The sequence below is a fragment of the Lawsonibacter sp. genome, assembly GCF_022777125.1.
In the GTDB taxonomy this organism is placed as follows: Bacteria; Bacillota; Clostridia; order Oscillospirales; family Oscillospiraceae; genus Lawsonibacter_A; species Lawsonibacter_A hominis.
Map to the genome: position 1 here is coordinate 1 of NZ_JALFGV010000088.1, position 46,991 is coordinate 46,991.

A 46,991-nucleotide genomic window follows, 5' to 3' on the forward strand; every position below is an offset into this window, starting at 1 on the left:
GCCGTCCCCCTCCTTATACTTCTGCTCGCCGCTCATGCGCAGGGACTGGGGGGTGATCTTCTTGAAGTATCCCTCCCGGGAGCAGAAGACATGCACCGGATAATCGGGAACATCCTGCGCGTCCTCCGCCTCGGCGGCGGCCTGGAACTCGTAGACGATCTCGGTGCGCCGCGGCTGGGCATATTTCTTCTTGACGAGCTCCAGCTCGGAGACGATGATCTGTTTGATCCGGCCGGGGTCGCTGATGATGGCCTGGAGATCGGCGATCTCCTCCTCCAGCCCCGCCACCTCCTCGATCCGCTTGAGGATATACTCCTGGTTGATGTTGCGCAGCTTGATGTCCGCCACATACTCGGCCTGCACGTCGTCGATGCCGAAGCCGATCATCAGGTTGGGCACCACCTCGGCGTCCTCCTCCGTCTCGCGGATGATCCGGATGGCCCGGTCGATGTCCAGCAGGATGCGCTTGAGTCCCTTCAAAAGGTGCAGCTTCTCCTGCTTTTTCTTCATCACGAAGTAGGTGCGCCGCCGCACCCCGTCCATCCGCCAGGCGGTCCACTCGTCCAGGATCTCCCCCACGCCCATCACCCGGGGCATCCCGGCGATGAGGATGTTGAAGTTGCAGGCAAAGGAGTCCTGCAGAGAGGTGGACCGGAAGAGCTTGGACATCAGCTTTTCCGGATCGGCGCCCCGCTTCAGGTCGATGGTCAGCTTCAGGCCGTTCAGATCGGTCTCGTCCCGCATGTCGGCGATCTCGCGGATCTTGCCCGCCTTGATGAGCTCGGCCACCTTGTCCATTATGGCTTCCACCGTGGTGGTGTAGGGGATCTCGTAGATCTCGATCAGATTTTCCTTGGGCAGATGCCTCCATTTGGAGCGCACCTGGAAGGAACCGCGGCCGGTGGCATAGATCTGCCGCAGGGCGGCCTCGTCATACAACAGCGCGCCGCCGGTGGGGAAGTCCGGGGCCTTGAGGACCCCCAGCAGATCCGTCCCGGGATTGTTCAAAAAGGCTACGGCGGCGTCGCAGACCTCCCCCAGATTGAAGCCGCACAGGTTGGAGGCCATGCCAACGGCAATGCCCTGATTCGCGCTGACCAGCACGTTGGGGAAGGTGGTGGGCAGCAGCGCGGGCTCCTTCATGGACCCGTCGTAGTTGTCCACAAAGTCCACGGTGTCCTGGTCGATATCCCGGAAGAGCTCCCCGCAGACGGGATCCAGCCGGGCCTCGGTATACCGGCTGGCGGCCCAGGCCATATCCCGGGAGTAGACCTTGCCGAAGTTGCCCTTGGAGTCCACCAGGGGGTGCAGCAGGGCTCCGTAGCCCCGGGAGAGGCGCACCATGGTGTCGTAGATGGCGGCGTCCCCGTGGGGGTTCAATTTCATGGTCTGCCCCACGATGTTGGCGCTCTTGGTCCGCGCGCCCCCCAGCAGATGCATCTGATACATGGTGTACAGCAGCTTGCGGTGGGAGGGCTTGAAGCCGTCGATCTCCGGAATGGCCCGGGAGACGATGACGCTCATGGCGTAGGGCATGTAGTTGACTTCCAGCGTCTCGGTAATGGGCTGTTCCAGCACCTCGGGCCGCAGGCCCATGACGTTGGGGTTGTTGACTTTCTTTGCCCCCTCCTCGGGGGCTTTCTTTTTCGCCAATGGTATCAGTCCTTTTCTGAGGGGAAATCAAAAATTTATAAGCGAGAGGCGGGCAAAACCGGTACAAAAACGTCTTTTGGGGGACAGCCTGCAGCAGTTTTACCGCAGCGGCGGGCAGACACAAGGGCCGCTGGGCGCCTGCGCACCTATGGCGAATTGGACTGGGGACCGATCGCCGGCATTGTGGAGCCAATCGCCCCAATACCGGATCTCGCTGTACTCCTTCCGCGAGGCGTTCCGTCCAAATGCTCGCTTCCCTTACGAGATATCCGCCAATTCCAGATACTTATAGCCCTCGTTTGCAATATGGTCCTTGCGGCCCTGGAGGTTGTCCCCCAGCAGCAGGTCGAAGACGGCGGCGGTGTTCTCCACATCCTCGGGCATGACCTTGATGAGGCGGCGGGTGGCGGGATTCATGGTGGTCAGCCACATCATCTCCGGATCGTTCTCGCCCAGACCCTTGGAGCGGTTGATGGCGCATTTCTTTCCGGAAAGCGCCCCGTTCACGATCTCGTTTTTCTCCTTGTCGGAATAGGCGAACCAGGTCTTCTCCTTGTAATTGATCTCATAGAGCGGAGATTCGGCAATATAGACATATCCCTGCTGGATCAGGGTGGGGGTGAGCCGGTAGAGCATGGTCAGGATGAGGGTGCGGATCTGGAAGCCGTCCACGTCGGCGTCGGTACAGATGACCACCTTGTTCCAGCGCAGGTTGCCCAGGTCAAAGGCCGCCATATCCTTGGCGTGGCGGTCGTGCACCTCCACGCCGCAGCCCAGCACCTTCAGCAGGTCGGTAATGATCTCGCTTTTGAAGATCTTGGCGTAGTCGGCCTTGAGGCAGTTGAGGATTTTGCCCCGCACAGGCATGATGCCCTGGAATTCCGCGTCCCGGGAGAGCTTGACGCTGCCCAGAGCCGAGTCGCCCTCCACGATGTAGAGCTCCCGCCGTGCGGTGTCCTTCGTGCGGCAGTCCACGAACTTCTGCACACGGTTGGAGATATCCATGGCGCCGGTGAGCTTTTTCTTGATGTTCAGGCGCGTGCGCTCGGCGTTCTCCCGGCTGCGCTTGTTGATAAGCGCCTGGTCGGCGATCCTGCCTGCGTCCTGAGGGTTTTCGATGAAGTAGACCTCCAGCTGGGCGCGGAGGAACTCCGTCATGGCGTCCTGGACAAATTTGTTGTTGATGGCCTTCTTGGTCTGGTTCTCATAGCTGGTCTGGGTGGAAAAGTTGTTGGAGACCAGCACCAGGCAGTCCTCCACGTCCGCCCAGGTCAGCTTGCTCTCGTTCTTCTGATACTTGCCCTGCTGCTTGAGATAGCCGTCGATGGCGGAGACGAAGGCGCTCTTCACCGCCTTTTCCGGAGAACCGCCGTGCTCCAGCCATGAGGAGTTGTGATAGTGCTCGATGCGCTGCACCGTGTTGGAAAAGCAGAAGGATACGCTCAGCTTCACCTTGTATTCGGGCTTGTCCGGGCGGTCCCGGCCCCGGCGCTCGGTCTGCCAGAATACCGGCGCGGTCAGGGCATTTTCCCCCGCCAGCTCGGAGACATAGTCGATGATGCCGTTTTCATACCGGAAATCGGTGGTCTCAAATTTGCCGCCCGCCTGATTGCGCAGGCGGAAGGTCACCCCCGCGTTGACCACCGCCTGCCGTTTGAGCACGTCCAGGTAGTAATCCAGGGGAATGTCGATGTCGGTAAAGACCTCCAGATCCGGCTTCCAGTGAAAACGCGAGCCGGTCTTCTTCCCGGCGTAGGGGGTCTTCTGCAGGCCGCCCACGTTTTCGCCCTTTTCAAAGTGGAGGGCGTACTCGTACCCGTCCCGATGGATGACCGCGTCGAAATAGGCGCTGGCATACTGGGTGGCGCAGGAACCCAGGCCGTTCAGGCCCAGGGAGTATTCATAGTTGTCCCCCTCGCTGTTGCCGTACTTTCCGCCGGCGTACAGCTCGCAGAAGACCAGTTCCCAGTTGAATTTCTGTTCCTTTTCATTCCAATCCACCGGGCAGCCCCGGCCGAAGTCCTCCACCTCAATGGATTTGTCCTCATACCGGGTGACGGTGATGAGACTGCCGTGCCCCTCCCGGGCCTCATCGATGGCGTTGGACAGGATCTCGAATACGGCATGCTCGCAGCCCTCCAACCCGTCGGAGCCGAAGATGACGCCGGGACGCTTGCGTACCCGGTCGGCCCCCTTCAGGGCGGAGATGGATTCGTTGCCGTAACTTTTGGGGGAAGTGCTCTTAGCCATGGGCCTCTCCTCATTCACATATTTTAACATCTTATCTTATCCCAATTGGGGGCGGGGTGTCAAGCAAAGCGGAAAAGAGCGTCCGCATTCCGTGGGAGCGGAATGGCGCCGGGCGGCCAAAGACGCTTATACTGAAACGGGACGATGCCCGCGTATGCGTGCCGTCAAAAAGAGGAGGCCGCGCTTTTTGGCGCGGCCTCCTGAAACGGACAGTTGGCGTTGGAGGCTGGTTCAAGTCTTCCTTAAACGGGTTCCAATGCCGCTGTCTCCTTTCGCCTTTCGCCAGAGGGTGAGCTCACCCGGCACCGGCTTAAAAGGAGATGCTTTGCCTGTCCGGGTTCTAGTATGTCCCGGCCGCTCCGGGACATGCCTGGGGATTTTTGGTATAGAGGCTGTCATATTTGTCCAAACTGGAAATAGACTGAAACCAGAGAAGGAGGAGACGCTATGGCAGAAGCAGAAAGGACTTATGTGTTTCGCAGGCGGCGGGAGAGTGAGCAGGAACGGGAGCGCCGGGCCCTGCTGGAAAGCCTGGCCCAGACCCGCACTCTGATCGCACAGGCCTACTCGGGCTTCAACACGGCCCACGACGCCGATCTGATCGAATCGTACGTATTTGAGATCAACGCCCTCCAATCCCGCTACTCCTATCTGCTCCGGCGGGTAAAGGAGCTGGACGGGGAGCGGACGGTCAAGATAAGCTGACGCGGAAGGCGCGCCTGCCAAGGGACTGGCAAATATCCTGACGGGAGGTGGCTGGTCTTGGAAAGCCTGCTGAATGCCCTGCCCTGGATCGTGGGCGGCCTGGTCCTGGTGGCCGTGCTGGCCGCGCTGCGCAAGCCCCTGCAATGGCTGGTCCGGGTTTTGGCGCGGACGGGGGTGGGCCTGGCGGTGCTGTGGTGCCTGAGCGGCGTGGGCGGGGTGCTGGGCGTGAATCTGGGGGTCAACCTGCTCAACGCGTTGGTGCTGGGCGTACTGGGCGCGCCCGGATTCGGGCTGCTGTTGCTCATGAACTGGGCGCTGGCCGTCTGAATCAAATCAAAACAGCAGTCAGTCCGCGTGGCGGGCCCAGGCCCGCCACGCGGATTTTATAACGTTTCTCTAAAATTTCGTTGGATTCAGCGCTTGTTCACAGATTTTTAAAATCCATGTCGTACAATGAGAGGCACTCCATGACGAAAGGGAAGTGTCCCCATGAAAAAACGCCTCTCCGCCCTGACGTGCGCCGCGTGCCTGTGCGCGGCGCTGGCTCTGCCCGCCGCAGCTGCAGGAGCCCCGGCCGCCTCCGTCCCCGCCTACACCGACGTCGCCGCGGACGCCTGGTATGCCGAGGCGGTGGAGGCGGTGTCTCTGGGGGGATATATGACCGGTACCAGCGAGGCTGCGTTCAGCCCCAACGCGGCGGTGACCCGCGCCACCGTGGTGACCGTACTGTGGCGGCTGGAGGGCGCACCGGCGTTTTCGGTGGAAGCCCCCTTCCCGGACGCGGCCGCCGGGGCCTGGTATGAGACGGCGGCGGCCTGGTCCAAGGGGAAGGGCATCGCCGCAGGCAACGACAAGGGGCGCTTCAATCCCGACAGCGCGGTCACCCGGCAGGAGCTGGCCGTCCTTCTCCACCGCTACGCCCAGTATAAGGGCGGCGATGTGGCGGAGGGCACCCTGAGCCTTTACAGCGATGCGGCAAGCATCTCCGCCTGGGCGCGGGAGGGCATGGCCCATGCGGTGGGGCTGGGCCTGATCCAGGGCAGCGACGGACGGATCGATCCCGGCGGCGCGGCAACCAGGGCCCAGCTGGCGGTGATCCTGCAGCGGCTGATGACCCCAGCCATGGGCTAAGAGAGAAAGGAGCGGGCACACATGGAAGAGCACGATATTTTCCTGTCTTATCTGCGGGTGACCCAGCATATGTCCCAGCAGTTCCGCACGCATTTCGGGCGTCTGAATTTGACGTTTCCTCAGGCTCTGGTCCTCACGGTGCTGGGAGAGGACGGGCCGGTACCCATCAGCACGCTGGCCGAGCGTACCGGCAGCGCAAACAGCACGGTCTCGGGCATCGTGGACCGGCTGGAGAAACTGGGCCTTGCCCAGCGGCAGCGCAGCGAGACCGACCGGCGGGTGATCTATGTCTGCGCGACCGAGAAATACCGGCAATTGCGCCGCCGGGCGGCCACCGACGTCGGGGGCTATTTCCGTTCCCTGATGAGCGGTATGACGCAGGAGGACCGGGATCTGGTGGCCGCAGCGCTGAAGAAGCTGGATGCGGCCCTCGCGCTTCAGGAGGACCGGGAATAAAAAAGTGCCCGGAGCAGTTTTTTTCCGGGGAAAATCGTGCTATAATATCTGCATCCTATGATTGATTTGGTTTGCGGAGGAGGTGACGGCGGATGGCGGCCAAGGGGTATGGCACCTATCACGGGCGCAGCCGGCTGCGCACGGCCCTGAAGGTGGTCATCGTGCTGCTGGTCGTCCTTCTGGTGCTGGCGGTAGCCACGCTGCTGCTGATGGACGGGCATATCGTCTACTCTTCCGACGGCATCCGGCTGGATCTGCCCTTCGTTCAAAAGGGGGGCGCTGAGGACCCGCCGGAGCCTGCGGGGAGTGCTCCTCTGGTGATCGACAGCCCGGTTCCCACACCGGCGCCCACGGCCACGCCCGAGCCGGAAACGCTGATGCAGGGGGTGCTGCTGCCCCGCGAGGCCCTCTACGACGGCACGGCGGAGGAGCAGGTGCGCCGGGCGGGGGCTGCCGCGGCGGTCTTTGATATGAAAGCCGACGACGGAAGCCTGGGGTATATCTCCAGCCTGGAGCTGGCGCAGGCGGGGGGCGTGTCCGCAGCCGACCCGGCCATCAACGGGGCCATCCGGGGCCTGAATGCGGGGGAGCTGTATACGGTCGCCCGGGTGTCCTGCTTCCGGGACAACGCGATTCCCCGCGCCGACATGAGCCTGGGCATCAAAAGCAGCGCGGGCAACTGGCGGGACGAGGGAGACTGCCGCTGGCTCAGCGCCGCCAATGCGGCCGCCCGGCAGTATGTGATCGGCGTGTGCGCCGAACTGGCTGAACTGGGCTTTGACGAACTTTTGCTGGAAAACTGCGCCTTTCCGGCCCAGGGCCAGGTGGACTATATCGTCGCCGGAGAGAATTATGATCCCGGCGGCCTGACCGACGCGCTGGAGACCTTCTGCCGGGAGCTGGAAGAGGCCCTGGCCGATTACCCCCAGCTTAAAGTCTCCTTTGGGAGCAGCCAGGCGGTGCTGACCGGCGAGGCAAGCGACCGCAGCGGCCAGACCGCGGCCTGGCTTGCGGAGCATGCCTGGCGGGTCTATGTCGCGGTGCCGGCAGGGGACGAGAGCGCCTATGAGCAGACGCTGCGCGCCGCCGGCCTGCCCGCCGGGCGCCTGGTGCCCGTGACCGAAGCCCCTGCCGGCGCAGGGGAGAATTGGGCTGTGCTGACTCGGACGCCAACCGAATGAACCGAGCAGGGACGTGCTTGCAGACGCGTCCCTGCTCGGTTTTGTTTCTGCAAAAAGGAGCGCCGCAAACTGCACAAACTTTTGCCAAAAACTTTGGCGAGAATGACGCAAGAACCGGGAAAATGTTTTGATTGAAAGGGGATGTACAAAAGTTTTGCAGTAAATCTGCACGAAAATGTCGCTGGCCTTGCAAAAAACGAAAGAAGCAAAAAACTAAACCGACAATTTTAAACTTGAAATTCTGCGCTGTATGAAGTATCATTTGGGTATGATCGGGAGAATTTGTTTTTTGTCAAAATGACGCGGCGTACCCGGTGCTCGGCGGAGTGACGGCTGGCGGCCAAGACCCGCCAGCCGTCCGCTTGATGAGCGCCGTGAGCGCCATTTCGGAAAGGCGGTGAGAATTATGTCTCTGGAGGCAATCAAGCAGGTGACGCAGGCGGAGCAGGCCAACCAGGCCCGCAAGACCGAGGCCCAAGCCCAGGCAAAACGCCTGGTGGCGGAGGCGGAGCGGGCGGGCAGGGCCCGGCTGGAGCAGGCGCGCGCCCAGGCGGAGGAGCAGGCCCGCGCCCTCCTGAAGGAAGCGGAGGAAAAAGCGGCCCGGAATGCGCAGACGGTGACGGCGCAGACCCGGGAATCCTGCGAAGCCCTGCGCGGGAAGGCGGAGGGCCGCCTGGCCGAAGCCGCCCAAAGCATCGTGAGAAGGGTAGTGAATAGCTGATGTCCATCGTCAAAATGAAGCGGCTGCGGCTGATCGGCATGCGCTCGGAGCGGGAAGAGATGCTGCGGCTGCTTCAGCACATGGGCTGCGTGGAGATCGACGAGCCGTCCGATTGGCGGGACGACCCGGATTGGGCGTCGCTGACCCGGCCGGACACGGCGGCGCTCCATCAGGCGCGGGAGGCGAAGTCCGGCGCCGAGGCCGCGCTCAAGACCCTGAAAAAATACGCGCCCAAGGAAAAAGGTTCCCTGTTTAAGCCCCGGCCGGTGATCACGGAGGCCGCGCTCTTTGATAACGAGGCCTACCGCGCCGCCCTGGACGATGCCGGACGCCTCAATGCGCTGGAGCGGCAAATCTCCGCTCTGTACGCCGAACAGGGCAAGCTCAAGGCCCAGAAGCTGGCTTTGGCGCCCTGGCTGGCGCTGGACATCCCCCTGGAGACCGCCTCCACCCAGGATGTGGCGGTCTTCTTCGGTACCGTGGCGGCCGCGGTGGATCTGGACGCCCTGGAGGGGGCGCTGGCGGCCGAGACGGACCTGGCGGCGCTTCTTCGGGCGGGGAGCGACGCGGAGCTGCACTATTTTGTGCTCCTCTGCCACAAGAGCCAGGAGGAGACCTGCCAGGCGGTGCTGAAGGAGTACGGCTTTTCCCGCTCTGCCCTGCGGGGCTGGACCGGCACCGCTGCCGAGAACGACCGGGCTCTGGACGCGCGGATGGCCGAGACCGAGGAAGCGCTGCGCAGGGCCAAGGAAGAGGCGGCCGGCTGCGCCCCCAAAGCGGCGGCGCTGGAGCAGTGCCTGGACCGGGCCTGCCAGGAGATCACCCGGGAGGAAGCCCGCTGCCGCCTGCTGGACACGGACCTGGCCTTCTTTTTGGAGGGATGGGTGCCCGTACCCGACGAGGCGAGGCTTCTGGAGCGCCTTGGGAAGTTCACCTGCTGCTGGGAGACCGAGGTCCCGGCGGCGGAGGACTACCCGGCGGTGCCGGTCAAGCTCAAAAGCAACGTGCTTACCGAGCCGCTGACGACCATTACGGAGATGTATTCCCTGCCGGCCTACGACGGGGTGGACCCCAACGGCCTGATGGCCCCGTTCTATATTTTCTTTTTCGGGTTTATGTTCGCCGACCTGGGCTACGGCCTGATCCTGGCGGGGGCCTGCGCCTTCCTCCAGTGGAAGGTTAAGCCCAAGGGAGGATTCGGCCAGCTGGTGCGGCTGATGATCCTGTGCGGCATCTCCTCCGCGGTGATCGGCCTGCTGACGGGCGGTTTCTTCTCGGACTTTCTGTATCAGTTTACCAACATGCTGGGCCTGCCCCAACCGGCGGTGCCCTTCCTCTCAGTTCCGGAAGGGAGCGGTCTGCCGGCCCCCCTGCTGGACGTGATGAACGAGCCGATGACCGTGCTCATCTTCTCCCTGGCCGTGGGCCTGGTACAGATCGTGGTGGGCATGGCAGTAAAGTTTTGGATGCTGTGCCGGGACGGTCAGATCATGGACGCGGTCTGGGATGTGGGGACCTGGTGGGTCATTTTCATCGGCATCGGCCTGTTTGCCGTGAATATGGCCGGAATCTCCGGCATCGGAAGCGTGAACGGCATCCCGGTCGTGCTGATCGTGGGCTGCGTCATGCTGCTGGCGCAGGGCCGCAACGCCAAGGGCATTGGAAAGGTGACCGCCGTGATCGGAGCGGTGTACAACGGCGTGACCGGCTACTTCGGGGATATCCTCTCCTATTCCCGCCTGATGGTCATGATGCTGGCGGGTTCCGTCATCGGTCAGGTGTTCAATATCTTGGGCGCCATGCCCGGCGGCGGCCTGCCCCCTGTGATCGGGATCCCCATTTTCTTCCTGGTCTTCCTCGTCGGCCACGCATTCAACATTGGCCTGAACGTGATCGGCACCTATGTGCACACGTCCCGCCTGCAATATCTGGAGTTTTTTAAACAGTTCTATAAAGAGGGCGGCCGCCCCTGGCGCCCCCTGAACATCGCCACAAAATATGTAGACATCAAGGAGGAACAGTAACATGAATTTCGGTGAATTGATTGCCCAATACGGCGGCCCCTTCTTCGGGTTCCTGGGCGCGGCCCTTGCTGCGGGCCTTGCCTGCGTCGGTTCCGCCAAGGGTACCGGTATCGCCGGTGAGGCGGGCGCCGGCCTGCTGGCCGAGGACCCCTCCCAATTTTCCAAGTGCATGATCCTGCAGGTCATCCCCGGCACCCAGGGACTATACGGCCTGGTCATCGGCTTTCTGGCTTTGATGAAGATGGGCCTGTTTGCCGGAACCGTCGGTGAACTCACGGTGGCCAACGGCCTGTTGATCCTGGCCGCCTGCCTGCCCATGGCGCTGGGCGGCCTGCTGTCCGGCATCGCCCAGGGCCGGGTGGCCGCCGCCTCGGTCAACATCGTGGCCAAGAACCCCAACGACTGGTCCAAGGGCATGGTGCTGTGCATCATCGTGGAGTTCTATGCCATCCTCTCCCTGCTGATCTCCTTCCTGATGATCATGTTCGGCTTCTGAGCGGGGATACGCTATGGACGGAATCGAAAAAATCACCGGACGCATCGCGGAGGATGTGGGGCGGGAGATCGACGAGCTGACCGCCGAAGCCCGCCGCCAGGCCGACGAGATCGCCGCACGGTATGACGCGCAGGCAAAGCGCGAGTGCGAGGACATCCTGGCCCGAGGCCGGCGGAACGCCGACGAGCGGGTGGAGCGGCTGGCCAGCGTGGCCCAGCTGGAGTGCCGCAAGCTGGAGCTGGCGGCCAAGCAGGAGATGCTCTCCAGGGCCTACGACAAGGCGCTGGAGCAGCTGCTGAACCTGCCGGAGCAGGAGTACACAGCCCTGCTGGCCGACCTGGCGGTGAAGGCCGCCGTCACCGGCCGGGAGGCGGTCATCCTCTCCCAGAAGGACCGCACCCGCTATGGCAAGCAGGTGGTCACCGCGGCCAACGAGCGCCTGAACGGCGGCCGGCTCACCCTGTCCGAGCAGACCCGCCCCATCCAGGGCGGGGTGATCCTCAGCGACGGGGATGTGGAGGTCAATTGCAGCTTTGAGACCCTGGTGCGTCTCCAGCGGGGCGCGCTGGACCGCCCGGTCGCCCAGATCCTCTTCGGAGATTGACGCGCACTCCGGACGAATGGAGGCAATGTCTTGACTAAGATCAAAGATACCGACTACCTGACCATATCCACCCGCATCCGGGCCATGGAGAACAAGCTGCTCACCCGTGAGCGCATGGAGCGGATGCTGGAGGCCCATACGGACGACGAGGCCGTCAAGGTCCTTTCCGAGTGCGGTTACGGGGAGCTGACGGAGCTGACCCATACCGCCCTGGACGCCCTGCTGGCCCAGGCCAGGGCGGCGCTGTATCGGGAACTGCGCAGCGCGGTGCCTGATCCCGGGCTGGTGGAAGTGTTTCAGATGAAATACGACTACCACAACGCCAAGGTGCTGCTCAAGGCCCAGGCGGTGGGCGCGGAAGCCGACCGCCTCCTGTCCGGGGGGGGGCGCTGGAGCGCCGGCGCGGTGAAGGACGCGTTTCAGCGGGACAGCCTGCGGGACTTCACGGAGCCCTTTCGCCGCGCGGTGACGCAGGCGCAGGAGCTTCTGAACGCCGGGGGCGACCCCCAGCTGGCCGACTTTGTGCTGGACCGGGCCTATTTTGAGGAGATGCACGCCGCCGCGGAAGCGACCGGCAGCGCATTCCTCCAGGGCTACGTGCGCCTGCTCACCGACGCCACTAACCTGCGCTCCGCCGTACGCTCGGCCCGGATGGGGAAGGGAAGCGATTTTCTCCATCAGGTGCTCCTGAGCGGCGGCAGCGTGGATGCGCGTACCCTGGCCAGCCGCAAGGGAGGCGACCTGTCCGCCGCATTCCGGGCGGGAGCGCTCGCCGAGGCCGCCGCTCTGGGGGATTCCCTTTCCGCGGCCGGCAGCGGGGAATTGACCGCCTTTGAGCGCGCCTGCGACGACGCGGTTATGGCCTACCTGACCCGCGCCCGCCGCATCCCGTTTGGGGAGCAGGCGGTGGTGGGCTACCTGTACGCCAGGGAAAACGAGTTTACCGCCATCCGTACCATTCTCTCCGGCCGTATGGCCGGTCTGGACGCGGACACCATCCGGGAAAGGCTGCGTGAAGCCTATGTCTAACAGTGGATACAAGATCGCGGTCCTGGGCGACAAGGACAGCGTCCTGGGGTTCAAGGCGCTGGGCCTGGACGTCTTTCCGGCCGAGACGGCGGAGGAGGCCCGCAGGATCCTCCATACCCTGGCAAAGGAGGACTACGCGGTGATCTATCTTACCGAGCAGTATGCCGCCGGGATGCAGGCCGATGTGGACCGTTACAAGGATGAGCTGACCCCCGCGGTCATCCTCATCCCCGGCAAGGACGGCAGCCTGGGCATCGGTATGGCCAACGTGAAGAGCGCTGTGGAACGGGCTGTAGGCGCGGATATTCTATAGTCCGGGGGAGGATGCTTCCCCCTGGATACAAAACCGTCGCGCCGCCTGCGGCGGAAACTCCGGGAGGCGGGGTGCTTCGCAGGGGCGGGTGCCCGCACCCGCCCGCGCCCCCCGACGTGAAAGAAGGTTGAGTCAATTTGAGCGGAAAAATCGTCAAAGTCTCCGGCCCGCTGGTGGTGGCCACCGGGCTGAAGGACGCCAATATGGCCGACGTGGTCCGGGTGGGAGAGCAGCGCCTGATCGGTGAGATCCTCACCATGAACGGCGACGCCGCGTCCATCCAGGTCTATGAGGAGACCTCCGGCCTGGGCCCCGGCGCGGCGGTGGAGACCACCGGCGCGCCCATGTCCGTGGAGCTGGGCCCCGGTATCATCGAAAATATTTACGACGGTATCCAGCGTCCGCTGGAAGGCATCATGAAAAAGGCGGGGAGCAACAACCTGCCCCGCGGCGTAGAGGTGCCCGCCCTGGACCGGGAAAAGAAATGGCAGTTCGATGCCGTGGCCAAACCGGGCGACCAGGTCACCGGCGGCGATGTGCTGGGCACCGTGCAGGAGACCAGCGTGGTGCTCCATAAGATCATGGTTCCCCCCAACATGAGCGGAACCATCGAGTCCATCCAGTCCGGCGCCTTCACGGTGCTGGATACGGTGGCCGTGCTGGTGGACGCAAACGGGGCGCGCCACGAGCTGACCATGGTGCAGAAGTGGCCCGTCCGTGTGGGGCGGCCCTACCGGCACAAGTACCCCCCCAGGACGCCCCTGCTCTCCGGCCAGCGGATCGTGGACGCCATGTTCCCCGTGGCCAAGGGCGGCACCGCCGCCATCCCCGGCCCCTTCGGCTCGGGCAAGACCGTCATGCAGCACCAGCTGGCCAAGTGGTCGGACGTGGATATCGTCATCTACATCGGCTGCGGCGAGCGCGGCAATGAGATGACCGACGTGCTGCGGGAGTTTCCCGAACTGGTGGACCCGCGTACCGGCGAGTCCCTGATGAAGCGGACGGTGCTCATCGCCAACACCTCCGACATGCCCGTGGCCGCCCGTGAGGCGTCGATCTACACCGGCATCACCATCGCCGAGTATTTCCGGGACATGGGCTATGATGTGGCCGTCATCGCCGACTCCACCTCCCGCTGGGCCGAGGCCCTGCGCGAGATGTCCGGCCGCCTGGAGGAGATGCCCGGCGAAGAGGGCTACCCCGCCTATCTGTCCTCCCGCCTGGCCCAGTTCTACGAACGGGCCGGCATGGTGGCGTGCATCGGCTCTGACGCCGGCCGCCGGGGTTCCCTGACCGCCGTGGGCGCGGTCTCCCCCCCGGGCGGCGACCTGAGCGAACCCGTGAGCCAGGCTACCATGCGCATCGTCAAGGTGTTCTGGGCGCTGGATTCCTCGCTGGCCTACCGCCGCCATTTCCCCGCCATCAACTGGCTCAATTCCTATTCCCTGTATCTGGACTCCCTCAAGCCCTGGTATGACGAGCACCTGGGCAAGCAGTTCATGATCAATCGCGATAAGTCCATGTCCATCCTTCAGGAGGAGGCCAGCCTCAACGAGATCGTGCAGCTGGTGGGCAAGGACTCCCTCTCCGCCGCCGACCAGCTGACCCTGGAGACGGCCAAGATGCTGCGGGAGGACTTCCTCCAGCAGAACGGCTTTCTGGAGGTGGACTGGTACTCCAGCTATGACCGGCAGGACAAGATGCTGGGCATGATCCTGGAGTATGACCGGCTCTGCCGCGCCGCCATCGAGAAGGGCGCCAGGGTGGCCGACCTGTTCGAGATCCCCTTCCGGGAAAAGATGGGCCGGGCCAAGAGCGTACCCGACAGCGAATATCCCGCCGTTTATGCGGACATGGCCCGCGAGATGGCCGAGCAGATCGAAGCGGCCGCCGCCAAGGGAGGTGCTGAGGAATGATCCGTGAATACCGTACCATACAGGAGATCAACGGCCCCCTGATGGTGGTGCGCAAGGTCTCCGGCGTCACCTATGACGAGCTGGGCGAGATCGAGCTGCCCGACGGCAGCACCCGCCGCTGCCAGGTGCTGGAGGTCAACGGCGACAACGCCGTTGTGCAGCTGTTCGAGGCATCTGCCGGCATCAACCTGGCCGAGTCCAAGATCCGTTTTCTGGGCCACCCGCTGGAGCTGGGCGTATCCGGCGACATGCTGGGGCGGGTGTTCAACGGCATGGGCCGTCCCATCGACGGCGGACCGGAGATCCTGGCCGAGGAGTTCCGGGACATCAACGGCCTGCCCATGAACCCGGCCGCCCGGGACTACCCCAACGAGTTTATTCAGACCGGCATTTCCACCATCGACGGCCTGAACACCCTGGTGCGCGGACAGAAGCTGCCCATTTTCTCCGGCTCCGGCCTGCCGCACGCGGCCCTGGCGGCCCAGATCGCCCGCCAGGCCAAGGTGCTGGGGGACGACGCGGGCAATTTCGCCGTGGTCTTCGCCGCCATCGGCATCACCTTTGAGGAGTCCAACTTCTTCGTGGAGGAGTTCCGCCGTACCGGCGCCATCGACCGCACCGTGCTCTTTACCAACCTGGCCAACGACCCCGCTGTGGAGCGTATCGCCACACCCCGCATGGCCCTCACCGCCGCGGAATATCTGGCCTTTGAGAAGGGCATGCACGTACTGGTCATCATGACCGATATCACCAACTACGCCGAGGCCCTGCGCGAGGTGTCGGCGGCCAAGAAGGAAGTCCCCGGCCGCCGCGGCTATCCGGGCTATCTGTACACCAACCTGGCCACCATTTACGAGCGGGCCGGCCGTCAGCTGGGCAAGAGCGGCTCCATCACCCTCATCCCCATTCTCACCATGCCCGAGGACGACAAGACCCACCCCATCCCCGACCTGACCGGGTATATCACCGAGGGGCAGAGCATCCTCAGCCGCGAGCTCTACCGCAAGGGCGTCAATCCCCCGGTGGACGTGCTGCCCTCCCTGTCCCGCCTGAAGGACAAGGGCGTGGGCCCCGGTAAGACCCGGGAGGATCACGCGGGGACCATGAACCAGCTCTTTGCCGCCTATTCCACCGGCAAGGAGAACAAGGAACTCATGTCCATCCTGGGCGAGGCGGCCCTGTCCCCCACCGACCTTTTGTACGCCCGGTTTGCCGACGAGTTTGAAAAGCGCTATGTCTCCCAGGGCACCGACGAAAACCGCTCGATCGAAGAGACGCTGGACCTGGGCTGGGAGCTGCTTTCCATCCTCCCGAAGGCGGAGCTCAAACGCATCAAGCCGGAGCTGATCGACAAATACCTCCCGAAAAAGGAGGGGTAAGTCATGCCCGCAATTAACGTAAACCCCACCCGGCAGGAGCTGACCCGGCTGAAGGGCCGGCTCAAGACCTCGATCCGGGGCCATAAGCTGCTCAAAGACAAGCGGGATGAGCTGATGAAGCAGTTTATGGACGTCGTGCGGGAGAACCGGGCGCTCCGCGCCAAGGTGGAGGCGGCCCTGATCCGGGCCCACGGCTCCTTCACCGTGGCCTCGGCGGTCATGTCCTCCGAGATGCTGGAGCAGTCCCTGCTCTACCCCAAACAGAGCGTGGAGTTGGACATGACCTTCCAGAACGTCATGTCCGTGAACGTGCCCGTCTATCAGTTCAAGACCAAGAGCGACGACGCCGGGGAGATCTATCCCTACGGCTTTGCCACCACTTCGGGCGAACTGGACGACGCGGTGGACGCCCTTTCCGGAATCTTTCAGGATATGCTGCGCCTGGCCCAGATCGAAAAGACCTCCCAGCTGCTGGCGGAGGAGATCGAGAAGACCCGGCGGCGCGTCAACGCGCTGGAGTATGTGAAGATCCCTCAGATGCAGGAGGCCATCAAGTATATCTCCATGAAGCTGGATGAAAACGAACGCTCTTCCACGATCCGACTGATGAAGGTCAAGGATATGCTTCTCAAGGAAGCCATTGAGGAGAAGCGGGAGGAGGACGCCAGGGCCGTGGAGGCCTTTGGCGGCCGCCTGGACGATCCGGAGAGCATCTGATCCAGCAAAAGGCCCCCATCCATGACTTGGATGGGGGCCTTTTGGCGTCAAAAAAATGATTGACAAACGATAATAGTTCCGCTAAACTGAAAAAGAAATTATTGCAAAACGATAATTTGGAGGGAGAGCACATGACAAAACGGGAGGCGCTCCTGTTGACCGCGGCGGCCGCGCTGGGAGCGGTGCTGGCCGGCCTGACGGAGTGGGGGATGGGACTGCGGGCCGGGCTGGGCTTGATTGACGGCATTGGGGATGGCCTGCGCGCGCTCTCCGGACTGGGATACGCCGGAAATCTGGCCGCCTGGGCCATCTGCCTGGCGGCGGCAGGACTGCCGTTGGGATGGCTGTGGTATCAGCGGCGCAGGCGCAGGCTGTACTGGGAGGACGCGCTGCTGCTGCTGGCCGCCCAGCTTCTGTACAGCCTCTACCGGCTTGCCAATCGGGCCGCCCTGATCGGACAGGAGACGTTGGAGCTCACCGGCGTTTGGGCGCTGGCGGCGGGGGGCGCCCTGTTTGCCACCCTGGCCGGATACGCGGTGCTCCGTCTGCTGCGGCGCCTGGAGAAGGAGGCGGGGCTGTCCCGCTTGTTCCGGGGCCTGCTGACCGGCGCGGCGGCGCTGCTGGTGTTCCTGGCCGTATGGGGGGCGCTGAGCGGCTTTCTGGCCCAGGCCGCGGCGGTGACCGCGGGCAACACCGGCGATCCGGCGGGGGCGGCGCGCACCAACGGAGTTGGCGCTGTCCTGACGCTGCTGGGGCTGACGCCCAGCTTCCTGGGGGCGGCGGTACTCCTGTGGGGCGCCCGGCTGGCCCGGGCACTGGAGCGGGAGCCCTTCGGGGCGGAGACGGTGGAGCTTTGCCGGATCACCGCGGAGCGCTGCCGCCGGACGGCCCAATGCGCCATCCTCCTGTGCGTGGGCGGCAACCTGCTCCAGCTGCTCCTGCTGCCCCAGCTGCGGAAGGTCTCGTTTACCATGACCCTGCCGTTGGTGAGCGTGGCGCTCTCAGCGGCGCTCTTTCTGCTGTGCCGCTACTTTCAACAGGGCAAGGCTATCCACGACGACAACCAGAGCATTATTTAAGGGCGCGCCATGGCCATACGGGTATCTCTGAGCGATGTGCTCAAGGCGCGGGGCATGACGGCCAAGGAGCTGTGCGCCAAGGTCGGCATCACCGAGGCAAACCTTTCCATCCTGCGCAGCGGGAAGGCAAGCGGCGTGCGGTTCCATACCATCAACCGCATTTGTTATTACCTGGACTGTGACGTGGGCGATATTCTGCATTTTGACGGAAGATTGGAGGAGGATGATGAAACGGATGGGTAGGCGCCTGGCGCTGCTTGCGGCGGCCGCGGCGGTGCTGGCGGCTCTGGGGACCGTGCCGCTGGCCGCGCCGGGGCCGGAGGGGCAGGCGGACCGCTTTGTGGGCTTCCATGTGGCGTTCGGTGCAAGGCAGACCCCTTATGACGACGGCAGCTGGACGGAATACGGCAGTCAGACGCTGGATACCGGGCGCTTTGGGGCGCTGTCGTTCCCGCGCAGCGTGCTGTTCGGGGTGTACGACGCGGAGCGGGGCCGGTATGACTTCCCCGGTCTGGAGGGGCGTAACTGCTTCCTCTATCAGAGTGTGGAGGAAAACGGAGACCTGGTGAACAGCAGCAGCGTGGAGCTGGCGCATCCGAACATGGCCTACAAGTCGACGGACCAGGGGGAGGAGGAAACCATCTCCGGCACCGTTTATTTCCGGGCGGGAGAGGAAGAGCGCTTTGTTACCCTCTACCGGGTGTATCAGACGGAGGACGGGCGCCTCTATCTGGACGGCAGCGGCAACAGCTACGGCGGGGCGGGCGGCATGACCGTCACGGAACATTGGCAGCAGAGCGTAACGGAGAACGGCGAGACGCACAGCACCTCCTTCTCCGTGGAGGTCTCCCTGCAGGCCGTTCAGCCGCTGCAGACGGTAACGGTCACCCAGTACGGCGGCTCGGACGAACCGCTGGCGGCCTGCGTGCTGGACGGAAGCCGGGCGGAGGAGTCGATATCCCTTCTGCCGCAGACCCAGTGGGTGCTGGTGGCCGAGCGGGACGAGGACGGCGGCGTGAAACGCACCGTCTACGACCTTGCCCCGGAAGGCGGGCCGCTGATGCATACGGCGTGGTTTTTGGATGAGGCGGGTCTGGGCCGTCCGGTTTTCCTTACCATCGGAGTGCAGGCTGAGGGGCGGGTGTGACACCCGCCCCTACCGTGCTACAGCTGCTCCAGAATGCCGCGCAGCAGCCAGGCGTGGGCGTTTTCATCCCCGGCCAGCTCCAGATAGAGCTCCCGCAGACAGGGGTCTCCGGTCTCCTCCGCCGCGGCCAGATAGGAGAGCTCGCCCCGCTGCTCTTCCGCAAAGCGTTCCCGCAGGGCGGCGGGAAAGGCGCAGGCAAGGGCGGCGGCCGGACGCTCCACCGGCCAGTAGCGCACGCCGGAGATCAGGAAATACGCGGTGGACAAACGCTTGGCGTGGCGGCGCTCGTCCGCGGCCATCGTGGAGAGGACCTTGCCGCCGGTGCCTGTGGCCCGCCGGGAGAGAAGCTGATACGTCCGCCAGTCGGCCAGTTCGTGGTCTATGTACTGCTGGAGCTGGGCGCCGTATACGGCCGAGGCCGCGCCCAGACAGGGTACGTCGTGTTCCGGCGCGCAGCCGGACTCCTCCTGGGGCATGGGCATGGGCATGGCGGGGCGCATGGCCGGAACGGACAGGACCCCGGGCGCGGCGGCGGTGGCCGCAGGGCCTTCCGGGAGGGACGCGGCTTCTGCCGCGGGCTGGGCGGCGGCTGCTTCATCCAGCACGAAGGGGCAGTCGGGCCGATCCTCCGGCATGACCCGCCGCCAGACCCGCTCAAAGACCTCCCGGTCGCAGGGGTAGTCCGGGGAATCGGGCGGGGTGCAGGGCAGTTTATCTTGTTCCATGGATTTGCCTCCTAATCTGCATAGAATCTAAGCCATACTATGCGCCATCCGGACCGGATGCCCCGGAGGAGGCCGGGAAACGGCGGACATACTTGTTTTTTCCGGATGGGCATGTTACAATATTTAATCACGGAAATCACCATGTACAAAGGAGCAACGGCTTATGTTGGAAATCAAGGGCCTCAGCTACCAGGTGGAGGGGGAGTCCGGCCAGGAACTGGGCATCCTCAACGACGTTTCCCTGACGGTGGAGGACTACAAGCTGGTGGTCATCACCGGCCCCAACGGGGGCGGCAAGACCACCTTGGCCAAGGCGATTATGGGCCTGGTGCAGCCCACGGGGGGAAGCATCCTCTGGAACGGCGCCGATATCACGCAGATGGATATCACCGGCCGGGCGCGGCTGGGGATCAGTTACGGCTTCCAGCAGCCTCCGCGGTTCAAAGGGCTGAAGGTCAAGGACCTGCTGGCGCTGGCGGCGGGCAGCGACTCCCTCACCCGGGAGGAGGGCTGCCAGTACTTGACCAAGGTGGGCCTGTGCGCGCACGACTATATCGACCGGGAGGTGGACGCATCCCTCTCCGGCGGCGAGGTCAAACGCATTGAGATCGCCACCATTCTGGCCCGCAAGGCCGGGCTGATGATCTTCGACGAGCCGGAGGCGGGCATTGATCTGTGGTCCTTCGCCAAGCTGACCGAGACCTTCCAGGCCATCCACCGGCGGCGGGAAGCCACCCTGCTCATCATCTCCCATCAGGAGCGGATCATCAATCTGGCGGATGAGATCGTGATGATCAGCGACGGCCGGGTGAGCAAATACGGGCCCAAGGAAGAAATATTCCCTCAGATCCTGGCCAACACCCTGTCCGGGTGCAGCTATATGACGGAGGGGGCGGCACAGTGAATCACACCGATTGGAAACTCCTGAAGGAGATCGCGGAGTTGGAGAAGACCCCTCAGGGGGCCTACAACATCCGCCGCAACGGGCAGCTGGACTCCCGCGCGAGCACCGCCAATATCGAGATCACCACCAAGACCGAGCCGGACAAGCCGGGCATCGATATCCGCATCAAGTCCGGTACCCGGAACGAGTCGGTCCACATCCCGGTCATCATTACCCAGACCGGTATGTCCGAGATGGTATATAACGACTTTTTCATCGGAGAGGACTGCGACGTGGACATCGTGGCCGGCTGCGGCATCCACAATACCGGCTGTGAGACCAGCCAGCACGATGGGGAGCATACCTTTTACGTGGGGAAGAATTCCAAAGTCCGCTATGTGGAGCGCCACTACGGCGAGGGACCGGGCACGGGAAAGCGCGTCATGAATCCCCGGACGGTGGTATATCTGGAAGAAGGGGCGTCCATCCACATGGAGACCACCCAGATCCGGGGCGTGGACTCCACCAAGCGGGAGACCAAGGTCGTGGCTGCCAGGGGAGCCGAGGTCGTCATTACGGAAAAACTGCTGACCCACGGCGACCAGACCGCCGAGAGCGATATGGAGATCATTCTGGACGGAGCGGACGCCAACGGACGGGTCATCTCCCGCTCCGTGGCCCAGGACGGCTCCAGACAGGTATTTTATCCCAGGATGACCGGCAATGCAAAGTGCTTTGGTCATGTGCAGTGTGATTCCATCATCATGGGGCAGGCCAAAATTTCCTCCATCCCGGCCATTGTGGCCAACAGCGTAGACGCCCAGCTGATCCATGAGGCGGCCATCGGCCGCATTGCGGGAGATCAGATCCTCAAGCTTATGACTCTGGGCCTGACGGAGCAGGAGGCAGAGGAGAAGATACTCGATGGATTTTTACAGTAAGCTGCTGGAGCGGGTCAATCAAGCGGGCACGTTTTCCACCAACAGCCGTATTTTTGTCACAAGGATCGAGCAGGGCTGCGCCGAGGGCGTCCTGCATGCGGACGAGAGCAGCCTGAACCCCAACGGTATCGTCCACGGGGGCTGCCTGGTCACCCTGGCGGACACCATAGCGGGCTGTGCCGCCCACGGGCTGGGCGGACAGTATGTGACCCTGAGCAGCAACCTGAATTTTCTCGCGCCTGCTCAGAAGGGGGAGGTCCGCTGTGCCGCCGAGGTCCGGAAGGCGGGGCGCACGATCGTGGTGTGCGACGTAACCATCACCGACACGGCCGGGAAGCCGCTGGCCTGCGGGAGCTTCACCTTCTTCCGGGTGGGAGAGCTGCCGAAATAGGATACCGGGGGGGGGGGGACAGGATTTCCTGTCCCCCTTTTGCACCGCTTAAACGGGCAGGTCGTCGCTTTCTTCCAAAGCGGGCTGGCATCGCTGCAAAAAGAGCAGATCGTCCAGCCGCAGCAGGGCGGCCGCCAGGACCAGCACAGAGGCGCACAGGTTGGCGGCGGCTGATTTTCGGGCGACGGGGTCGTCGCCCTGGAAAGCCTGCTGCCAGGCGGTCAGAGCCAGACACAGGAAAAAGCCCAGGGCGCCGATTACCAGGGCGCTGGCGCAGCAGCGGATCGGAAAGACCGGCGGCAGCGCCGCCGCGGCCTGCGTGTTTCCGGCTAGCGTATCTGCCAGTTGGCGGCGCTGTATCCCAACGGCGGCGTAGGACAGCACGACGGAAAGAATGATGAACAGCAGAAACAGCAAAGAGGCGTCCACTGTTTTTAATTGGCTGCAGAGTGTCTGCCGCGAATTGGTCTCCTGCATGCAAGGCCCTCCTTTTATTCCAGTCTATCCGCCGACGGCGGAAGAGGTGCGCAAAACAGGTCCCCGCATCCAGTTGGATGCCGGGGACCTGTTTTGCCCGCTTTAGCGACTTTCGCGGGGCGAAAGCCGGCGTCGTTTCGGCGCTGGCCTCACCATGCCCTTTTAGGGCTTGTTCAAGCCACGCGTTTCACGCGTGGTCTTGGCTTGCATTCAGGCGATCCCGCCGCCGAATTCATAGAAGGTCAGATCCCGGTTCCGCTCCTGGGTCCAGCCGATGGCCCATTGAGACCCAAACAGCAGCAGCTGATTGCCCTTATAGTCCTCCACCAGCTTTACGTCGGTGCCCAGGATGAGGTTCTCCTCCTTCACCGGCTCGCCGTCCGCGCTCCGGATCCAGCGCAGATATTCGTAGGGCAGGCCCTCCATATAGAGTTCCACATTGTACTCGTTCTTTAAGCGGTACTCCAGCACGTCGAACTGAAGGGTGCCCACCACCCCCACGATGACCTCTTCCATGCCGGTATAGGGCGTTTTGAAGATCTGGATGGCGCCCTCCTGGGCGATCTGCTCCATGCCCTTCAAAAACTGCTTGCGCTTCATGGTGTCCAGACTGCGCACCCGGCGGAAATGCTCGGGGGCAAAGGTGGGGATGGGGTCGAACCGGAATTTTTTACCCGGAGCGCACAGGGTATCTCCGATGGAGAAGATGCCCGGGTCGAACACGCCGATGATATCGCCGGCGTAGGCCTCCTCAATGATCTCCCGTTCGGCGGCCATGAGCTGCTGGGGCCGGGAAAGGCGGATCTTCTTACCGGCCTGGACATGGTAGACCTCTTTGTCCGCGTCGAACCGGCCGGATACCACCCGCAGGAAGGCGATGCGGTCCCGGTGGGCTTTGTTCATGTTGGCCTGGATCTTGAAGACGAAGGCGGAGAAGTCGTCGTCCATGCAGTCGACCACCAGTTCTCCGGCCGTTCGGGGCAGCGGAGCGGTAGTCATGCGCAGGAACTCCTCCAGAAACGGCTCCACGCCGAAGTTGGTGAGAGCGGAGCCAAAGAACACGGGAGAGAGCTTGCCGTGGCGCACGCGCTCCAGGTCGAACTCCGCCGCCGCGCCGTCCAGCAGCTCGATGTCGTCGGAGAGCTGGGCGTGCAGCCGCGGCCCGATGAGCGCGTCCAGGTTGGGATCGTCCAGAAGCACTTCCGTGGCGGTGGCCGCCTTGGCGCCGCCGTTGGAGGTGAAGTGGATGATCTCGCCCCTGCCCCGGTCATAGACGCCCTGAAATTCCTTGCCGCAGCCGATGGGCCAGTTGACCGGGTAGGTTTCCAGACCGAGCTCCTTTTCCAGCTCCTCGCACAGCTCAAAGGGATCCCGGGCTTCCCGGTCCATTTTGTTTATAAATGTGAAAATGGGGATGTCCCGCATGGCGCAGACCTTAAAGAGCTTGCGGGTCTGGGCCTCCACACCCTTGGCGGCGTCAATGACCATTACGGCGGAATCGGCGGCCATCAGGGTGCGGTAGGTGTCCTCGGAGAAGTCCTGGTGGCCGGGGGTATCCAGAATATTGATGCAGAAGCCCTCGTACTGGAACTGCATTACCGAGGAGGTGACGGAGATGCCGCGCTGCTTCTCGATCTCCATCCAGTCGGAGGTGGCGGCGCGGGAATTCTTCTTGCCCTTGACGATACCGGCCTGGGCAATGGCCCCGCCGTAGAGCAGGAATTTTTCCGTCAGCGTGGTCTTGCCCGCGTCCGGATGGCTGATGATGGCAAAGGTGCGGCGGCGATTGATTTCGGATTGATACTGAGACATAGCGGATAACCTCCAGAACAGGGCGCGGGGCCGGGATCAGCCCACGCGCCGATTGGCACGCAGATGGGGCGGTTTGCTGCCTTGGGCGTGTAAGAACGCACAGGGAGATTGAGAAGAGCGCCCTTATGGGGGCGTAACGGCAAAAGCGCAGCGGCAGCTGCGCTCGGATTTACAGCGCGGCATGGGATCCCCTCCGGACCGGTTGATGCCGAAAAACGGCCACATCCCCCCGGACGTGGTCAATTCAGGCGCAATATATCCGTATTATATCCGAAAAGAGCGCGTCTGTCAAAAAATACTGCACCGTGGGGGAATGGCTGCCCTTCTCTCAGATAGCGCGGGGCAGCAGGTCCGCTGGGCGGGGTGTGACGCTGGCAGCGGCAGGGCCTTCCCGCCCAAGCTGCGCTGCAGCTCCATGGGCAGTATCCCCCTGGGGGACGGTCAAGCGGAAGACAGGAAAAGGACCGGAGACAGCGTTGGTTGGCGCGGCGGAGAAGTGGAAGCGGGAAAACCGAGGGCCACCGGATGCACGACTTGATCCGGGCCCTGTGTGCCGGGCCGTGTTGTGCGCGCGGTTCCGCACTTGCAGCGGAATAAGGTTCAGCCGGTTCAGAACGGGAGCCCTCCCGGCGGGGCGGGACTTTTTTGTGGCAAAAAAGAGTGAAATCAGACGGCTTCTTTTGCTGCAATAGAGAAGCAGCGCGAAAAAGAGGAGAGTAGTGCAAAATATCTATTTTGTGGGTAGAAAATTGTGGTTTCCCTGTTGACATGCTGAGGGGAATATGCTATAAATTATTTGAACAAAATAATTATTTCATTCAAATAGATAAAATATCGAAAAAATAAAAAATATAAATTTTAAGCTGTTTGTTAATATCGTTCTGAAGCCAGAAGGATATTTACAATAGAAGGAATGGAAACGACTTGTAGAGGAGGATGTTATGAAAACGATCGGTAAGAGAAGTCTCGCCCTGTTCCTGTTGTTGACCCTTTTGGCGGCGCTGGGCGGCTGCGGTGGACAGACGTCGGGGGAAAGCGGCACGCCTGCGCCGCAGACCGGCGCACCGGCAGCCGAAAGCGGCGCGCCTTCGGGAGAGCAGCCGGATCCTATGACGCTGACCTTTGCGACGCATTTGCCTGAGACCGGTGTGGACGGCGCCTCGCTGAAATACTTCTTTGAAGAAGTATCCAAGGAGACCGGCGGCCTGCTTACGTTTGAGTACTATTTTGCAGGGTCCCTGGTCAGCGCCACCGATTCCCTGACGTCCGTATCCGAGGGCTTGACGGACATCGCCTTTGTCCCGGAGGGATTTTTCGAGACGCAGTTCTATCCCACGTTCGTGGCCACCATCCCCTATACGACCACGTCCGAGTGGGTGACCAACAAGGCCCTGTATGAGATGTTCCAGACCTACGCCCCCTTCCGGGAGATGTGCGCCGCTCAGAACGTGGTGAACTTGGGCGTCGTGGCCCCCAGCGAGCTGGCCATGTGCTCGAACCTGAAGATTGAGTCCCTGAACGATCTGACGGGCCTGAAGATCCGGGCCATGGGCGCGGTCAATGCGGATATGACCAAGCTGGGCGCGACCCCCGTGGCCATGGCCGCCAACGAGATCTATGAGGCCCTGGAGCGCAAGACCGTGGACGCCGCCACCGGGATCCCCGTCACCCTGGCGGTCTCCTACAAGCTCCAGGAGATCAGCGACTACTTTATCTATACCGGCTACGGCATGTACACCACCTCCAGCATCTACATGAATAAGGCGGTCTATGACAAGCTGCCCGAGGCCTATAAGCAGGCCTTCCAGACGGTCTATGAGCGCTTCGTGGACGAGTATTCCAGCGAAACGTGGATGGGCGGGGCCATCAAGGACTCCATCCAGGCCATTGAAGATGCCGGCGGCGAAGTGATCGTCCTCCCCAAGGAGGAGCGGGACAAGTGGGCGGAAAAGCTGGCAGTAGACGCCCAGGAGTTTGTGGATACCGCTACCTCTTACGGGTATAACGGCCAGGAGATCCTGGACACCTATCAGGCACTGGTGGCCAAGTATGCCCCGGACGATATCGCCTATCAGGTCTACGAGTGACCGCAGCCTGCGGCGGATCCGGCGGGAGACTCCCAAAGGGGTCTCCCGCCCTTTTAAAAGACGGAAGGAGCGACTGTATGAAACTTTTGCGGAAGGTACCCGATTTCTTCGGACTTCTGTCGGCGTTGCTGATCGCACTGATCTGGATCATCATGACGGCGGAGCTGGTGGCGCGCAATGTGTTCCACTCCCCCATCCTTGGGGTGAGCGAGATCGCCATTTATCTGTATGTGACGGCGGCCTATTTCGGTTTTTCCTATACCCAGAAGGAAAAAGGACACATTTGTGTGGAGCTGCTGTATGACCGGCTGGGGCAGCAGACCAGGCGGGTCGTTGACGTAATCGCCTATCTGCTGTGCGACGCACTGTTTCTCTGCTTTGCCGTGTGCATCTGGCGGGCATTTGGAGAATCCTGGGCGATCAAGGAGATCCAGCTCTCCGCCATGAAAATGCCGGTGTATGTGCTGAAGTTTACTATCGCCCTAGGGATCACCGCCATGCTGCTGCAGCTGATCCTGGATACTGTGGATGCCGTAAAGCTCGCTCTGGGCCAAGGCGGAAATAACGGCCTGATGGAGGAGGAAAAGTTATGAATCCTTTGCTGATCGGACTGATTGCGCTGGTGGCGCTGATCGTACTGATGCTGCTGCGGGTCCCCATCGGGATCTCCATGTTTATCGTAGGGGCCGGAGGACTGCTGCTGACCAAGGGGACGGTACTGGCCAACTACGCCTTGGCCACCACGCCGGTCAGCGCCATTTCCTCCTTTACGCTGGTGGCCATCCCCATGTTTATCCTAATGGGAAACCTGGCCAACGAGGCGGGAATTACCACCGAGCTGTACGATACCGGCTATAAGCTGCTGGGCCGGCTTCCCGGCGGGCTTGGCATGGCTACGGTGTTCGCCTGCGCGGGCTTTGCCGCCACCACCGGTTCCTCCGTGGGCATGGTGGCCGCCATGACCCGCATCGCACTGCCGGAGATGGACCGCTATGGGTATGACCGCCGTCTCAGCCTGGGCACCATTGCCGGCGCAGGCACCCTGGGCATTCTGATCCCGCCCTCCATCCCGGCGGTGATGTACGCCATCACCACCGAGCAGTCCGTGGGCCGCATCCTGTTGGGCGGCGTACTCCCCGGCGTCATCATGGCGGTGGCCATGCTGGCCTATCTGGGCATCCGCTGCGCCATCAACCCAAAGCTCGCTCCCGTGTCCTCGAAAAAGGTCCCCCTGCGGGAAAAACTGCGTTCACTCAAGGGCATCTGGGCGATCGTGGTATTGTTCGGCGGTGTGATCGGCTCCATCTATCTGGGCATCGCCACCGCTACCGAGGCCGCTGCGGTGGGCTGCCTGGGCGCCGTCGTGATCGCGGCCATCAAGAAGAATCTGAGCTGGAAGGGGATCAGATCCGCCCTGGTGGACACCGTGAAGATGACCTGCATGATCATGCTGATCTCGGTCGGCGCGGCGGTGTTCCAGCTCTTCCTGACCCGATGCGGGTTTGCGTCTGCCTTCTCCAATCTGTTTATCGGCTCTCAGATGCCGATGATGGCTACCATAATCCTGATGCTGCTGGTCTACATCCCTCTGGGCATGTTCTTCGACACCATGGGTATGATCCTGCTGACCATCCCCATCTTCTACCCCATCATGAGCAACTTGGGCGTGGATCCCATCTGGTTTGGCGTCATGGTCATCATTATGATCCAGGTCAGCCTGCTCTCCCCGCCCGTGGGCCTGAACGTCTACGTGCTGAAGGGCTGCGTCCCGGACGCGTCTCTGGGCCAGATTTTCCGGGCCTCTGCACCGTGGATGGGCATACAGCTTGTCGTGGTGGCGCTGCTGCTGCTTTTCCCGGGGCTGGTGACCTGGCTGCCCAACCTGATGAAATAGGAGCCGCAAATCCGGAAAGGAAGCGTTTGAATGGAGCGTTTTGCAATCGTAGGGTTCGGCTGCGCAGGCTGCCATGCACTCAAGGCACTCCGCGCGGCCGGCTGCAGCGCGGCGGTAGATGTGTACAGCGATACCGGGCTGCCGCCCTATAACCCGATGCTGACTACTTATTACGTGAAGGGGAAGATCCCCTATGAAGCTATGTTTCCCTTCGGAAGCATGGAGCAGCTGAAACAGGAGCTCTCCTTTACGCTGTTTGACCAATGCACGGCGGCCTCCATCGACGCCGGGGCCAGGACCCTCCGGCGGACAGACGGGACGGTGCAAACCTATGACAAGATCCTGGTATCCACCGGCGCGCGGGCCTTCGTGCCGCCGGTGGGCACGCTGCCCGACGAGAGGATCTTTTCCATGCGCTCGGTGGAGGACGCGGTGCGGCTCAAGGAAGCCTTGGCGGGGGGAACGCTCCGGCGGGTACTGGTCGTAGGTGCCTCCATGGTGGGCATCAAGATCGTGGAACTGCTGGAGGAGCGGGGCATCGAGGTGGTGCTTTCCGATCTGGCGCCCCACATTTTTCCGACCGCCGCCTTTGCGGAGACCAGCCGGCGGATCGAGGGCGAGCTCCGGGAAAGGGGGATCGTCCTGCGCTTTGGGGAAAAGACCACCGGGGCCTGCGAACAGGACGGCCGGGCGGAGGTGAGCTTCTCCGGCGGGGATCGGGAGATCGTGGACGCAGTCGTGGTCTGCATCGGCACCCGGACCGCCTTGGACTGCCTTGCGCCGGAGCAGGTGGAGATCGACCGGGGCGTTGTGGTGGACGAGCATATGCAAACCAGCGTGCCGGACCTGTTTGCGGCGGGGGATTGCTGTCAGGGCCGCGACCTCTCCATCGAGGGGACCCGCCTCATCGGCCTGTGGGCCAACGCGGTGTGTCAGGGAGAGACGGCCGGGAAAAACATGGCCGGACTGGATGCGGCCTATCCCGGCAACCTGCTTCACAACATCACCCACTTTATGGATATGGACTTTGTCTCCTTTGGAGACAAGAGCCTGCCGGGTGAGCGGCGGGTCTTCGTGGACAAGGGACGGCAGTACGCCGAGGCCACCATTTCGGACGGCCGGGTCCGCTGTATCAACCTGCTGAATCTGTTCAAAAACAGCGGCGCCGTAAAAAATTACATGCTGCGGGCCCTGTACCGGCACGATACGCCCGCGGATGCGCAGATGAAGGCCGTTCTCCTGAAAAGCGGCCTTCCCCGGGAGCTGACGGAACTGCTGATGGGAGGGGAAGGAACATGACGGAACTGGAGCGCCTGCAAAAGGCGAAGATCCCCTGCAAGGAGACCGGGATCGAGGTCAAACACACGTTTTGTTCCGTATGCGAGCCGCTGTTTCACTGCGGAATCGACGCGTATGTGAAGGACGGCCGGGTCGTCAAGATCGAGGGAACACCGGACTATCCGGTCAGCAATGGGAACCTGTGCCCCAAGGGGCATGCCAACCGGCAGTATATCTACCGCGCCGACCGCATTCAAACGCCGCTGCGCCGGACGGGTCCCCGGGGCAGCGGCCAGTTCGAGGAGATCTCCTGGGAGGAGGCTTACCGGGAGATCGCTGCGCGGCTGAAGCAGCTCAAAGCGGCCTATGGGCCGGAGTCGGTGCTGTTCTATTCCGGCTACGCCAAATGGTACCGCTCTTTCCTCCAGCGGCTGGCCCATTCCTTCGGCTCCCCCAACTTCGGGTCGGAGTCCTCCACCTGTCACATGGCCACAGTGGAGGCGTGGAAGGATATGGTCGGCACCTTTTCCGCCTACGACGTGCAAAACGCAGCCACCTTCATGGCCTGGGCGGTCAATCCCTACCACTCCAAACCGACTCAGCTGCGGCAGCTCTATGAGGTGAAGGAGCGGGGGCAGAAGATCGTGGTCATTGACCCGCGGGTCACCCCCATGACCACCAAGCTGGCCGACCTGCACCTGCGTATCCGGCCGGGCACCGACGGAGCCCTGGCGCTGGGCATGGGGAAGCTTATCATCGACAACGGCTGGGTGGATCGGGATTATGTGGAGCACCATGTCCACGGGTTCGAGGCATACGCCGGCTACGTCCGGCAGTTTGACTTGAAGCGGGTCTGTGAGATTACCGGCCTGGCGGCAAAGGACGTCGAGCGGGCCACGGAGTGGTATGCCACCAATAAGCCCTCCTGCATCAGCCAGAGCGGCGCGCCCATCGTCCATCACCGCAACGGCTACCAGACCTTCCGCGCCATTATGAGCCTGAGTGCCATTACCGGCAACTACGACGTAAAAGGCGGCAATTTTCCCATCGGGGAGACCTATTCCCACCAGTGGGCCGGGTTTCAGACCCGGGAGCATGAATTCACTCATGCCACCAAGCCGAAGGATGCCCCGCCCCGCATCGGCGACAGGCGCTTTCCGCTGTGGGAGCACTTTATGGACGAGGGGCAGATGACCGACCTGACCCGGCAGATCCGGGAGGGGACGCCCTATCCCGTCAAGGCTGTCATGGCCTTCGGCCTCAACCACCGTATGTTCCCCGAGCCCCACAAGATCCTGGAGGCGGTGGACGAGCTGGAATTTGTCATGAGCGCGGAGCTGTTTATGACGGACATGTGCCGCCACTCCGATATTGTCCTGCCCGTGTGCACATCCTTTGAGCGGGAGGAATTCAAAGTGTATCCCGGCGGCTTTGCCACCTATATCAAACCGGTCATCGCGCCGCTCTATTCCGCCCGGCCGGATTCCACCATCATCAAGGAGCTGGCCGACGTTCTGGACCTGGACGACCCGCTGCTGCGCTCGGGCTATGAAAACTGTGTGCGCTGGATGCTCTCAGACTGTGCCCTCAGCCTGGACGACTGCATCCGGGAGGACCGGCCGGTCAGGGTGCCTGACGCCAGGCCTTATGAGCCGGGCGCCTATACCGCGCGGGGATACGATACCCCCACCGGGAAATTTGAACTCTATTCCACCAGCATCGAGCGGTACGCCCCTGGATTGAGCCCGCTGCCTACCTATACGCCCCCCTGGGACCGGGCGGAGCCGGAGGAGTATCCCATGGTGCTGTCGGTGGGCGCGCGGCTCCCCTTCGCGCTGCACAGCCGGATGCACGAGGTACCCTGGACCCGCTCCCTCCGCCCCGATCCCATGGCCGACCTGAACGATGGGGACGCCGCGGCCCTGGGCGTGGGCGAGGGGGACTGGATCACCATCGAGAGTACCGCCGGGACTCTTGCGGTACGGGCCAACCCCACCGCGCGGATCCTGCCAGGGTGCCTTCAGATGTATCACGGCTACCGGGAAGCGGATGCCAACGAGCTGGTAGGCAGCGTCCATCTGGACCCCTATTCGGGCTATCCGGGCTATAACTGCGTCCGCTGCCGCATCCGGAAGGGAGGCGGAAAAGCATGAAGCTGCGTCTGCTGCTGGAAATCGAAAAGTGCTCTGCCTGCGGGGCCTGCGCTGTGGCCTGTATGGATCAGCACGATATCGACGTGGAGGCCGGGGTGTGCCCTCTGCGGCATATCTATGACGTAGAGGCGCTGGGACGGGAGGGCTACTTGTCCGTGTCCTGCATGCACTGCGATGATGCGCCCTGTATCGCGGGGTGTCCCTCCGGATGCCTGAAAAAGGATCCGGAGACCAACCTGACCATATATGACAATACCAACTGCATCGGCTGCCACAGCTGCGCCATGGCCTGCCCGTATGGAGCGCCCTCATTCGGGACCGACGGTAAGATGATCAAATGCGACGGCTGTATCGAGCGCTGGCGGCACGGTCTGGAACCCGCCTGCGTACGGACCTGCCCCACCGGCGCGATCGCGCTGCGGGATATGGATGAGGCATAAGCGCATCAGGCTCCGGGGGTCTCGCCTCCCTTGCTTTTTGGGCGTTTCTTGTGATAAAATCTTGGAAATAGAAAGGGAGGGAGCATATGGCAGCTTCCAATGAAAGCACCTTGCAGAGGACCTTCTCTGTGGTCGAATATCTGAGCAGGGAGAAGCGCAAAGTTCCCCTCCAGGAACTGGCCGGGGCGCTTTGCCTGACAAGCGCCGCCGCGCACCGGCTCCTGAACGGCCTGATGGAACTGGGGTATGTGGATCAGGATGAAAACAAGCGGTATTATCTGACCTATAAGGTCTATAAAGTGGCCGGCAAGTCCCTCAACCGGGATAACTTTCTGCAGGATATGAGCCCCTATATGAATTACTTTGCCATGCGCTACGGCTGCGAGGTGGGGCTGACGGTCTTCGCGGACGACACCATCATCCACGTCCTGAATGTAGGGAGGAACATTAATTTGGGAAAGGACTGCCTGCGGCCCGGACAGGTGTTTCCGCTCTACTGCTCCGCGCCGGGCAAGGCTTTTCTGGCGCAGATGGCGCCGGACGCGCTCAGCCGCTGGATCGAAGAGAGCGCGCTGCTGCCGCATACCATACGGACCATCATTGACAAGCAGCAGCTCTATCAGGAAATCCGGAGGACCCGGGATCAGGGCTACGGCGTCAGCGAAGGCGAGCTGTATGATATCGTATACGCAGTGGCGTTCCCCATTCACGATCAGAGCGGGGCTGCGATCGGGACCTTCAATTTCCGTATGCTGCCGGAGACCTATCAGGAAAACATGTGCAGCACCTTCACGGAAGATGTCCAGAGGGCGCTGGAGAATTTTGGGCTGTAGGGACGGCGGTGAAATATGAACAGTAATGAGGACTCCATGCAGAAGATTTTTTCTGTGATCGAGTACATGAGCGATATGGGGCGGAAGCTCTCCATCCAGGAGATATCGGCGGCGCTGGACATGTCCACCGCCACAGTCCACCGTATCCTGACCGGGCTGAAGGGCCTGGGGTACGTGGAACAGCATACGAATAAGCAGTATTATCTGACGTACAAGCTGTATGCCCTGTCCGGCGATGTCATCAACCGGGACGGCGCCATCGACCGGATCATCCCCATCATGAATTACTTTTCCATGCGGTATGGCTGTGAGGTGGGACTGACGGTATTCGACGGGGCGTCCATCATCCACATCATCAGTGTGGGAGAAAACATCAGCTTTGGGATGCAGCCTACGCCGGGGCAGGTCTGTCCAGTGTATTGTACCGCCGCCGGGAAATTCCATCTGGCCCAGATGGAACAGGACGCGCTGATGGAGTGGATCGCAAAGGCGCGTATCGTCCCCCATACCCGCAATACGATCATCGACCGGGACGAGCTGCTGCAGGAGATCGTGCGCACCCGAAGCCAGGGATACGGCGTAGCGGTGGGCGAGCTTTATGATATGCTGGCCTCGGTGGCCTTTCCCATTCGTGACGGAGGCAGGCGCATTACGGGGACCATCAACCTGAACTTTTCCGTGGAGAAGTTCCGAACCCAGATGAGCCAGACGTTTGTCCAAGAGGTGGAAGAGGCGCTCAAGCGGTTCGGCGTATAAGGGAAACGCGGTACGGTTTCAAACAAAAGCGGGGTATGCGCACACGCGCATACCCCGCTTTGGAGTTGATGGGAAAACAGCCGGCCGGACCGCGCGGCCCTATTCGTCCAGATAGATCCACTGTTCCAGCCGCTCGGTCACGGAACCGATGATCGCGGCCTGTGGGATCTGCTCGCGCAGCTCATCCAGGCAGGCCTGCGCCTGGTCTTCCGGAAGAGCCATCAGCAGTCCGCCGCTGGTCTGAGGGTCGTACAGGATGTCCTGCATGGCACGGCTGACGCCGGCGCCTGCGGCCACACCGCGGGCGGCATAGTCCCGGTTGCGGTAGGCCCCGGCAGGGATGAGGCCCATTTCAGCCAGCGGATAGGCCTCGGCGTGGAAGGGAACCTGGCTGGTCCTGATGTGGATGGAGCAGCCGCTCCCCTGCGCCATTTCAAAGCTGTGGCCCAGCAGGGCGAAGCCGGTGACGTCCGTACAGCTGTGGACCGGATAACGGACCATGATGTCCCGGGCCGTTTTGTTCAGCGTGGCCATCTGCCGCCAGACGCGCTCCAGAACCGGCTGCTCCACCAGATCCGCCTTGGCGGCCGTGGTCAGAATGCCCACGCCCAAGGGCTTGGTGAGGATCAGCGCGTCCCCGGGCCGGGCGCCGCAGTTTTTCAGGACCGCCTTGGGGTGCACAAAGCCGGATACGGCCAGTCCGTAAATGGGCTCTGCGCCGTGGATCGTGTGCCCGCCGGTGATGATGGCCCCCGCCTCATAGGCCTTGGCGTAGCCTCCCCGCAGGATCTCCTGCACGGTGGCGGCCTCCATCCGCTCCGGAATACACATGATGTTCAGGGCCAGCTTGGGTTCCGCGCCCATGGCGTAGACGTCGCTCATGGCATTGGCCGCCGCGATCTGCCCGTAAAGGAACGGATCGTCCACAATGGGGGGAAAAAAGTCGGTGGTCTGGACCAACGCCACCGTATCGCTGATGGCGTAGACGCTGGCGTCGTCGCTCTTGTCGTAGCCCACGATCAGGCGGGGGTCCTGATGGGTCTCAAACCCCTCCAGCATCCGCACCAGCGTGCCTGCGCCGACTTTGGCGCCGCAGCCGGCGCAGGCGGCCAGCTTGGTCAGTTTTACTTCCGTTTCCATCCGCGCACTTCCTTTCAGCTGTTCTCCGCGCGATAGCAGGTGCGGTAGCCCGCCTCCAGCACCTGCACGATCTGTTCGACCTCCTCGGGGCAGGACGGCTCCGGGCAGGGCGCGTCTCCTTCCCAGCGCACGCAGGTGCCGCAGCTGCTGCTCAGATCCCGGGGCACCGGCATGAGCGTGGCCGCCATTCCATGGAGCTGGCACAGCTTCTTATAGCGGATGGCGCCAAAATGGGAATAAAAGGTGGCGATATAGGTCATCTCACTTGACGATGGAAAGGGTATATTCCCCGTCCTGCTCCGTGCAGGTGACATGATACCCCTGATGCTCCGCGTAACGGGTCACATTTTCCCGGGAGGCCGGGTTGTCCACGAGGATCTGATAGGCTTGCTCTCCCGCGGCCATGGCGTTGCGCAGCAGGACGACGGGTTCCGGGCACGAAAGGCCGCGGGCATCCAGTGTTTTCATAAGCGCTCTCTCCTTTTATGCGTCTTTTTTCCGAAAGGTGTTGAGGCACGCGATGGCGCACACAACGGCAATGCCCAGGATCACCGCGATCTTGCCGTTGGCGGTGGGGCCTTCGCCGCTGGAAGCCAGGCCGAAGTTATGGGCAAAGGCCGCTCCGGCCATGAGCCCGATCACGGTCATGGCGCTGTCCGTGTTCCCCTCGCCCGAGAGGACCAGCTGGCGCAGGGGACAGCCCCCCAGCAGGACGCAGCCGAAGCCGGCCAGCAGCATGCCCAAAAAGTTCCACAGCCCGTCGGTGTGGGCCACGGGCTGCCCCGCCAGGCTCAGATGAAAATAGGTGTCCGGCGTGGCCGCGTTCAGGATCAGATTGCACGCCAGGGCGCTGACCAGAATGGCGACAAAGCCCAGGATCAGTTTGGTCTCCCGGAACAGGACCAGATCCCGGATGCCGCCCACCATGCACAGGCGGGTCCTCTGCGCCAGCGCGCCGACGATCAGTCCGGCGGCAAGGCTGATCAAAATGGCCGCGTGTTTGGCGCCGGGTCCGCCGCCGGACTGGGTAAAGCGGAGCAGGGAGGGCGCGGCCACCAGCAGGACCAGCAGGACGACCTGGATGCAGGCAAACAGTCTTCCCTCCAGGACGGGGAGGCGGTAGGTGCGCTTGAGGGTGTAGCCGCGCTTCAGGAAGAACACTCCCGCCAGGATGCCGCAGACAAACCCGGCCAGACCGAACAGCGCGTTCAGGTCGCCGCCGGCCAGGCGCAGGATCATGCGGAAGGGGCAGCCCAGAAACATCAGGCAGCCGATCATCACAAAAACACCCAGAACGAACCGGGTCAGCGGGGCGCTGCCGCCCCGGGCGGAAAGCTCCTTCTTTCCCAGCGCCAGCAGGAAGCTGCCCAATACCAGCCCGATGATCTCCGGCCGGATGTACTGCACCGCCGCGGCGGAGTGGAGCCCCAGCGCGCCGGCGGTATCCCGCAGGAAGCAGGCGATGCAGAAGCCCATGTTGGCCGGATTCCCGAAGAACACCAGCAGGGAGGCAATGATTCCGATCACTGCTCCGGCCAAAAGAATGGAGGTCTTTTCCTTTCTAAGGTCCATATGCAATCCCCTCTCAAACGATTTGGTTGCCGTCTGTGGGCCGGGGCGGGCCCCGTGGCTGTGGGCGGGACAGGCGTCCGGCTTGGCCCAGAACCGGCACCCTCAGTATAACAGGAAACACCAGCCGTTTCCAATTGCAATTATTTATAATTCTTCTAAATCTATTGGAAAAACAAATAATAAAGTGGTATACTGGAAAAAAGACCGCGCCAGACAGCGAGGAGGGGACGCCATGCCGAGCATCTACCTTGACAACGCCAGCACCACCTTTCCCAAGCCGCAGGCCGTGCCGGACGCCATGTACCGTTTCATGACCCAGGTGGGCAGCAACATCAACCGGGGCGGCTATGCCCGGGCCTATGATACCGAAGAGACCGTCTACGAGACCCGCCAGCTGCTGTGCGGCCTGTTCGGCGGACAGGACTGCAGGCAGGTGATCTTCACCAAGAACGTCACCGAGAGCCTGAATCTTCTGCTGAAGGGGTTTCTCAGAAGCGGCGACCATGTGCTGGTCTCCTCCATGGAGCACAATGCCGTCATGCGGCCGCTGGTCCAGCTGGAAGCGCGGGGGGTCGCCTTCACCCGCGTCCCCTGCGCCGGGGACGGGAGCCTGTCTGTGGAGCGCCTTGCCGCATGCCTGACCGACCGGACCCGTGCCGTGGTCATGACCCATGCCAGCAACGTGTGCGGCACGCTGCTGCCCATTGAGGCGGTGGGGGAATTCTGCCGGGCGCACGCGCTGAGGTTTTTTGTGGATGCCGCCCAGACCGCAGGCGTCTGGCCCATCGATATGGAGCGGATGCACATCGACGCGCTGGCCTTTACCGGCCACAAGGGGCTGCTGGGGCCTCAGGGGACCGGCGGATTTCTGCTGCGGGAGGATATGGTCCCCCTGGTGGAGCCGCTGCTCTCCGGCGGGACCGGGAGCCTCAGCCATACAGAGCGTGTTCCGGATTTCATGCCCGACCGCTTTGAGCCGGGCACGCTGAACCTGCCGGGCATCGTCGGCCTGCATGCGGGCCTGCTCTGGCTGCGGGAGACCGGGATCGACGCCGTCCGCGCCCACGAGCTGCAGCTGACCGAACGCTTCCTGGCCGGAGTGAGGGTCCTGCGGGAGAAAACCGGGGGCGTCTGCGTGTCCGGAAGGGAGGACCTATGCGGGCGGACGGGGGTGGTGTCCCTCCGGACGCCGGGGCGGGACCCGGCGCAGGTGGCGTATGCCCTGGCGGAGGACTACGGCGTGCTGACCCGGGTGGGCCTGCACTGCGCGCCCTCGGCCCACCGGACGCTGGGGACCTATCCCACCGGCACCATCCGCTTTTCCTTCGGCTGGTGGAACACGGCGGACGAGGTGGACGCGGCCCTGCGGGCGCTGGAGCGGCTGCTGGAAGGTCGGGGCGGCCATGGAGCTTAAACAGCTGCGGTCCTTTGCGACGGTGGTGGAATCCCGCAGCTTTACCAAAGCGGCGGAAAAGCTCTACACCTCACAGCCTACCATAAGCACCCACATCCGTCAATTGGAGGAGCAGCTCCATTCCCGCCTGATCGTCCGCACCACCAAAAGCATCGAGGTCACGCCCAGGGGATGGGAGCTGTACGAGTGCGCCGCCACGATCCTGAAGCTGCAGGACGATCTGCTTCAGCGCTGGTCGGGGGAGAGCCGGCAGATCATACGGCTGGGAGCGTCCACCATCCCGTCGGCCTACCTCCTGCCCGAGCTGCTTACCGCTTACGGGAAGGCCCACCCGGGCGTTTACTTTTCCATCCACCAAAGCGACAGCCGGGGCATTGTGGACGGCCTACTGAACTGCAGCTTTGACGTGGGGCTGATCGGGATGAAGTGTACGGACGAAGCCTTGTCCTGCATCCCGTTTTATCAGGACCGCATGGTGCTGATCGCGCCGGTCAACGAGCACTTTCTGCGTCTGAAGGAGCGGCGGGAGATCGCGCTGGAGGAGCTGCTGCGGGAGCCGATGATCCTGCGGGAGGAAGGGAGCGGCAGCAAAAAAAGCGCGGACCGGTTTCTGGAGCGGATGGGGGTCAAGGAGGGACAGCTGCAGATCACCGCCCGCATCAATGATCAGGAGGCTGTGAAGAATCTGGTCGCTCAGGGATTGGGGGTCTCCATCATTTCCGAGCGGGCGGCCCGGAATTTCTGCGAGGAGAAGCGGGTGCTCCTGTTTGAACTGCCGGAGGACGCCGCCCGGCGCAGCCTCTATCTGATCTCGCATAAAAGCTACAGTCTCCAGCCGTATATCCAGAAATTTACGGAGTACGTGAAGCACTTTTATGACGCGGACGGGGAACGGCCGGCCGCGGGGGCCTGATCGAACGGCGGCCGCCGGAGCGCCCCGGCGGCAGAGCTTCCCGCTCCGACCGCATCCGCACCGAAAGGCCCGGCGCCTGCACATCGCAGGCGCCGGGCCTTTCGGCGTTTGGGAAACCGGCGGCCGCCGGGTCTTCCGCACAGAATATCCGGGATGCGGTCATAACAGCTTTCCGTCGTCCTCGTTGGTGGAATCGTTGTGATCCTGGCGGAACGCCTTCAGGTCCGCCCGGTGCTCCGCGATGGGTTTCGTCACCCAGCTATGGTAACAGATCCGGATGGCGTCCCGCTCCTCGTAGAGCATCTGATCCATGGCAATTTTCCGTTCGTTGGGTTCATACTGTCCGTCATGAGAGGTGTCATTATCCGACGCACCTGTCTCCGGAAATGACGGAGCTTCCTTTCCTTCCGTCGTCTGCGGACGACTCAACTCTGCCAGGCCTTCCCAGCGGATCTTTTTGTGAGGCGTTCGAAAAAGCTGCACGAAATTTTTGCCGGCCATTTCACAAGAAACCGAGGCAAGATTTCGTGCGAAGGGCCATTTCCGAGGCCGCGGCACGCCCCTTGCAGGCGAATTCTGAAAAGAGAGCGATAACAAGGCTTTTAGCGGCAGCGGAAAGAGCGGCTCCCCGACCGGGACCCTGAGAGAACACCCTTTTCCGCTGCCGGGGCAAACAGCGGCGGACGTACGCAGAAAACGCCGGCCTCCCATGCACGGGCTACCGCTGATATTCGAATTCCAGATTATAGAGGGAGACGGGATCCCCGTCCTGGATGCCCATCTCCTCCAGACGGTCGAACAGACCGCACTGGCGGAGCATCCGGTCAAACCAGTTGCGGGACTCAAAGTCTCCAAAGTTGACGTTGGCCATCAGCCGCTGAAGGGCGGGGCCCTCTACGATCCAGGTGCCGTCATCCTCCCGGGTGATGGTCATGGGCTCGCTCAAGTCCACCTCCGGCGGCCGCTCCACATACGTGGGCTCATACACCGTGATGGGCGGCAGGCTCTCCAGTTCACGGGCGGCGGCGTACATCAGCTCCCGCGTCCCCTGCTGGGCGGCGGCGGAGAGTTCGAAAAAGGGCATGCCCAAGCCCTCCGCATGGGCGCGCAGCGCCTCCAGTCCGGTGCGGTCGGCGGCGATGTCCACCTTGTTGCCCGCCACCAGCATCCGGCGGGAGGCCAGTTCCGGGCTGTATTCCCGCAGCTCCGCCTGGATGGCCTCGAAATCGGCCACCGGGTCCCGGCCCTCGCTGCCCGAAACGTCTACCACATGGATGAGCAGGCGGCAGCGGTCGATGTGCCGCAGAAAATCGTGTCCCAGGCCCGCGCCGTCGGCGGCGCCCTCGATGATACCGGGGATATCGGCCAGCACGAAGGAGACCCCCTCCTCCACGTACACCACGCCCAGATTGGGGGAAAGGGTGGTGAAGTGGTAGTTGGCGATCTTGGGCTGGGCCTTGCTGACCACCGAAAGGAGGGTGGACTTGCCCACGTTGGGGAAGCCGACCAGCCCCACGTCCGCCAGCAGCTTGAGTTCCAGGATCACCTGCCGCTCCTGACCGGGCAGGCCTGCTTTGGCAAAGCGGGGGACCTGCCGCGTGGGGGTGGCGAAATGCTTGTTGCCCCAGCCGCCGTTGCCGCCCCGGGCCAGTACGAAGGGCGCCCCGGTGGACAGGTCGCAGATGATCTCGCCCGTCGCGGCATCCCGCACGACAGTGCCGCGGGGCACCTTGATGACCAGGTTTTCCCCATCCTTGCCGGAGCAGCGTTTGCCCTGGCCATCCATGCCGTTGCCCGCCGCATATTTACGCTTGTAGCGGAAGTCCATCAGGGTGGACAGGTGGTCGTTGACCTCCAGGATCACGTCGCCGCCGCGGCCCCCGTCGCCGCCGTCAGGACCGCCGGCCGCCACGTATTTCTCCCGGTGGAAGGATACCACACCGTTGCCGCCGTTTCCGGCCCTTACCGTAATGCGGGCGGTATCCACAAAAGAAGCTGCCATAATTTCCCTCCTCCGTACAGGAAATGGCCCCGAACGGGATACGTTCGGGGCCATTAGTATACCCATTTTTACTGGGCGATCTCCACGATGGAGACCTGCTTGCGGTCCTTGCCCAGGCGCTCGAACTTGACCTTGCCGCTCTTGAGGGCGAACAGGGTGTCGTCGCTGCCCTTGCCCACGTTCACGCCGGGGTGGATGTGGGTGCCCCGCTGGCGGACCAGAATGTTGCCGGCCAGAACGTACTGGCCGTCGCCCCGCTTCACGCCCAGGCGCTTGGCCTCGGAATCGCGGCCGTTGCGGGTGGAGCCGACGCCCTTCTTGTGGGCGAAGAACTGAAGACCGATTTTCAGCATTGTGTTACACCTCCAAACACGTGTGTAGCAGTTGCGTGGGGAGTTATTCCTCCTCCACCACGATGATATTGTCCGGATACTCCTCGTGCAACGTGGTAAAGTAGACCATCAGGGCCGTCATCAAAGCCTGACAGGTGGCCTCGTTGGTCTGCCCCAGGGCGCCGGGGAGCTTGAGAGAGATGGACGCGTCCTTTTCCTTCACCTTCACCGCCGCGCCCAGGCCCAACACGTCGTTGACGGCGCACTCGGTAAGACGGACGGCGCTGGTGACTGCCGCGCAGAGCAGATCCTCCCCCGCTTCGGCGCAGCCGCTGTGGCCCGCCACGGTGAAGCCGGTGATGCGCTCCCCCTCCGTGCGGAAGGAAACGGTGGTCATCAGACGGAGATCTTGCCGATGGTCACCTTGGTATAGGGCTGACGATGGCCCTGCTTGCGGCGGTAACCCTTCTTCGGCTTGTACTTGAAGACGATGACTTTCTTGCCCCTGCCGTTCTTCACGACGCTGGCGTCCACCTTGGCACCCTCCACCACGGGAGTGCCAACGGTGAGCTTGTCGCCGTCAATGACGGCCAGGACCTTGCTGAAGGTCACGGCGTCGCCGGCCTCCGCAGGCAGCTTCTCGATGAAAAGGGTATCGCCCTCCGCCACCTTGTACTGCTTGCCGCCGGTCTCAATGATCGCATGCATGTAGTTTCAACTCCTTCATTACGGGCTCGCTGTCGGGGGTGGAACGAAGCGCGGCAGTGACGCGGCGCTTTTTCACTTGCTGACCCATTCAAAGCGGCTTTGATAGTATATCAGCCCAAACGGAGAAAGTCAAGTGCGATTTCCCGGAAGATCCGTGTTATAATCGTGGGTATGGAAGGGAATTAAGAGCGGTCTCTTCCCGCGGTTCTGCCGCGCAGATTCGAACCAGCGGCAAAGGCGCCGTTTCGGCGGCCCGGACGACGCTGCGGAAGGAGCGACGACCATGAGCCTGTTCTGCTGTCCCATCTGCCGCGCGCCCCTGGAGCGGGGGGAGCGGAGCTATACCTGCCCCAACGGCCACAGCTATGACCGGGCCAGGGAAGGATACGTCCACCTGCTGCCCGCCAACCAAAAGCACGCCAGAGATCCGGGGGACGACAAAGAGATGGCGGCCGCCCGCAGCCGCTTTTTATCGGCGGACTACTACGCGCCCCTGCGGAAGGCCCTGTGCGCGCTGGCCCTGGAGCACGCCGGAGCGGGGGCGGCGGTGCTGGACGCGGGCTGCGGGGAGGGCTATTATACCGCAGGGCTGTTCGGCGCGCTGGCCGTGGCGGGGCGGGAGAGCCGGCTGGCGGGCGTGGATCTGTCCAAGCCGTCGGTGCGTCTGGCGGCCAAACGCCTGCCCCATGGGGAATTTGCCGTGGCCTCGGTCTACCGCCTGCCGGTGGGCCGGCGGCAGATCGACCTGCTGCTCAACTGCTTTTCCCCCCTGGCGCTGGACGAATTCCGCCGGGTGTTGAAGCCGGGAGGCGTTTACCTGTACGTGGTGCCGGGGCCGGAGCATCTCTGGCAGCTCAAGCAGGTGCTCTATGAACGGCCCTATCCCAATCCGGAACAGGCGATCCCTTACGAGGGCTTTTCCTATGAGCGCATCGTACCGGTGGAGGCGGATCTGGCGGTGGAGGGGGCGGCGCTGCAGGATCTGTTCCGGATGACGCCGTACTATTGGAAAACGCCCAGAGCGGGCGCGCAGCGCCTGGCGGCGCTGGACGGGCTGAAGATGCGCGCTTCGTTCCGCATTCATGTGTTTCGGCGGGAAGGATAGGCATCCGGGCGGCGTCCGTCACAGCCCCGCTTCCGGGGATACAAAATTTGATCAGTATACCAGATCAGCCTGCTGTTTGCAAATAGAGAAGCAGTATGATATAATCAATCGGTTCCGGAGGCGCGGAGTGCTTCCGCAGCCTTCCCACCTGGGGGCGCGCCGGCGCTTCCGTTGATTTGAGGTCGCGTCCCCCGGACGGGGCGGGCGTTTGGGTACGAAAGAGCGTTTCGATGCCTGTGGGGACCTTGAATCAGGCAATTTGAAACAGAAGGGAATTTTGTACCAATGGAGATCAACGGCGAGCAAGTCAACGAGATCGTCAATTACGCGCAGCTGGACCTTTCCCCGGAGATCATGAAGGCAATCGACAAGAAGGGCTATGTCCAGGCCACTCCTGTGCAGGCGGGCGCGATCCCCTATTTTATGGATTGGAAGGACGTGATTGCCAAGGCCCCCACGGGCACTGGCAAGACCTTTGCATTCGGTATCCCCATGGTGGAGCACGTCGACCCCGCCGGTGAGGATGTGCAGGCCCTGGTGCTGGCCCCGACCCGGGAGCTGGCCGTGCAGATCCAGGAGGAACTGCGGGACCTGTGTGAATTTAAGGAAGGGGTGCGCACGGTCTGCCTGTACGGCGGCGCGCCCATCGACAAACAGATCACTACGCTGAAAAAGCGGCCACAGATCGTGGTGGCCACCCCGGGACGCCTGATGGACCATATGAAACGGCGCACGGTGAAGCTGGACAAGGTGCAGACCGTGGTGCTGGACGAGGCGGACCGGATGCTGGATATGGGCTTTGTCCGGGATGTGACCCGCATCCTGGACCAGATCAAGCATCGCCGCAACCTGGGGATGTTTTCCGCCACCATCTCCCGGGAGGTCATGGATATCTCCTGGGTGTACCAGCGCGACCCTGTAGAGATCACCGTGCGTCCCGTGGAGGACTCCAAGCCGGATATCCAGCAGTACCGCATCGACCTGGACGGCCGGGAACAGAAGGTGGATACACTGGCCGCACTCATTACCCACGGCGGGTATGAACGGGCCATCGCCTTCTGCAACACCAAAAATATGACCGACCGGCTGGCGGGGCTGCTGCAAATGCGGGGGATTTCCTGCCAGGCGATTCATGGGGATATCCAGCAGCGCATCCGGGAGAAGACGCTGGAGCAGTTCAAAAAGGGTGAAATGAAGGTGCTGGTGGCCACCGACGTAGCGGCCCGGGGCCTGGATATCGACGATGTGGACGCGGTGTTTAACTACGACGTGCCCGATGAACTGGAGAATTACACGCACCGCATCGGCCGCACCGGCCGGGCCAAAAAACACGGCGTGGCCTATACCTTTGTAGCCACCATTACCGAGGGCATCCGTATGGACGATATCGTACGCAATACCCGCGCGGAAGTGCAGCGGCTGAAGTACGACAAGGACGGCTGCCTGATGCTGGTGGAAGAGAACGGCAGATGATTTAACCCAATTTTAAAGGTTCCGGAAGGATTTTTTAACAGCGGCGTGGTATCATGTACCCAGAACGACAAGGAGGGGTCAACATGAATGAACCCAAAAAGCTCTATCGAATCGAGCAGGGAGCCAAGCTGTTCGGCGTCTGCGGCGGTATCGCGGAATACTTCAATATCGACGCCAACCTGGTGCGGCTGATCTGGGTGGTGCTCAGCCTGCTCACCGTAGTGGTGACCGGCGTTGTCCTCTATCTCATTGCCGCGCTGCTCCTGCCCAAGAAGAGCGACGTATATCCGGGTTATTAGCGAGTGCGCAAAAAGGGACGCGCCCCCCGTTTCGGGGACGCGTCCCTTTTGTCAAAAGAGTTTTTTTAGGGAATCGACGGTGTCCGAAAGTTTGCCGGCCGAGAGCTTGGCCTTCACGCCTTGAACGATCTGTTGGATTGCATCATCCGGCAAATCCACGCCCAAAAGCTTCTCCACGGCTTTGGCTGGGTTCTGCTGGAACTGAGCCCGCAGTGCGCTGTCCTTAGCGAAGGATTCCGCCAGCTGACGGATTTGAGCGTTGAGATCCATACGCCGCGCTCCTTACGCCTGCTCCACGATGGAGGCGTCGGGGGCGTTTTTCTTGACGGATTCGATTCCGTTCATGCAGCTGGCCATGGCCTTGTACCCCTCGCTGACGGCGATGATTTGGCCGTTGACCGCTTTCAGACGGAACCGGAATTCCCCGGCTTTGTCGGCGTAGACCTCGAACTTGGGGTGCTTTGCGGCGGGATACCCCTCCACGGTCTGATCCTCCACGGCCGCCGCGGGCGCGTTCTTCTGAACGCTGGCGATGCCCTTGCGGCAGGCATCCTCAGAGGTATAGACCTCTGAAGTGGCGATGGTTTCTCCGTTGCCCGCCTTCAAGTCGAACTTGATGCCGGTGCTGGTCTTTCGAATGACGAATTTACCCATGATATTGCCTCCCTTCAAAGTTAAAGCATCGGAATTCAGGAACAGAATACATCAAAAACATATAAAATGCAGGAAAAGCGGGGAAAAGGGCGAAGGCCGCCGCGGAGACACGGGAGAAGATGGATATGAACTTTTATGAGCGCGTATACTGCCTGGTGCGGCAGATTCCGCAGGGCAAATGCGTCAGCTATGGGCAGATAGCCCTGCTGCTGGGTTCGCCCCGGGCGGCCCGGGCGGTGGGATACGCCCTGCGTGCCTGCAGGGAACCGGGGGTTCCCTGCCACAGGGTGCTCCGGGCCGACGGTTCCGCCAGCTGCGCGTTCGGCCCGGGCGTACAGCGGTCTCTGCTGGAGGCGGAGGGCGTAGCGTTTACGGCGGAGGGCCGGGTGGACTGGACGCGGAGCATGTGGGACGGACAGGCTGAGGCGCGGGACGCGGCACACGGAGGCGGCCTGCCGCCGCTTGCTTATATTAAAGGTAGGAGGCGTTGACGGCGCGCCGGTTTTGCTTGCCATATGGATGCGGGCGTGATAACATATCGGTACACTGGGAAAACAAGGAGACGAAACCTGTATGATCGATTTTCACCCTCCCCGCCTGGAGGAAAAGCCTTGGGTCGACGAGCTGCTGCGGCGGGCGGACTACCGGGGCTGCGACTATAATTTTACCAACCTGTTTGTATGGAGCCGGGCGTACCACCAGGAGATTGCCCGGGTGGACGATTTTCTGGTGACCCATGTCTGCGGGCGGATGGGATGCAGCTTTATGTTCCCCGCCGGAGGCGGCGATCTGGCGAGCGTGATCCGGAAGCTGGAGGAGGAAGCGGCCCGGCGGGGCGAGCCCCTGCGGCTGGTGTGCCTTACCCCGCGCCAAATGGCGGAGCTGGAGGAGTTTTTTCCCGGTCAGTTTACCTTCACCGCCGACCGGGACGGATACGACTATCTCTACGAGATCGACCGCCTGGCCGATTTGGGCGGCAAGCGCCTGCATGCCAAGCGCAACCATATCAACCGTTTTATGGAGAACAATCCCTCCTGGACCTATGAGGAGATCACGCCCGAGAGCCTGGGCGAGTGCCTGGCCATGGACAAGGAGTGGTACCGGCGCTCTCTCGCGCGGGAGGGAGAGGCGGAGGAACGGGACCTGGGGGACGAGGGCGTCGCCCTTCGGCAGGCCATGGAGCATTATCAGGCGCTGGGCCTGGAGGGAGGGCTGATCCGGGTATACGGCGAGGTGGTGGCCTTCACCATGGGGGATCTGCTGAACAGCGACACCTACGACGTACACTTTGAGAAAGCCTACGGAGAGCTTCAGGGAGCCTACGCCATGATCAACCGTGAATTTGCCCGCTGGGTGCGCGGACGCCATCCCAATGTGAGATACCTCAACCGGGAGGACGACATGGGGGTGGAGGGGCTGCGCAAGGCAAAGGAATCCTACTACCCCGACCAGATGGTGGAAAAGCACACAGCGATGTGGAAGAGGGAGACCTGATCCGGCGGATCATTGGAAAGGAGGCGGGGCAGATGGTGGACATCCGCCCATCCAGGCCGGGGGAGATCCCGGCGCAGAAGGCGCTCTGGAAGACGGCCTTCGGGGACGAAGACCGCTTGATCGACTGGTTTTATGACTGCTGCATGCCGGAGGAGGATATGCTCCTGCTGCTGGAGGATGGACGCCTGGCTTCCATGCTGGCGCTGCTGCCCGTGTCGCTGTCCCTGCCCGGGGGCGTGGAGGCGTCGGGACGCTATGTCTATGCCCTGGCCACCGATCCCTCCATGCGCGGTAAGGGATATGGGCGGCAGCTGCTGCACTATGTGGACGGATTCCTGTCTTCCCGGGGGAGCGATTGTGTCACCGTAGTCCCCGCCGAGCCCAGCCTGCATAAGTTTTTTGCCACTGTGGCGT

52 protein-coding genes are annotated in these 46,991 nt (G+C 62.5%); 36 read left to right on the forward strand and 16 right to left on the reverse strand.

Features of this window, described 5'->3' with window-relative positions; all coding sequences use genetic code 11:
• Positions 1-1,653: DNA gyrase subunit A (locus MR825_RS07460; protein WP_287879915.1), on the reverse strand; the 1,653-nt coding region annotated here is incomplete at its 3' end.
• A 258-nt stretch (positions 1,654-1,911) separates the two neighbouring features.
• Entirely contained in the window at positions 1,912-3,903 is a 1,992-nt protein-coding gene (locus tag MR825_RS07465) for a DNA gyrase/topoisomerase IV subunit B (protein ID WP_186906724.1), read from the reverse strand.
• A gap of 447 nt (positions 3,904-4,350) precedes the next feature.
• On the opposite strand from MR825_RS07465, the gene MR825_RS07470 reads away from it, so the two are divergent.
• The 17 genes from MR825_RS07470 to MR825_RS07550 all read left to right on the forward strand — a co-directional run bounded on the left by MR825_RS07470 (position 4,351) and on the right by MR825_RS07550 (position 18,801).
• A complete protein-coding gene (locus tag MR825_RS07470) occupies positions 4,351-4,608 on the forward strand; it encodes a DUF2508 family protein (RefSeq protein WP_287879920.1) in 258 nt (85 codons plus the stop codon).
• A 57-nt stretch (positions 4,609-4,665) separates the two neighbouring features.
• On the forward strand, positions 4,666-4,935 hold the full coding sequence (locus MR825_RS07475; protein ID WP_186906726.1) for a pro-sigmaK processing inhibitor BofA family protein: 270 nt from the start codon (positions 4,666-4,668) through the stop codon (positions 4,933-4,935).
• 162 nt (positions 4,936-5,097) lie between these two features.
• The gene (locus MR825_RS07480; protein ID WP_287879922.1) at positions 5,098-5,739 is read left to right on the forward strand and encodes an S-layer homology domain-containing protein; all 642 of its coding nucleotides are present in this window, start codon (positions 5,098-5,100) and stop codon (positions 5,737-5,739) included.
• Positions 5,740-5,760: 21 nt separating this feature from the next.
• The gene (locus MR825_RS07485) at positions 5,761-6,195 is read left to right on the forward strand and encodes a MarR family winged helix-turn-helix transcriptional regulator (RefSeq protein WP_287879925.1); all 435 of its coding nucleotides are present in this window, start codon (positions 5,761-5,763) and stop codon (positions 6,193-6,195) included.
• Positions 6,196-6,287: 92 nt separating this feature from the next.
• A complete protein-coding gene (locus tag MR825_RS07490; RefSeq protein WP_287879927.1) occupies positions 6,288-7,376 on the forward strand; it encodes a putative glycoside hydrolase in 1,089 nt (362 codons plus the stop codon).
• A gap of 406 nt (positions 7,377-7,782) precedes the next feature.
• A complete protein-coding gene (locus tag MR825_RS07495) occupies positions 7,783-8,097 on the forward strand; it encodes a hypothetical protein (RefSeq protein WP_287879929.1) in 315 nt (104 codons plus the stop codon).
• Positions 8,097-10,121 (forward strand): V-type ATP synthase subunit I, encoded by a 2,025-nt coding sequence (locus MR825_RS07500; protein ID WP_287879930.1) that lies wholly within the window; start codon positions 8,097-8,099, stop codon positions 10,119-10,121. The genes MR825_RS07495 and MR825_RS07500 overlap by 1 nt, the downstream gene beginning before the upstream one ends.
• A gap of 1 nt (position 10,122) precedes the next feature.
• Positions 10,123-10,617, forward strand: a complete 495-nt coding sequence (locus MR825_RS07505; protein ID WP_186906732.1) for a V-type ATP synthase subunit K — start codon at positions 10,123-10,125, stop codon at positions 10,615-10,617.
• A gap of 13 nt (positions 10,618-10,630) precedes the next feature.
• Entirely contained in the window at positions 10,631-11,221 is a 591-nt protein-coding gene (locus tag MR825_RS07510; RefSeq protein WP_186906733.1) for a V-type ATP synthase subunit E, read from the forward strand.
• 30 nt (positions 11,222-11,251) lie between these two features.
• On the forward strand, positions 11,252-12,250 hold the full coding sequence (locus tag MR825_RS07515; RefSeq protein ID WP_186906734.1) for a V-type ATPase subunit: 999 nt from the start codon (positions 11,252-11,254) through the stop codon (positions 12,248-12,250).
• Positions 12,243-12,563 (forward strand): V-type ATP synthase subunit F, encoded by a 321-nt coding sequence (locus MR825_RS07520; protein WP_186906735.1) that lies wholly within the window; start codon positions 12,243-12,245, stop codon positions 12,561-12,563. The genes MR825_RS07515 and MR825_RS07520 overlap by 8 nt, the downstream gene beginning before the upstream one ends.
• A 137-nt stretch (positions 12,564-12,700) precedes the next feature.
• Complete coding sequence (locus MR825_RS07525) at positions 12,701-14,479, forward strand: V-type ATP synthase subunit A (RefSeq protein ID WP_287879934.1); 1,779 nt, start codon at positions 12,701-12,703, stop codon at positions 14,477-14,479.
• Entirely contained in the window at positions 14,476-15,858 is a 1,383-nt protein-coding gene (locus tag MR825_RS07530; RefSeq protein WP_287879935.1) for a V-type ATP synthase subunit B, read from the forward strand. The genes MR825_RS07525 and MR825_RS07530 overlap by 4 nt, the downstream gene beginning before the upstream one ends.
• Before the next feature lie 3 nt (positions 15,859-15,861).
• Entirely contained in the window at positions 15,862-16,575 is a 714-nt protein-coding gene (locus MR825_RS07535) for a V-type ATP synthase subunit D (protein WP_186906738.1), read from the forward strand.
• A gap of 131 nt (positions 16,576-16,706) precedes the next feature.
• Positions 16,707-17,654 (forward strand): hypothetical protein, encoded by a 948-nt coding sequence (locus MR825_RS07540; protein WP_287879937.1) that lies wholly within the window; start codon positions 16,707-16,709, stop codon positions 17,652-17,654.
• Between the two features lie 9 nt (positions 17,655-17,663).
• Positions 17,664-17,897: a helix-turn-helix domain-containing protein gene (locus tag MR825_RS07545; protein WP_186906740.1), complete on the forward strand. Its 234-nt coding sequence runs from the start codon at positions 17,664-17,666 to the stop codon at positions 17,895-17,897.
• On the forward strand, positions 17,881-18,801 hold the full coding sequence (locus MR825_RS07550; RefSeq protein WP_186906741.1) for a hypothetical protein: 921 nt from the start codon (positions 17,881-17,883) through the stop codon (positions 18,799-18,801). Before MR825_RS07545 ends, MR825_RS07550 begins: the two co-directional genes overlap by 17 nt.
• A gap of 17 nt (positions 18,802-18,818) precedes the next feature.
• On the opposite strand, the gene MR825_RS07555 is transcribed toward MR825_RS07550, so the two are convergent.
• Positions 18,819-19,526 (reverse strand): rubrerythrin, encoded by a 708-nt coding sequence (locus MR825_RS07555; protein ID WP_186906742.1) that lies wholly within the window; start codon positions 19,524-19,526, stop codon positions 18,819-18,821.
• Between the two features lie 163 nt (positions 19,527-19,689).
• Here MR825_RS07555 and MR825_RS07560 point away from each other — a divergent pair, with 163 nt between their 5' ends.
• The 3 genes from MR825_RS07560 to MR825_RS07570 are packed head-to-tail and all read left to right on the forward strand — an operon-like array spanning position 19,690 to position 21,741.
• A complete protein-coding gene (locus tag MR825_RS07560; protein WP_186906743.1) occupies positions 19,690-20,430 on the forward strand; it encodes an ABC transporter ATP-binding protein in 741 nt (246 codons plus the stop codon).
• Complete coding sequence (locus MR825_RS07565) at positions 20,427-21,350, forward strand: SufB/SufD family protein (protein ID WP_186906744.1); 924 nt, start codon at positions 20,427-20,429, stop codon at positions 21,348-21,350. Before MR825_RS07560 ends, MR825_RS07565 begins: the two co-directional genes overlap by 4 nt.
• On the forward strand, positions 21,334-21,741 hold the full coding sequence (locus MR825_RS07570) for a PaaI family thioesterase (protein WP_287879942.1): 408 nt from the start codon (positions 21,334-21,336) through the stop codon (positions 21,739-21,741). Before MR825_RS07565 ends, MR825_RS07570 begins: the two co-directional genes overlap by 17 nt.
• A gap of 48 nt (positions 21,742-21,789) precedes the next feature.
• On the opposite strand, the gene MR825_RS07575 is transcribed toward MR825_RS07570, so the two are convergent.
• Together MR825_RS07575 and MR825_RS07580 are read right to left on the reverse strand one after the other, a co-directional pair.
• Positions 21,790-22,218, reverse strand: a complete 429-nt coding sequence (locus MR825_RS07575) for a hypothetical protein (protein WP_287879943.1) — start codon at positions 22,216-22,218, stop codon at positions 21,790-21,792.
• Between the two features lie 210 nt (positions 22,219-22,428).
• Complete coding sequence (locus MR825_RS07580; RefSeq protein WP_287879946.1) at positions 22,429-24,030, reverse strand: peptide chain release factor 3; 1,602 nt, start codon at positions 24,028-24,030, stop codon at positions 22,429-22,431.
• 941 nt (positions 24,031-24,971) lie between these two features.
• Here MR825_RS07580 and MR825_RS07585 point away from each other — a divergent pair.
• From MR825_RS07585 to MR825_RS07620, 8 genes are all read left to right on the forward strand, one after another.
• Positions 24,972-26,117 (forward strand): TRAP transporter substrate-binding protein, encoded by a 1,146-nt coding sequence (locus MR825_RS07585; RefSeq protein WP_186906748.1) that lies wholly within the window; start codon positions 24,972-24,974, stop codon positions 26,115-26,117.
• 77 nt (positions 26,118-26,194) lie between these two features.
• Complete coding sequence (locus tag MR825_RS07590) at positions 26,195-26,710, forward strand: TRAP transporter small permease subunit (protein ID WP_186906749.1); 516 nt, start codon at positions 26,195-26,197, stop codon at positions 26,708-26,710.
• The gene (locus MR825_RS07595; protein WP_186906750.1) at positions 26,707-28,011 is read left to right on the forward strand and encodes a TRAP transporter large permease; all 1,305 of its coding nucleotides are present in this window, start codon (positions 26,707-26,709) and stop codon (positions 28,009-28,011) included. The genes MR825_RS07590 and MR825_RS07595 overlap by 4 nt, the downstream gene beginning before the upstream one ends.
• Positions 28,012-28,041: 30 nt before the next feature.
• Entirely contained in the window at positions 28,042-29,310 is a 1,269-nt protein-coding gene (locus tag MR825_RS07600; protein WP_186906751.1) for an NAD(P)/FAD-dependent oxidoreductase, read from the forward strand.
• A complete protein-coding gene (locus tag MR825_RS07605) occupies positions 29,307-31,442 on the forward strand; it encodes a molybdopterin-containing oxidoreductase family protein (protein ID WP_287879953.1) in 2,136 nt (711 codons plus the stop codon). Before MR825_RS07600 ends, MR825_RS07605 begins: the two co-directional genes overlap by 4 nt.
• Positions 31,439-31,882 carry a 4Fe-4S dicluster domain-containing protein gene (locus tag MR825_RS07610; RefSeq protein ID WP_186906753.1) on the forward strand — a complete coding sequence of 148 codons (444 nt, stop codon included), beginning with the start codon at positions 31,439-31,441 and terminating at the stop codon, positions 31,880-31,882. Before MR825_RS07605 ends, MR825_RS07610 begins: the two co-directional genes overlap by 4 nt.
• Positions 31,883-31,968: 86 nt before the next feature.
• Positions 31,969-32,715: an IclR family transcriptional regulator gene (locus MR825_RS07615; protein ID WP_287879957.1), complete on the forward strand. Its 747-nt coding sequence runs from the start codon at positions 31,969-31,971 to the stop codon at positions 32,713-32,715.
• 15 nt (positions 32,716-32,730) lie between these two features.
• Positions 32,731-33,471: an IclR family transcriptional regulator gene (locus tag MR825_RS07620; RefSeq protein ID WP_256174666.1), complete on the forward strand. Its 741-nt coding sequence runs from the start codon at positions 32,731-32,733 to the stop codon at positions 33,469-33,471.
• A 99-nt stretch (positions 33,472-33,570) separates the two neighbouring features.
• Here MR825_RS07620 and selD read toward each other — a convergent pair whose 3' ends face one another.
• Genes selD through yedE form a run of 4 tightly spaced genes read right to left on the reverse strand, consistent with a single transcriptional unit; the run spans position 33,571 to position 36,183 of the window.
• Complete coding sequence (gene selD, locus MR825_RS07625) at positions 33,571-34,611, reverse strand: selenide, water dikinase SelD (RefSeq protein ID WP_186906756.1); 1,041 nt, start codon at positions 34,609-34,611, stop codon at positions 33,571-33,573.
• 14 nt (positions 34,612-34,625) lie between these two features.
• On the reverse strand, positions 34,626-34,871 hold the full coding sequence (locus MR825_RS07630; protein ID WP_186906757.1) for a DUF3343 domain-containing protein: 246 nt from the start codon (positions 34,869-34,871) through the stop codon (positions 34,626-34,628).
• 1 nt (position 34,872) lies between these two features.
• Entirely contained in the window at positions 34,873-35,079 is a 207-nt protein-coding gene (locus tag MR825_RS07635; protein ID WP_186906758.1) for a sulfurtransferase TusA family protein, read from the reverse strand.
• Positions 35,080-35,094: 15 nt separating this feature from the next.
• A complete protein-coding gene (gene yedE, locus MR825_RS07640; RefSeq protein WP_186906759.1) occupies positions 35,095-36,183 on the reverse strand; it encodes a YedE family putative selenium transporter in 1,089 nt (362 codons plus the stop codon).
• A 232-nt stretch (positions 36,184-36,415) separates the two neighbouring features.
• Between yedE and MR825_RS07645 the strand changes: the two genes are divergently transcribed.
• A complete protein-coding gene (locus MR825_RS07645) occupies positions 36,416-37,597 on the forward strand; it encodes an aminotransferase class V-fold PLP-dependent enzyme (RefSeq protein ID WP_186906760.1) in 1,182 nt (393 codons plus the stop codon).
• Positions 37,587-38,510, forward strand: a complete 924-nt coding sequence (locus MR825_RS07650) for a selenium metabolism-associated LysR family transcriptional regulator (protein ID WP_186906761.1) — start codon at positions 37,587-37,589, stop codon at positions 38,508-38,510. Before MR825_RS07645 ends, MR825_RS07650 begins: the two co-directional genes overlap by 11 nt.
• Positions 38,511-38,669: 159 nt before the next feature.
• Here the strand turns inward: MR825_RS07650 and MR825_RS07655 are convergent, their stop codons facing one another.
• From MR825_RS07655 to rplU, 5 genes are all read right to left on the reverse strand, one after another.
• Complete coding sequence (locus MR825_RS07655) at positions 38,670-38,822, reverse strand: hypothetical protein (RefSeq protein WP_186906762.1); 153 nt, start codon at positions 38,820-38,822, stop codon at positions 38,670-38,672.
• Positions 38,823-39,228: 406 nt separating this feature from the next.
• Positions 39,229-40,512 carry a GTPase ObgE gene (obgE, locus tag MR825_RS07660; RefSeq protein WP_186906763.1) on the reverse strand — a complete coding sequence of 428 codons (1,284 nt, stop codon included), beginning with the start codon at positions 40,510-40,512 and terminating at the stop codon, positions 39,229-39,231.
• Between the two features lie 68 nt (positions 40,513-40,580).
• Positions 40,581-40,865: a 50S ribosomal protein L27 gene (gene rpmA, locus MR825_RS07665; protein ID WP_186906764.1), complete on the reverse strand. Its 285-nt coding sequence runs from the start codon at positions 40,863-40,865 to the stop codon at positions 40,581-40,583.
• A 43-nt stretch (positions 40,866-40,908) separates the two neighbouring features.
• On the reverse strand, positions 40,909-41,241 hold the full coding sequence (locus MR825_RS07670; RefSeq protein ID WP_186906765.1) for a ribosomal-processing cysteine protease Prp: 333 nt from the start codon (positions 41,239-41,241) through the stop codon (positions 40,909-40,911).
• A complete protein-coding gene (rplU, locus tag MR825_RS07675; RefSeq protein WP_287879961.1) occupies positions 41,241-41,552 on the reverse strand; it encodes a 50S ribosomal protein L21 in 312 nt (103 codons plus the stop codon). Before rplU ends, MR825_RS07670 begins: the two co-directional genes overlap by 1 nt.
• Before the next feature lie 283 nt (positions 41,553-41,835).
• On the opposite strand from rplU, the gene MR825_RS07680 reads away from it, so the two are divergent.
• The 3 genes from MR825_RS07680 (at position 41,836) to MR825_RS07690 (ending at position 44,429) form a co-directional block, all read left to right on the forward strand.
• Complete coding sequence (locus MR825_RS07680) at positions 41,836-42,657, forward strand: putative RNA methyltransferase (protein WP_186906767.1); 822 nt, start codon at positions 41,836-41,838, stop codon at positions 42,655-42,657.
• Between the two features lie 285 nt (positions 42,658-42,942).
• Positions 42,943-44,130 carry a DEAD/DEAH box helicase gene (locus MR825_RS07685; protein WP_186906768.1) on the forward strand — a complete coding sequence of 396 codons (1,188 nt, stop codon included), beginning with the start codon at positions 42,943-42,945 and terminating at the stop codon, positions 44,128-44,130.
• 83 nt (positions 44,131-44,213) lie between these two features.
• The gene (locus MR825_RS07690) at positions 44,214-44,429 is read left to right on the forward strand and encodes a PspC domain-containing protein (RefSeq protein ID WP_186906776.1); all 216 of its coding nucleotides are present in this window, start codon (positions 44,214-44,216) and stop codon (positions 44,427-44,429) included.
• Positions 44,430-44,480: 51 nt separating this feature from the next.
• On the opposite strand, the gene MR825_RS07695 is transcribed toward MR825_RS07690, so the two are convergent.
• Entirely contained in the window at positions 44,481-44,699 is a 219-nt protein-coding gene (locus MR825_RS07695) for a hypothetical protein (protein WP_186906777.1), read from the reverse strand.
• A gap of 12 nt (positions 44,700-44,711) precedes the next feature.
• A complete protein-coding gene (locus tag MR825_RS07700; RefSeq protein ID WP_186906778.1) occupies positions 44,712-45,083 on the reverse strand; it encodes a YegP family protein in 372 nt (123 codons plus the stop codon).
• 125 nt (positions 45,084-45,208) lie between these two features.
• Between MR825_RS07700 and MR825_RS07705 the strand changes: the two genes are divergently transcribed.
• The 3 genes from MR825_RS07705 to MR825_RS07715 all read left to right on the forward strand — a co-directional run.
• Positions 45,209-45,574, forward strand: a complete 366-nt coding sequence (locus MR825_RS07705; RefSeq protein WP_256174668.1) for an MGMT family protein — start codon at positions 45,209-45,211, stop codon at positions 45,572-45,574.
• Positions 45,575-45,656: 82 nt separating this feature from the next.
• Positions 45,657-46,577, forward strand: a complete 921-nt coding sequence (locus tag MR825_RS07710) for a DUF2156 domain-containing protein (protein WP_186906780.1) — start codon at positions 45,657-45,659, stop codon at positions 46,575-46,577.
• Between the two features lie 32 nt (positions 46,578-46,609).
• Positions 46,610-46,991 (forward strand): GNAT family N-acetyltransferase (locus tag MR825_RS07715; protein WP_287879965.1); only part of this gene is annotated, 382 nt, incomplete at its 3' end.

Coding starts and splice junctions, on each gene's coding strand:
- MR825_RS07465 (WP_186906724.1), bottom strand. CDS start 3,903: ATGGCTAAGAGCACTTCCCCCAAAAGTTACGGCAACGAATCCATCTCC.
- MR825_RS07470 (WP_287879920.1), top strand. CDS start 4,351: ATGGCAGAAGCAGAAAGGACTTATGTGTTTCGCAGGCGGCGGGAGAGT.
- MR825_RS07480 (WP_287879922.1), top strand. CDS start 5,098: ATGAAAAAACGCCTCTCCGCCCTGACGTGCGCCGCGTGCCTGTGCGCG.
- MR825_RS07485 (WP_287879925.1), top strand. CDS start 5,761: ATGGAAGAGCACGATATTTTCCTGTCTTATCTGCGGGTGACCCAGCAT.
- MR825_RS07490 (WP_287879927.1), top strand. CDS start 6,288: ATGGCGGCCAAGGGGTATGGCACCTATCACGGGCGCAGCCGGCTGCGC.
- MR825_RS07495 (WP_287879929.1), top strand. CDS start 7,783: ATGTCTCTGGAGGCAATCAAGCAGGTGACGCAGGCGGAGCAGGCCAAC.
- MR825_RS07500 (WP_287879930.1), top strand. CDS start 8,097: ATGTCCATCGTCAAAATGAAGCGGCTGCGGCTGATCGGCATGCGCTCG.
- MR825_RS07505 (WP_186906732.1), top strand. CDS start 10,123: ATGAATTTCGGTGAATTGATTGCCCAATACGGCGGCCCCTTCTTCGGG.
- MR825_RS07510 (WP_186906733.1), top strand. CDS start 10,631: ATGGACGGAATCGAAAAAATCACCGGACGCATCGCGGAGGATGTGGGG.
- MR825_RS07520 (WP_186906735.1), top strand. CDS start 12,243: ATGTCTAACAGTGGATACAAGATCGCGGTCCTGGGCGACAAGGACAGC.
- MR825_RS07530 (WP_287879935.1), top strand. CDS start 14,476: ATGATCCGTGAATACCGTACCATACAGGAGATCAACGGCCCCCTGATG.
- MR825_RS07535 (WP_186906738.1), top strand. CDS start 15,862: ATGCCCGCAATTAACGTAAACCCCACCCGGCAGGAGCTGACCCGGCTG.
- MR825_RS07540 (WP_287879937.1), top strand. CDS start 16,707: ATGACAAAACGGGAGGCGCTCCTGTTGACCGCGGCGGCCGCGCTGGGA.
- MR825_RS07545 (WP_186906740.1), top strand. CDS start 17,664: ATGGCCATACGGGTATCTCTGAGCGATGTGCTCAAGGCGCGGGGCATG.
- MR825_RS07550 (WP_186906741.1), top strand. CDS start 17,881: ATGAAACGGATGGGTAGGCGCCTGGCGCTGCTTGCGGCGGCCGCGGCG.
- MR825_RS07555 (WP_186906742.1), bottom strand. CDS start 19,526: ATGGAACAAGATAAACTGCCCTGCACCCCGCCCGATTCCCCGGACTAC.
- MR825_RS07560 (WP_186906743.1), top strand. CDS start 19,690: ATGTTGGAAATCAAGGGCCTCAGCTACCAGGTGGAGGGGGAGTCCGGC.
- MR825_RS07570 (WP_287879942.1), top strand. CDS start 21,334: ATGGATTTTTACAGTAAGCTGCTGGAGCGGGTCAATCAAGCGGGCACG.
- MR825_RS07575 (WP_287879943.1), bottom strand. CDS start 22,218: ATGCAGGAGACCAATTCGCGGCAGACACTCTGCAGCCAATTAAAAACA.
- MR825_RS07580 (WP_287879946.1), bottom strand. CDS start 24,030: ATGTCTCAGTATCAATCCGAAATCAATCGCCGCCGCACCTTTGCCATC.
- MR825_RS07585 (WP_186906748.1), top strand. CDS start 24,972: ATGAAAACGATCGGTAAGAGAAGTCTCGCCCTGTTCCTGTTGTTGACC.
- MR825_RS07590 (WP_186906749.1), top strand. CDS start 26,195: ATGAAACTTTTGCGGAAGGTACCCGATTTCTTCGGACTTCTGTCGGCG.
- MR825_RS07595 (WP_186906750.1), top strand. CDS start 26,707: ATGAATCCTTTGCTGATCGGACTGATTGCGCTGGTGGCGCTGATCGTA.
- MR825_RS07600 (WP_186906751.1), top strand. CDS start 28,042: ATGGAGCGTTTTGCAATCGTAGGGTTCGGCTGCGCAGGCTGCCATGCA.
- MR825_RS07605 (WP_287879953.1), top strand. CDS start 29,307: ATGACGGAACTGGAGCGCCTGCAAAAGGCGAAGATCCCCTGCAAGGAG.
- MR825_RS07610 (WP_186906753.1), top strand. CDS start 31,439: ATGAAGCTGCGTCTGCTGCTGGAAATCGAAAAGTGCTCTGCCTGCGGG.
- MR825_RS07615 (WP_287879957.1), top strand. CDS start 31,969: ATGGCAGCTTCCAATGAAAGCACCTTGCAGAGGACCTTCTCTGTGGTC.
- MR825_RS07620 (WP_256174666.1), top strand. CDS start 32,731: ATGAACAGTAATGAGGACTCCATGCAGAAGATTTTTTCTGTGATCGAG.
- selD (WP_186906756.1), bottom strand. CDS start 34,611: ATGGAAACGGAAGTAAAACTGACCAAGCTGGCCGCCTGCGCCGGCTGC.
- MR825_RS07630 (WP_186906757.1), bottom strand. CDS start 34,871: ATGACCTATATCGCCACCTTTTATTCCCATTTTGGCGCCATCCGCTAT.
- MR825_RS07635 (WP_186906758.1), bottom strand. CDS start 35,079: ATGAAAACACTGGATGCCCGCGGCCTTTCGTGCCCGGAACCCGTCGTC.
- yedE (WP_186906759.1), bottom strand. CDS start 36,183: ATGGACCTTAGAAAGGAAAAGACCTCCATTCTTTTGGCCGGAGCAGTG.
- MR825_RS07645 (WP_186906760.1), top strand. CDS start 36,416: ATGCCGAGCATCTACCTTGACAACGCCAGCACCACCTTTCCCAAGCCG.
- MR825_RS07650 (WP_186906761.1), top strand. CDS start 37,587: ATGGAGCTTAAACAGCTGCGGTCCTTTGCGACGGTGGTGGAATCCCGC.
- MR825_RS07655 (WP_186906762.1), bottom strand. CDS start 38,822: ATGGATCAGATGCTCTACGAGGAGCGGGACGCCATCCGGATCTGTTAC.
- obgE (WP_186906763.1), bottom strand. CDS start 40,512: ATGGCAGCTTCTTTTGTGGATACCGCCCGCATTACGGTAAGGGCCGGA.
- rpmA (WP_186906764.1), bottom strand. CDS start 40,865: ATGCTGAAAATCGGTCTTCAGTTCTTCGCCCACAAGAAGGGCGTCGGC.
- MR825_RS07670 (WP_186906765.1), bottom strand. CDS start 41,241: ATGACCACCGTTTCCTTCCGCACGGAGGGGGAGCGCATCACCGGCTTC.
- rplU (WP_287879961.1), bottom strand. CDS start 41,552: ATGCATGCGATCATTGAGACCGGCGGCAAGCAGTACAAGGTGGCGGAG.
- MR825_RS07680 (WP_186906767.1), top strand. CDS start 41,836: ATGAGCCTGTTCTGCTGTCCCATCTGCCGCGCGCCCCTGGAGCGGGGG.
- MR825_RS07685 (WP_186906768.1), top strand. CDS start 42,943: ATGGAGATCAACGGCGAGCAAGTCAACGAGATCGTCAATTACGCGCAG.
- MR825_RS07690 (WP_186906776.1), top strand. CDS start 44,214: ATGAATGAACCCAAAAAGCTCTATCGAATCGAGCAGGGAGCCAAGCTG.
- MR825_RS07695 (WP_186906777.1), bottom strand. CDS start 44,699: ATGGATCTCAACGCTCAAATCCGTCAGCTGGCGGAATCCTTCGCTAAG.
- MR825_RS07700 (WP_186906778.1), bottom strand. CDS start 45,083: ATGGGTAAATTCGTCATTCGAAAGACCAGCACCGGCATCAAGTTCGAC.
- MR825_RS07705 (WP_256174668.1), top strand. CDS start 45,209: ATGAACTTTTATGAGCGCGTATACTGCCTGGTGCGGCAGATTCCGCAG.
- MR825_RS07710 (WP_186906780.1), top strand. CDS start 45,657: ATGATCGATTTTCACCCTCCCCGCCTGGAGGAAAAGCCTTGGGTCGAC.